Annotated in this window: 47 protein-coding genes and 1 other annotated feature (1 of these 48 running past the window's edge); of the genes, 33 read left to right on the plus strand and 14 right to left on the minus strand. The window is 27.5% G+C overall.

Translation table 11 applies throughout. The annotated features are described in order from the left end of the window. Nucleotides 1-337: 337 nt before the first annotated feature. Complete coding sequence (locus BM119_RS00005) at nucleotides 338-910, minus strand: GNAT family N-acetyltransferase (RefSeq protein ID WP_177199258.1); 573 nt, start codon at nucleotides 908-910, stop codon at nucleotides 338-340. 318 nt (nucleotides 911-1228) lie between these two features. Here BM119_RS00005 and BM119_RS00010 point away from each other — a divergent pair, with 318 nt between their 5' ends. The 3 genes from BM119_RS00010 to BM119_RS00020 all read left to right on the plus strand — a co-directional run bounded on the left by BM119_RS00010 (nucleotide 1229) and on the right by BM119_RS00020 (nucleotide 7024). Continuing rightward, the gene (locus tag BM119_RS00010; protein ID WP_090037381.1) at nucleotides 1229-1549 is read left to right on the plus strand and encodes a rhodanese-like domain-containing protein; all 321 of its coding nucleotides are present in this window, start codon (nucleotides 1229-1231) and stop codon (nucleotides 1547-1549) included. Between the two features lie 12 nt (nucleotides 1550-1561). After that, nucleotides 1562-3262 carry an FAD-dependent oxidoreductase gene (locus BM119_RS00015; protein ID WP_090037383.1) on the plus strand — a complete coding sequence of 567 codons (1701 nt, stop codon included), beginning with the start codon at nucleotides 1562-1564 and terminating at the stop codon, nucleotides 3260-3262. A 192-nt stretch (nucleotides 3263-3454) separates the two neighbouring features. Beyond that, complete coding sequence (locus tag BM119_RS00020) at nucleotides 3455-7024, plus strand: AAA family ATPase (RefSeq protein ID WP_090037386.1); 3570 nt, start codon at nucleotides 3455-3457, stop codon at nucleotides 7022-7024. 105 nt (nucleotides 7025-7129) lie between these two features. Here the strand turns inward: BM119_RS00020 and BM119_RS00025 are convergent, their stop codons facing one another. Then, on the minus strand, nucleotides 7130-7441 hold the full coding sequence (locus BM119_RS00025) for a hypothetical protein (RefSeq protein WP_090037389.1): 312 nt from the start codon (nucleotides 7439-7441) through the stop codon (nucleotides 7130-7132). 242 nt (nucleotides 7442-7683) lie between these two features. Between BM119_RS00025 and BM119_RS00030 the strand changes: the two genes are divergently transcribed. The 9 genes from BM119_RS00030 to BM119_RS19690 all read left to right on the plus strand — a co-directional run bounded on the left by BM119_RS00030 (nucleotide 7684) and on the right by BM119_RS19690 (nucleotide 15867). After that, nucleotides 7684-8292 carry a sugar O-acetyltransferase gene (locus BM119_RS00030; protein WP_090037391.1) on the plus strand — a complete coding sequence of 203 codons (609 nt, stop codon included), beginning with the start codon at nucleotides 7684-7686 and terminating at the stop codon, nucleotides 8290-8292. A 58-nt stretch (nucleotides 8293-8350) separates the two neighbouring features. Further along, nucleotides 8351-9037, plus strand: a complete 687-nt coding sequence (locus BM119_RS00035; RefSeq protein ID WP_090037982.1) for a pseudouridine synthase — start codon at nucleotides 8351-8353, stop codon at nucleotides 9035-9037. Between the two features lie 88 nt (nucleotides 9038-9125). Beyond that, nucleotides 9126-10319, plus strand: a complete 1194-nt coding sequence (locus BM119_RS00040; RefSeq protein WP_090037394.1) for a cytochrome c biogenesis protein/redoxin — start codon at nucleotides 9126-9128, stop codon at nucleotides 10317-10319. A 14-nt stretch (nucleotides 10320-10333) separates the two neighbouring features. Further along, the gene (locus tag BM119_RS00045) at nucleotides 10334-10774 is read left to right on the plus strand and encodes a GNAT family N-acetyltransferase (RefSeq protein ID WP_090037396.1); all 441 of its coding nucleotides are present in this window, start codon (nucleotides 10334-10336) and stop codon (nucleotides 10772-10774) included. Nucleotides 10775-10863: 89 nt separating this feature from the next. Continuing rightward, nucleotides 10864-11094, plus strand: coding sequence for a TIGR04540 family protein (locus BM119_RS00050; protein WP_090037399.1), 231 nt, complete (start codon nucleotides 10864-10866; stop codon nucleotides 11092-11094). A gap of 161 nt (nucleotides 11095-11255) precedes the next feature. Then, on the plus strand, nucleotides 11256-12113 hold the full coding sequence (locus BM119_RS00055) for a hypothetical protein (protein WP_090037402.1): 858 nt from the start codon (nucleotides 11256-11258) through the stop codon (nucleotides 12111-12113). Nucleotides 12114-12165: 52 nt separating this feature from the next. Continuing rightward, the gene (locus BM119_RS00060; protein ID WP_090037404.1) at nucleotides 12166-13041 is read left to right on the plus strand and encodes a CPBP family intramembrane glutamic endopeptidase; all 876 of its coding nucleotides are present in this window, start codon (nucleotides 12166-12168) and stop codon (nucleotides 13039-13041) included. 406 nt (nucleotides 13042-13447) lie between these two features. Further along, entirely contained in the window at nucleotides 13448-15616 is a 2169-nt protein-coding gene (gene recQ / locus BM119_RS00065) for a DNA helicase RecQ (protein ID WP_090037407.1), read from the plus strand. 83 nt (nucleotides 15617-15699) lie between these two features. Further along, a complete protein-coding gene (locus BM119_RS19690; RefSeq protein WP_177199259.1) occupies nucleotides 15700-15867 on the plus strand; it encodes a hypothetical protein in 168 nt (55 codons plus the stop codon). Nucleotides 15868-15894: 27 nt separating this feature from the next. Here the strand turns inward: BM119_RS19690 and BM119_RS00070 are convergent, their stop codons facing one another. Together BM119_RS00070 and BM119_RS00075 are read right to left on the minus strand one after the other, a co-directional pair. Beyond that, nucleotides 15895-16650 (minus strand): nuclease-related domain-containing protein, encoded by a 756-nt coding sequence (locus BM119_RS00070; protein ID WP_090037410.1) that lies wholly within the window; start codon nucleotides 16648-16650, stop codon nucleotides 15895-15897. A gap of 325 nt (nucleotides 16651-16975) precedes the next feature. Then, entirely contained in the window at nucleotides 16976-17833 is an 858-nt protein-coding gene (locus BM119_RS00075) for a protein-tyrosine phosphatase family protein (protein WP_177199260.1), read from the minus strand. Nucleotides 17834-18112: 279 nt separating this feature from the next. On the opposite strand from BM119_RS00075, the gene BM119_RS00080 reads away from it, so the two are divergent. From BM119_RS00080 to BM119_RS00100, 5 genes are all read left to right on the plus strand, one after another. Beyond that, on the plus strand, nucleotides 18113-18775 hold the full coding sequence (locus BM119_RS00080; protein WP_090037418.1) for a corrinoid protein: 663 nt from the start codon (nucleotides 18113-18115) through the stop codon (nucleotides 18773-18775). A gap of 13 nt (nucleotides 18776-18788) precedes the next feature. Continuing rightward, nucleotides 18789-19811, plus strand: a complete 1023-nt coding sequence (locus BM119_RS00085) for a methylcobamide:CoM methyltransferase MtbA (protein ID WP_090037420.1) — start codon at nucleotides 18789-18791, stop codon at nucleotides 19809-19811. Nucleotides 19812-19816: 5 nt separating this feature from the next. Beyond that, nucleotides 19817-21625 carry an ASKHA domain-containing protein gene (locus BM119_RS00090; RefSeq protein ID WP_143087274.1) on the plus strand — a complete coding sequence of 603 codons (1809 nt, stop codon included), beginning with the start codon at nucleotides 19817-19819 and terminating at the stop codon, nucleotides 21623-21625. Between the two features lie 21 nt (nucleotides 21626-21646). Further along, complete coding sequence (locus tag BM119_RS00095; protein ID WP_242948261.1) at nucleotides 21647-22498, plus strand: uroporphyrinogen decarboxylase family protein; 852 nt, start codon at nucleotides 21647-21649, stop codon at nucleotides 22496-22498. Between the two features lie 231 nt (nucleotides 22499-22729). After that, nucleotides 22730-24391, plus strand: a complete 1662-nt coding sequence (locus BM119_RS00100; protein WP_090037428.1) for a glutamine--tRNA ligase/YqeY domain fusion protein — start codon at nucleotides 22730-22732, stop codon at nucleotides 24389-24391. A gap of 39 nt (nucleotides 24392-24430) precedes the next feature. Here the strand turns inward: BM119_RS00100 and BM119_RS00105 are convergent, their stop codons facing one another. Together BM119_RS00105 and BM119_RS00110 are read right to left on the minus strand one after the other, a co-directional pair. Continuing rightward, a complete protein-coding gene (locus BM119_RS00105; RefSeq protein ID WP_090037430.1) occupies nucleotides 24431-25216 on the minus strand; it encodes a Cof-type HAD-IIB family hydrolase in 786 nt (261 codons plus the stop codon). A 77-nt stretch (nucleotides 25217-25293) separates the two neighbouring features. Then, entirely contained in the window at nucleotides 25294-25734 is a 441-nt protein-coding gene (locus tag BM119_RS00110; RefSeq protein ID WP_090037433.1) for a hypothetical protein, read from the minus strand. Between the two features lie 276 nt (nucleotides 25735-26010). On the opposite strand from BM119_RS00110, the gene ymfI reads away from it, so the two are divergent. Beyond that, nucleotides 26011-26751, plus strand: coding sequence for an elongation factor P 5-aminopentanone reductase (ymfI, locus tag BM119_RS00115; protein WP_090037436.1), 741 nt, complete (start codon nucleotides 26011-26013; stop codon nucleotides 26749-26751). 643 nt (nucleotides 26752-27394) lie between these two features. Here the strand turns inward: ymfI and BM119_RS00120 are convergent. The 3 genes from BM119_RS00120 to BM119_RS00130 all read right to left on the minus strand — a co-directional run bounded on the left by BM119_RS00120 (nucleotide 27395) and on the right by BM119_RS00130 (nucleotide 31152). Continuing rightward, nucleotides 27395-28837 carry a HAMP domain-containing sensor histidine kinase gene (locus BM119_RS00120; RefSeq protein WP_143087275.1) on the minus strand — a complete coding sequence of 481 codons (1443 nt, stop codon included), beginning with the start codon at nucleotides 28835-28837 and terminating at the stop codon, nucleotides 27395-27397. A 73-nt stretch (nucleotides 28838-28910) separates the two neighbouring features. Then, on the minus strand, nucleotides 28911-29585 hold the full coding sequence (locus BM119_RS00125; protein WP_090037442.1) for a response regulator transcription factor: 675 nt from the start codon (nucleotides 29583-29585) through the stop codon (nucleotides 28911-28913). Between the two features lie 196 nt (nucleotides 29586-29781). Continuing rightward, the gene (locus BM119_RS00130) at nucleotides 29782-31152 is read right to left on the minus strand and encodes an aminotransferase-like domain-containing protein (RefSeq protein ID WP_177199262.1); all 1371 of its coding nucleotides are present in this window, start codon (nucleotides 31150-31152) and stop codon (nucleotides 29782-29784) included. 268 nt (nucleotides 31153-31420) lie between these two features. Between BM119_RS00130 and BM119_RS00135 the strand changes: the two genes are divergently transcribed. From BM119_RS00135 to BM119_RS00155, 5 genes are all read left to right on the plus strand, one after another. After that, nucleotides 31421-32422, plus strand: a complete 1002-nt coding sequence (locus tag BM119_RS00135; protein ID WP_090037447.1) for a DUF2804 domain-containing protein — start codon at nucleotides 31421-31423, stop codon at nucleotides 32420-32422. Nucleotides 32423-32440: 18 nt separating this feature from the next. Continuing rightward, nucleotides 32441-33166: a class I SAM-dependent methyltransferase gene (locus tag BM119_RS00140; protein ID WP_090037450.1), complete on the plus strand. Its 726-nt coding sequence runs from the start codon at nucleotides 32441-32443 to the stop codon at nucleotides 33164-33166. A 221-nt stretch (nucleotides 33167-33387) separates the two neighbouring features. Beyond that, entirely contained in the window at nucleotides 33388-34656 is a 1269-nt protein-coding gene (locus tag BM119_RS00145) for a M16 family metallopeptidase (RefSeq protein ID WP_090037452.1), read from the plus strand. 5 nt (nucleotides 34657-34661) lie between these two features. Beyond that, a complete protein-coding gene (gene recX / locus BM119_RS00150) occupies nucleotides 34662-35303 on the plus strand; it encodes a recombination regulator RecX (RefSeq protein WP_090037455.1) in 642 nt (213 codons plus the stop codon). A gap of 1 nt (nucleotide 35304) precedes the next feature. Next, nucleotides 35305-36450, plus strand: a complete 1146-nt coding sequence (locus BM119_RS00155; RefSeq protein WP_090037458.1) for a transglutaminase-like domain-containing protein — start codon at nucleotides 35305-35307, stop codon at nucleotides 36448-36450. 32 nt (nucleotides 36451-36482) lie between these two features. Here the strand turns inward: BM119_RS00155 and BM119_RS00160 are convergent, their stop codons facing one another. Further along, nucleotides 36483-36842: a tetratricopeptide repeat protein gene (locus BM119_RS00160; protein ID WP_090037460.1), complete on the minus strand. Its 360-nt coding sequence runs from the start codon at nucleotides 36840-36842 to the stop codon at nucleotides 36483-36485. A gap of 610 nt (nucleotides 36843-37452) precedes the next feature. Here BM119_RS00160 and BM119_RS00165 point away from each other — a divergent pair. The 4 genes from BM119_RS00165 to BM119_RS00180 all read left to right on the plus strand — a co-directional run bounded on the left by BM119_RS00165 (nucleotide 37453) and on the right by BM119_RS00180 (nucleotide 47468). Continuing rightward, nucleotides 37453-41745, plus strand: coding sequence for a 2-hydroxyacyl-CoA dehydratase (locus BM119_RS00165; protein ID WP_090037463.1), 4293 nt, complete (start codon nucleotides 37453-37455; stop codon nucleotides 41743-41745). A gap of 333 nt (nucleotides 41746-42078) precedes the next feature. Further along, nucleotides 42079-42294: a binding site (T-box leader), on the plus strand. A 232-nt stretch (nucleotides 42295-42526) separates the two neighbouring features. Next, nucleotides 42527-45172 (plus strand): valine--tRNA ligase, encoded by a 2646-nt coding sequence (locus BM119_RS00170; protein WP_090037466.1) that lies wholly within the window; start codon nucleotides 42527-42529, stop codon nucleotides 45170-45172. A gap of 313 nt (nucleotides 45173-45485) precedes the next feature. Next, nucleotides 45486-45923 (plus strand): hypothetical protein, encoded by a 438-nt coding sequence (locus BM119_RS00175; RefSeq protein WP_090037469.1) that lies wholly within the window; start codon nucleotides 45486-45488, stop codon nucleotides 45921-45923. A gap of 237 nt (nucleotides 45924-46160) precedes the next feature. Then, a complete protein-coding gene (locus tag BM119_RS00180; protein ID WP_177199279.1) occupies nucleotides 46161-47468 on the plus strand; it encodes a bifunctional folylpolyglutamate synthase/dihydrofolate synthase in 1308 nt (435 codons plus the stop codon). Between the two features lie 283 nt (nucleotides 47469-47751). Here the strand turns inward: BM119_RS00180 and BM119_RS00185 are convergent, their stop codons facing one another. Next, nucleotides 47752-48000, minus strand: coding sequence for a TIGR03905 family TSCPD domain-containing protein (locus BM119_RS00185; RefSeq protein ID WP_090037474.1), 249 nt, complete (start codon nucleotides 47998-48000; stop codon nucleotides 47752-47754). Nucleotides 48001-48180: 180 nt separating this feature from the next. Here BM119_RS00185 and BM119_RS00190 point away from each other — a divergent pair, with 180 nt between their 5' ends. After that, a complete protein-coding gene (locus tag BM119_RS00190) occupies nucleotides 48181-49059 on the plus strand; it encodes a YncE family protein (protein WP_090037477.1) in 879 nt (292 codons plus the stop codon). Here BM119_RS00190 and BM119_RS00195 read toward each other — a convergent pair. Beyond that, complete coding sequence (locus tag BM119_RS00195; RefSeq protein WP_090037479.1) at nucleotides 49056-49583, minus strand: DUF4364 family protein; 528 nt, start codon at nucleotides 49581-49583, stop codon at nucleotides 49056-49058. The two genes, BM119_RS00190 and BM119_RS00195, sit on opposite strands and share 4 nt — an antisense overlap. A gap of 262 nt (nucleotides 49584-49845) precedes the next feature. On the opposite strand from BM119_RS00195, the gene BM119_RS00200 reads away from it, so the two are divergent. Continuing rightward, nucleotides 49846-50598 carry a polysaccharide deacetylase family protein gene (locus BM119_RS00200; RefSeq protein WP_090037481.1) on the plus strand — a complete coding sequence of 251 codons (753 nt, stop codon included), beginning with the start codon at nucleotides 49846-49848 and terminating at the stop codon, nucleotides 50596-50598. A 143-nt stretch (nucleotides 50599-50741) separates the two neighbouring features. After that, a complete protein-coding gene (locus BM119_RS00205) occupies nucleotides 50742-51461 on the plus strand; it encodes a single-stranded DNA-binding protein (RefSeq protein ID WP_090037484.1) in 720 nt (239 codons plus the stop codon). Nucleotides 51462-51507: 46 nt separating this feature from the next. Here the strand turns inward: BM119_RS00205 and dapD are convergent, their stop codons facing one another. Next, nucleotides 51508-52221: a 2,3,4,5-tetrahydropyridine-2,6-dicarboxylate N-acetyltransferase gene (gene dapD / locus BM119_RS00210; RefSeq protein WP_090037487.1), complete on the minus strand. Its 714-nt coding sequence runs from the start codon at nucleotides 52219-52221 to the stop codon at nucleotides 51508-51510. 250 nt (nucleotides 52222-52471) lie between these two features. Between dapD and BM119_RS00215 the strand changes: the two genes are divergently transcribed. Next, nucleotides 52472-53608: a pyridoxal phosphate-dependent aminotransferase gene (locus BM119_RS00215; protein WP_177199263.1), complete on the plus strand. Its 1137-nt coding sequence runs from the start codon at nucleotides 52472-52474 to the stop codon at nucleotides 53606-53608. Nucleotides 53609-53633: 25 nt separating this feature from the next. Then, nucleotides 53634-54395 (plus strand): DeoR/GlpR family DNA-binding transcription regulator, encoded by a 762-nt coding sequence (locus tag BM119_RS00220; RefSeq protein WP_090037490.1) that lies wholly within the window; start codon nucleotides 53634-53636, stop codon nucleotides 54393-54395. A 206-nt stretch (nucleotides 54396-54601) separates the two neighbouring features. On the opposite strand, the gene BM119_RS00225 is transcribed toward BM119_RS00220, so the two are convergent. Beyond that, complete coding sequence (locus BM119_RS00225) at nucleotides 54602-55495, minus strand: coiled-coil domain-containing protein (protein ID WP_090037493.1); 894 nt, start codon at nucleotides 55493-55495, stop codon at nucleotides 54602-54604. A gap of 1217 nt (nucleotides 55496-56712) precedes the next feature. On the opposite strand from BM119_RS00225, the gene BM119_RS00230 reads away from it, so the two are divergent. Then, nucleotides 56713-57671, plus strand: partial view of a tyrosine recombinase XerC gene (locus BM119_RS00230; RefSeq protein ID WP_090037494.1) — the 5' portion only. Its footprint extends 28 nt past the window's final position; the window shows 959 of its 987 coding nt (coding positions 1-959); it begins with the start codon at nucleotides 56713-56715; its stop codon lies off the right edge, out of view.

Below are 57671 nucleotides of genomic sequence, written 5' to 3' on the forward strand. Positions count from 1 at the left end.
ATCTTTCAACAGAGCAGATAATGAAGAAATGGACTTCACCAATTCAACATTGGGCGAGTACTTTAGCTCAACTTAGTATTTTATTTGAAGGAAGATTTGAAGTTTAAAATTAAGCTTGTACAACTTTTAATAATCATGAATAGTATTACTATTTTTGCAAATAATAACTATATAAAAAGTTACACTAACCCATTATTAGTATTGCCTTGAAAAATAAAAATTACTACTGACAATAAAATCCAGTAGTAATTTCCAATTAAAAAAAGCCCGTCTTTATTTAATTACACAAACTTATGCATATTCTCAAAAATCCTGTGCTACATAATATAAAAATAAATTACAAAGCACTATTGTCATTTGTTTTTATAAGTCCATATATTAGTCTATCCTCAAATTTATCTGTTCCTCTATTATAAGCTGATTGTTTTTTAAAACCTTCTTTTTCGAATCCAAGTTTCATAACTAATTTGTTTGATGCTATATTTTCAGGGTGAATTATTGCTTCAATCCTATGCAATTCTATTACTTCAAAAGCATATTCTATAACTTTTTGTGCAGCTTCACTCATTATATTTCGTTTCCAATAGTTTTTATTAAGCATGCATCCTAGTTCAGCTTTTGAATTCCAATTATCAAAGGTATGAAGTGTAATTAATCCAATTACTTTATCATAATCTTTATCAGCAATGCACCAGCGAATAAATCTTTTATATCCATTTAAAAAAGAATGTACTGCTTTTTGTGCTTGTTCCATACTCTCCATAGGTTCTGTCTGCTGATATCTTACGGCTTCTTCATTAGAATAAATTTCATAAATTTCATTTAAATCCTGTTGTTTTACTTCTCTTAGTATGAATCTTTTTGTCTCCAGTTTAGGAAATACATTAAATGTTATTTTAAAAATATCCATAAAGCAACTCCTTGGTATAATAGTTTTTAGAAATAAAGAGAGTCTACTATTTTGTAATAGTAGACTCTTAGAGAACATATCTTTCAAAACAAGAGCTATGATTTTTGAAGCCACAGCTTTTGAAAATATGTAATTAAGTAAATTATATCATATTTTAACTAAATATTCAAGCTAGGTGTCTTTTTATAGAGAATTATTTCAAAACAGATAACAAATTTCTATGTAATGAGTATTTATATATTGAAGCAAAATGAAATAGAATCTTAAATAATTGTGTAGGGAATAATATATAATAAACTTTAATGGAGTTGATAAACAATGTTAAATTTTTTTAGAAAAGATCATAAGAAAACAATTAATGTAAATGAAATAGATCCATTAATAGGCAAAATAGAATTAATTGATATTAGAGAACCTTATGAATATAAAGGTGGTAGCATAAAAACAGCTAAAAACATACCTATGGGTGAGCCTTTAAGTAATACAGAGAAATATTTTAAAAAAGATAAAGAGTATTATATTATGTGTCAATCAGGTGGAAGAAGTTCTTCTACTTGCAATAAATTAAAAGAACAAGGATATGATGTAATAAATGTAAAAGGTGGAATGAGATCATATTCAGGAAAGAACAGAAAGTAGGAGGGGTTATTTATGAAAAAAAGAATTTTAATAGTTGGAGGAGTTGCAGGTGGGGCATCTGCAGCAGCTAGATTAAGAAGAAATAGTGAAGAAGATGAAATAATAATGTTTGAGAAGGGTCCTCATGTATCTTTTTCAAATTGTTCACTTCCATATCATTTAAGTGGAGTTGTTGATGAGGCAGATAAACTAATTTTGATGAACCCTAAGAAATTTAAGTCTCATTATAATATAGATGCAAGGGTTAATAGTGAAGTTATATCTATTGATAGAACTAATAAACAAGTATCTATTAAAGATGTTTTAACAGGAGAAATATATAAAGAAACTTATGATAAGCTTATACTTTCTCCAGGGGCTAAACCAATAGTTCCTAATATAGCTGGAAGTGATAAGGTTAAGATTTTTACAGTAAGAAATGTAGTGGATATTGATAAATTAAATAACTATGCTAAATCTATGGATTCAAAAGATATTGCTGTAATAGGTGGAGGATATGTAGGAGTAGAGGTTGCTGAAAACTTGAAAGAGGCAGGATTTAATGTATCTTTAATAGAAGCTATGGACCAAATCTTAAAACCATTTGATTATGATATGGTACAAATACTTCATAAAGAGCTTTATGACCATGGTGTAAATTTAATTGTAGGTGATAAAGTAGAAAGCTTTGAAGAGAATGTAGTAGTGTTATCTTCAGGAAGGAAAGTTTCTGCGAAAATAGTAGTTATGGCAATAGGAGTTTCACCAGAGGTTAACTTGGCGACAGATGCAGGTATAAAACTTGGAGAAACAAAGGCTATTAAAGTAGATAAAAACTATAGAACACACGATGAAGATATATATGCAGTAGGTGATGCCATTGAAGTCTATAATGAATTAACACATTCTATGACCAAACTATCACTAGCAGGACCTGCCCAAAAGGAAGCTAGGTCTGTTGCAGATCATATAAACAACAGAAAAACTTTAAATAAAGGATATATAGGTTCATCAGCAATAAAGGTGTTTGATTATAATGGAGCATCAACTGGACTAAATGAATCTTTAATTAAATTTTTAAATATGAATATTAATTATGAGGTTGTTAGGTTAATAGCTAGTGATAAAGTTGGAATAATGCCAGATTCATCACCAATGCATTTTAAATTATTATTTGAAGTTCCAACTGGTAAAATATTAGGAGCTCAAGCTATTGGAAAAGGCGATGTGACTAAGAGGATTGATGTAATAGCAACTTCAATAAAATTTAATGGAACTGTAGAAGATTTAAAAGATCTAGAATTATGTTATGCACCACCTTTTGGAACAGCAAAGGATATTGTTAACTATGCTGGATATATAGGATCAAATCTACTAAATTGTGATTTTAAACAAGTAAATGTAGATAAGGTAAGAGATCTTGTAGAAGAAGAAGCTTACATTATAGATGTAAGAGAAAAAGTAGAATATGATAATGGTCATATTATTGGTGCAAACAATATACCTTTAAGTGAATTAAGAAGTAGAATTAATGAAATACCAAAAGATAAAAAGGTATATGTACATTGTAGAACAGGACAAAGGAGCTATAATGCCACTTTAGCATTACAACACTTAGGATATACAAATATTTATAATATTACAGGAAGCTTTTTAGCACTATCTTTTTATGAATATTTCAATGATAAAACTACAGATAGAAAAAGTATTGTAACAAAATATAATTTTAAATAACAAAAATATAATTATAATCAGTTAGATATAGCCGTATACTAAACTTAGTATACGGCTAACTAAATTTAAAGAAGCGTAACAAAAAAATCTTTAGTAATCAAGTTGAATAAAGGTTAAATGTAAACTATAATAGTATAAACATAAAATGTCTGATAATAGTTATTGTTGGATATAGAGAAAGGGTGACATAAGATGAACATTAAAGATATACAAAATAAATTTATAGCTATAGAAAATATTTTAAATAACGAACTTATAGGTCAGGAAGAATTTGCCCATGGTTTATGTAACTATTTTGAAGAAAAAATTTCAGATAATGCAAAAGGAATATTACTTCTAATGGGGGAAAAAGATACTTTCAAAAAAAGTAGCATAAGAATTCTATTTGAAAATCTTAAAAAGTATAATTTAATAACAAATGAAGAGATAGATGAAATAGATCTTGGATCTTATAACTTTAATTTAGGATATAATGCTTTTTTAACAGATTTATATGAAAAGCTTAATAGTAGTTCAGAGTGTGTAATCTTTAAAAATACTGAAAAAGTCAGTGATGACATATTAAAGGTATTGTCTAGTATACACCCTAATGAGTGCTTAGAACTAAACGATGACTATATAATAAAAAATAAGTTTTTAATTGAAGCTGATGATACAGATAAGGGAAAGATTAGTGAGTTTATCTGTCATAATAAATTTTTCGTGTTTCTTTATAATGAAGAAGCTAATGAGGTAACAGAAAAATTAGAAGAAAAGATTTTGCTTAATAAAGATAAGGTTCTATATACTAAAAGTTTAACTCAAGATGAAAAAAATATTTTAATTAGAAGAGAAGTTTTAAAGAAGATAAACAAAATTCAAGTAGAATTGAATATAGATATATTATTAGGTATAGATAATGAAAATGAAATTGAAGATGATTTTGGATTATGTAGTTTTCTTCAAGAAAATTTTGCCCAAGAAAGCGGTTTTGGAGTTAGTCAATATGTAGCATATAAAATATATAAACCACTGATAAATTTAATTAGAGAAGAAACTCTTCCATATGATAACCAAGTGCTAGTTTATATAGAAGATAACGATATATACTGTAAAGCTAATAACGATATATTTAAATTAAGTAATTATTCAACACCAACCCTTGAAGAAGCAAAATACAATTTGCAATCAATAATAGGAATGAAGGAATTAAAGGATTTTATAGTTAATGTTGAAAATAATTATAAGGTTCAAAATATAAGAGAAAGACTTGGACTAAAAACTTCAAGTATCTCAATGAATATGATATTTGCTGGAAATGCAGGTACAGGTAAAACTAATGCAGCAAGAATAACTTTTGAATATTTAAATGCATTGGGAGTATTATCAAAGAGAATATTTAAAGAAGTTAGTAAAGCTGATTTTGTTACAGAGAATGTTAATGATACAGCAAAAAGAACAAATGATATAATAACTTCAGCTCTAGGTGGGGTTCTTTTTATAGACGAGGCTTATTCTTTATGTGAAAGTGAAGATGATAAGGTTGGTAAAGAAATAGTAGATGCGCTTTTAAAGGGAATTGAAGATAATCGTGATAATTTAATTGTTATATTAGCTGGATATGAAAGAGACATGGAAAAGTTTTTAAGTTTTAACCAAGGACTTAAATCAAGATTTCCTAATATAATACAATTTAAGGATTATAGCCCTGTAGAAATGTATGAGATAGCTGTTAATATTGCAAAATCCAAAGGATATAGAATAGCTAAAAATGTAAAGTCAGGGTTAATAGACTTATTTACAAGAAATCAAATTATAGGTAAGAATGATTTAGGAAATGCTAGGTTTGTAAGGAATATAGTTGAAAATGCTATAATGGACGCTTCTAAAAAATACTTAACTAACAGCGAAAAGCAAATAGATTTGCTTGAAAGAGATAATTTTAACTTTAAGGTTAATGCTAAGTTTGATTTAGAGGAAAAATTAAATGAAATAATAGGATTAGAAGAAGTTAAAAATCTTTTAAGAAGCCAATATAAATTAATAGTTGCTCAGGAAAAAAGAAAATCTGTAGGTGTTAATACAAAAATAGAACAGAACTTAAATATGGTGTTTGCAGGAAATCCTGGTACAGGCAAAACAAGTATAGCAAGATTAGTAGCAGAAATGCTAAATAGTATGGGATTATTAAAGGTTGGACAGCTAATTGAAACAGACAGATCAAGTTTTGTTTCAGAAGTACCTGGAGAAACTTCAAAGAAAACAGAAGAGAAATTTAAAGAAGCCATAGGAGGAATCTTATTTATAGATGAAGCTTACACTCTTGCCAATGATTCACTAGGTAGAGAAGCCATAGAGACACTTCTTAAACTTATTGAGGATTATTCAAAAGAAGTAATAGTTATATTAGCAGGATATGAAGAAGAAATGGAAGATTTCTTTGATGTTAATATTGGTTTAAGATCTAGGTTCCCATTATGGACCAATTTTGAAGATTATAACCCTAATGAACTTTTAGAAATGGCTATAAAAATAATGGAAGCTAAGGGGTTTAAATTATCTAAAAATGCTAATGTGGCTTTAAAGAAAAGTTTTGTAGATATTTATGAAAATTCTGATGCTCAGTCAGGTAATGGCAGAATGGTTAGAAATTATGTGGAAAAGTTAATTAGAAATCAAAGTATACGAATAGCTGAAGAGGATATCAGTGTTTATGAAATGAATTTAATAACAACTAAGGATATAGAAAAAATTAAAGTATCTGAGTACGATAATGACTTTGATTTAGAAAAAAAATTGAAAAATTTAGTTGGAAATGATAAGGCAAAAACATTTTTAAGAAACCAATATAAACTAATAAAAGCCAAGGAAAAAAGAAAAAAATTCGGGATAGATACAGATATAAATAAATATATGAATATAGTTTTCACAGGTGAAATTGGAAGTGGAAAAAAGACTGTAGTAAGTATATTATCAGAAATGTTTTATAGCATGGGTTTGGTGAAGTCTAAAAGTATAGTTGAAATAGATAACACTGAGATTATATCAATGATGAATAAAGATAAAGATATAGAGATAGATGATATTTTAAATAAGTTTCTTGGAAAAGTGTTATTTATAGATAAAGCACATTTGATTTTAAAAGAAAATAAATGTAGTGAAATCATATCATCACTAATAAAATTTATAGATAAAAGTAATAATAAAGTAATTGTGGTTTTATCAGGAGAAAAGGATTCTATGAGAGAGTTACTATTAACTAATCCGTCTTTAAATTATAGATTTCCAACATACCTTGATTTTGAAAACTATGATGAAAATGACTTGGTTAATATTGCTTTTAACACATTAAAGAATAAGGGATTTTCTTTAGAAAAAGAAGAAGAGGAAGTATTGAATCAAGTAATACAAGATATGTATAGAAAACAAAATTTGGGATTAAAAAATGGATTGATGATAAAACAATTTTTGGATAATTTAATAAGAGCTCAAAGTATAAGAGTATGTGATGAGAAGATATCACACAAAGACATAAATCTTATAAAAGTTAATGATATATTAGCGGGTAAAAAAGAATTTTTAAATAAAAATATATTTAAATCTTCGAAGGCTTCTTGGGAAGGTATAGATATGGAATCTAATATAAATAAAGAATTTAATTTCAAAGAACAAAATTATGATTTTTCTATAACAGATGAACTTATAAAGTTAAAGAATTTACTGGATTTAAATATTATAAATAAAGAAGAATTTAATATATTAAAAAGAAAATTAATTAGATAAGTAATAATTAAAAAGAGTGGTATAAAAAAGCCTATATGAAAATTAAAAAGTATTTTCATATAGGCTTTAAACTTACAAAGAATATGTAAATGTAGTTACTTTATCTTAGTGATTTGAAATCCATTCTACTGCTTGAGGAATTGAACAAGCAGTAGCTTGACCATCTAATTTTGAAATGAAAAGAGTATCCTTTTCTTTAATAGTAACTTTTAGCTTATCAAAGATTTCAGTTTCACTTAAGGTACTTTGTAAAAGAAAACTTGTAGGCATTAAATGAGCCCATGCTCCTAGTGACTTAAGTTCTCCAATTAGTTCATAATCTTCATGATGATGGTGATGATGTTCATGGTCATCATGGTTCTCACAACCACAATCATGTTCTTCTTTTAAATAATAGTTTATTAAATATACTGACATATAAATACCGCCTTTAATTCGTAATGTATAAGGTGAAAGCCCCTTATCATAGCTGCTTAAAATCTTAGTGTGTACTAATATAATACAATAAGTGATAATAAAAATCAATTACAAAATGAAAGTTATTATTAATTTAATATAAGTATTAGTATTCTAAAACTTGCGTTAACAAAATTCTATATACTATAATTATATTAATGTAATATTAAAACATATTTTTATAAAGTAGAAAGGAGTCTAATATGACAGAAAAAGAAAAAATGGTTAAGGGATTACCATATAACCCTGGGGATGATGAATTAGTGGCTGATAGGTTAAATGCTAGAAGGCTTATGAGATTATATAATAATACACTAGAGACAGAATTAGATAAGCGTAGAGACATATTAAAAGAACTGCTAGGCTCAACAGAGAAAAATTTTTATATAGAGCCAAGTTTTAAATGTGATTATGGTTATAATATACACATTGGAGATGGATTTTACTCAAATTATGATTGTATAATGCTTGATGTAAGCGAAATAAGGATAGGTAAAAACTGTTTTATAGCTCCGGGAGTTCATATATATACAGCTACTCATCCTATAGATCCATTTGAAAGATTAAAATATGAATTTGCAAAGCCAGTAAAAATAGGAAATAATGTTTGGATCGGTGGTCACGCAACTATAAATCCAGGAGTTACTATTGGAAACAATGTTGTTGTGGCATCAGGTTCAGTTGTAACAAAAAATGTTCCTGATAATGTTGTTGTTGGTGGAAATCCAGCAAAAATTATAAAACAAGTAGATCTAAATAAGGAAGAAATAATTGAGAAGAAAAACAAAACGGAAAAGGTAATTGTTGATTAGGAAAAAGAATATAAAAGATTACAGGAAGAAGCTAAAGAGAAAGGACAATAACTTAAACATGAGGATAAACAAATTATTTAGTAATTTAGGGCTTTGCTCTAGAATGGAAACAAATAGGCTTATTGAGGCAAATAGAGTAACAGTAAATGGAAAAGCCTGTATACCGGGACAGTGGGTAGAAGAAAGTGATATTATATTAGTTGATAATAATCCAATTCCTATAAAAGATAAAATTTATATAGTTTTAAATAAACCAACAGGAATTATATGTACAGCAGCAAAAGAAGTAAAAAATAATATAATTGAATTTATGAATTATCCTGAATACATTTTTCCAGTAGGAAGATTAGATAAGGAATCTCAAGGACTTATATTAATGACTAACGATGGAAAGTTAGCAAATAAAATTTTAGAATCTGAAAATCATCATGAAAAGGAATATATAGTTACACTTGATAAACCTTTTTATGATGATTTTATATTAGGTATGTCTAGTGGAGTAGAGATCTGTGGAGTAAAAACAAGACCTTGTAAAGTTAGTAGAGTTAGTGAAGATACTTTTAAAATTATTTTAACTCAAGGTCTTAATAAACAAATTCGTAGAATGAGTAAGATTTTTGGTTATACAGTTGTTAGATTACAGCGTATTAGAATTGTCAATATAGAACTTAAAGGATTAGATATTGGACAGTGGAGAAACCTTACAAAAGAAGAAGTGTTTAATTTAGAAAGTGGACTGAAGTAATATAGTTATCAAGTGACTTTATCACATAACAAAGAAATTAAATACTGTAAACTAAAGAAAAATTTATTTTAAATTAGGAGGTGCTAAATTGGATAATGTTAATTTGTTCTTAGTATTTATAGAGGGCATAGTGTCTTTCTTTTCTCCATGTATATTACCATTATTACCTGTATATTTAGGTATATTATCAAATAGTAGCATGGAACTATTAAAAGAAGGTAAAGTAAGTTTTTGGAATAGCAAGTTAATGAGAAACACATTATTATTTATTTTAGGAATTTCTACAACATTTTTTATATTAGGATCATCAGTAAATATGTTTAGTAGATTTTTTAACTCAAATAAAACACAGATAACACTAATAGGTGGAATAATAATTATTATTATGGGACTTTTTTATATGGGTTATTTAAATTTAAGTTTTTTACAAAAGGAAAAGAAATTTAATTTTGAAGTAAAAGATATGAATGCTATTACAGCATACTTATTTGGATTTACATTTAGCTTTGGTTGGACACCATGTATTGGTCCTATGTTAGCATCAGTTTTAATTATGACATCTAACTCAAAAACTTTATTAGAAGGAAATCTATTAATTGGATTATACACTTTGGGATTTGTGTTTCCATTTATGATTATAGCTATGTTTTACAATAAACTTTTTAAAATAGTTGATAAAATAAAATTACATATGCCAAAAATAAAAAAGATAGGTGGTATTATTCTTATAATATCAGGTATCATAATGATTTCAGGAGCGTTTAATGGGAAAATAAATGATGAGAATTTATCACAAGCACAAGAAAATAATATAGATAAAAACATTAATAAGAATAAGGATTCAGATAAAGAGAAAATTTCAGCAATTGATTTTAGTTTATATGATCAATATGGAAATCTGCATAAATTAAGTGATTACAAAGGTAAGGTTATATTCTTAAATTTTTGGGCTACTTGGTGTCCGCCTTGTAAAGAAGAAATGCCTTATATAGAAAGTATATATAAATATTATAATCAAAATAAAGAAGATGTTGTTATTTTAGGGGTTGTATCTCCAGATTTAGGAAGAGAAATGTCTAAGGATGGAATTAAGAATTTTTTAAAGGATAATAATTATACATTCCCAGTAGTATTTGATAATACTGCAAGATTAACCTATGAGTATAATATTAATGCTTTTCCATCAACACTTATAATTGATAAAGAGGGCAATGTAAATCAATATGTTTCAGGAGCTATGAATGAATTTAAAATGAAATCGTTAATAGAAAAAGTAAAATAAAGACTGGAGAAAAAATGAGAAGAGTAGAAAAAAGAGATTTTAATATTTTATTTGATTGGATAAATGATAAGGACGTAATAAAAAATTCAAGATATGGAAAAGGAAAATCACTAGATGAATTTACAATATGGTTTAATGAAAAAATAAAAAGTCAATCAAGCTATATGTTTATATTAGAAAAAGAAAATAATCCTTTAGGTCAAATTAATTTTGACTTAGTTGAAAAAGAAGTTGTTATAACTTATTCAGTAGATAAAAGATTTAGAAATCAAGGATTGGGCAAAGAGTTGGTAAGAGAAGTAGAAAAATTTATAGGTATTAATCTTAAAAATGTTAAAAAAATATCTGCATATATTAACTCAATCAATATACCATCTATAAAAGTATTTGAAAATTTGGGATTTATAAGAGAAATAGATGAAAAATACTATGTTAAATTAATAAAAAATCTATAAATTTTAATTAATATATTTAAGAAATTTTAAATTTAGGATATAATAATAAAGTAAAAAAATATTTATATAAAGATTAAAAGGAGTAAAAGATGAGAGCAGTTTATAGAAATCCAAAGGAATTAGCAACGTATTTAAAAGATTTGGTAGATTCTTATTCAGAGAATCTTATTACATACGAGAAGTTAGAAGAAAAAGTCCTTAAGATTGTAGAGGCTAATGGGGATAGGGTTTATAGAGATGGGTTTATGGTTTCCAAGATTGAAATTGTAATAGGAGAATCAAGAAAAGAAATTATTGATAAAATAGTTAAACAAATTTAGAAATAGTATAATAGGCACTTTCTTATGTTTATAAGTTAGTGCTTATTTTTTTGTGTTTAAGGCACATTCAAAAAATAGTTTTATTCAAAAACATTTCATAATCAGCAATAAAAATGTATAATATATGTAAAGATAAGAAATTTTGTTAGGGGGTTATAAAAATGGACATACCTATATGGCAATATTTATTAACTATGATTATCTATTTCTCAGTACTTATGATAATTGTAGAGTTTATGCGTAACAAATACAAGATAGCTAATATTGTTTGGATTGTATCATTACTTACATTTCCACTATGGTTAAAGGGTGGAGTAATTGGCTGGTTTAGATGGGCAAAAATTTTAAGTGTAATTCTTCCAACTATATTTGTTGGATTTTGCAGAATTGCCAGTGTTGAAAATAGAAAAGGGAAATGGTGGGAGTTCATACAGAAACCATGGGTTTTGTGGTTTACTTATGTAATATTATTTTTAAACATTATGGAGGCAACTTTAAAAGATTTAGCTTTAGGTAATTATGCGAACTGTGCTTGTGGTTTTTTACTATGTGTAACAATACCTTTTGCTCCCAAGTATTGGAAATATCATAAAGAAGGTAAGGGAGAATTAATAGTATATACTACAATGGCTTGGAACTTTTTATATACAACATGGAATTTATGCTTTGTTTATGGAGAAAGTAAAGCTTATTTTGCAAGCTCAGTGTGTATTCTTTTAGCAGCTGAAATTTATCCTTTAATAAAGAAAAGACATGAACTATATATTATGGCCAGAGTTTATACACTAGCAACTCACATGATAGTACGATCATGTTTTGGGGGCTTAATATTAAAAGTCATGGATTCTTCATCATGGTTTAATGAAACTGTATGGCAAACATGGGGCAAAATTAATCTGATTTTAATAATACCATTTGTATTTTGGCATATATGGCAGTTACACACCGGTAATGCTGAATACACATTCCGTAGCAAAAGGGTTCCTAAAAAGGCACTATCAGAAAATCTGAATATGTAAGTAGGTTCTAATGCTTAAGGCACCTGAAAGAAAATAATTGGGAGGGTAAGCAATGGATAAGTTTAATAAATTAGCATTACCATTTGTTAATGGGGTAGAGGAAGGTAAAAGGAAAAGTAATTTGTTTGTTGCAATGATAGTTGTTCCAATATTCTCTTTTCTAGTATCTTTCATATTTAGTTATGTAGTATTTTTAATTTCATTTAAAAGGGTACCATTTATGGGGCTTGTAATTCCTTTTTTAGGAATGATATTAGGGGTCTTTATATGGGTTAGATTTTTTGAAAAAAGAAAATTTGACACAATAGGTTTTTTTACAGAAAATAATAAAGCTTTAAAAAACTATATGATAGGAATAATAACAGGGTTAGTAGCTTTTTCAATAGCAACATTTATAATAGTAACTTTTCAAGGAAATATATCTTTTCTAGGAATTGATTTTAATAAATCAGTATTTTTATTTACTATGCTTATTGGATATGGTGTTCAAGGAGCTGCTGAAGAAATATTAACAAGAGGATATATATTTGGGGTTGTATCAAATAAATTAAATGTAGTTTGGGGAATTATAATTAATTCAGTGATATTTGCACTACTACACTTGGGCAACCCAGGATTTGGATTAATTCCGTTTGTTAACATAATCCTTGTGGGAATATTTTTCACACTAATGGCTATCATAACTAAATCTTTATGGTGTTCATGTGCTATCCATAGTATGTGGAATTTTGCACAAGGACATATTTTTGGTACAAGTGTTAGTGGAACAGGAGTATCGTATAACAGTATATTTATGACAACATCTAACAACTCATTAGTAGCTGGTGGAGTTTTTGGACCAGAAGGAGGACTTGCTGTTACAATTACATTGCTTCTCTTTATTTTAATTTGTATATTTAAAATAAGAAAACAACTAAATAGTATTTAATTTTAAGTGATAAGCTTACCAAGTCTTTTTTAGGGAGTTGTTTAAGGACAATTATAAGAAAAGCATTTCTTTATTTGAATATAGATAAATTGAGAAATGATATACAAATATTTGAGACTGTAATTAAAATGGAATAATAAGCACCGGTAAACTATTTTATTGAGTGCAAGTTAAGAAAAGAGAGGTTTAAGCATTAGCAAACTATCTGATGAACAACTAGTTTGCAGTGTTTAGACCTCGCTTTTAGGTTTAGGTGAATTTCCTTGTTTATATTTTATATACTAATTGTTTAATTTGGATATATATTGGGAATAGTTTAAATATAGAATGTAAGCTTACAAATTTAATAATATGGTATATAATTATTAAAGTAATAATAAGTTATTAGATAAAGTGGGTGTATATATTGAATGGTAAAGCGTTAGAAATTTTAAATAAATATTATGGTTACTCTTCATTTAGAAAAGGTCAAGAAGAGATAATACATGAAATAATAAATGGAAATGATGTTTCATGTATTATGCCAACTGGTGGTGGTAAATCTATATGTTATCAAATACCAGCACTTTTAATGGAGGGGATAACTTTAGTTATAAGTCCCCTTATATCTCTTATGAAGGACCAAGTTGATACATTAAGAAACTTAGGAATCAAAGCAGCTTATATAAATAGCTCTTTAGATGAATATGAAATTTTAGAAATCATAAACGATCTTAAAAATAATGAAATAAAAATACTATATATAGCTCCAGAAAGACTTCAATCTCAGGATTTTATAAATTCAATTAGAAATATAAATATATCCTTAGTAGCAGTGGATGAAGCTCACTGTGTATCTCAATGGGGTCATGATTTTAGAGTAAGTTATAAATATATTTCAGGTTTCGTATCTAATTTAAGCGTAAGACCTACAGTGGCGGCATTTACAGCTACTGCTACAGAGGATGTTAGACGTGATATAGTAAGTCTTCTTTCTCTTGAAAATCCAAAGATTTTTATAACTGGTTTTAATAGAGAAAACTTAGAAATTGAAGTTCTTAAGGGAGTTAATAAGAAAAGTTACATATTAGATTATTTAACTAACAATAAAGATGAAAGTGGAATAATATATGCGGCAACAAGAAAAGAATGTGATGCTTTATGTGAATTTTTAAATTCTAAAGGTTTTTTAACAAATAGATATCATGCAGGATTAAAAGACGAGGAAAGAGCTAAAATACAAGAGGATTTTGTTTATGATAAAACACCAGTTATTATAGCAACAAATGCCTTTGGTATGGGAATAGACAAATCAAACGTAAGATTTGTTATACATTATAATATACCTAAAAACCTTGAAAGTTATTACCAAGAAATCGGTAGAGCTGGTAGAGATGGTGAAGATAGTAGTTGTATTCTTCTTTTTTCTCCTTCTGATGTTCATACTCAAAAGTATTTAATAGATGTAAGTACTGATAATACGGATAGAAAAACAAATGAGTATAAAAAGCTTCAAAATATGGTAGATATGGTTTATAGTAATAATTGCTATAAGGGTTTTATTCTTGATTATTTTGGAGAAGAACATGGTGATAATTGTAGCAAGTGTAGTAACTGTAATTCTGATGCAAAATTAGTTGACAAAACAGTGGATGCACAAAAGGTATTGTCATGTGTATATAGAATGAAAAGGCCTTATGGAACAACTATGATAATAGATGTACTAAGAGGGTCTTCAAATAAAAAACTCTTGTCTGTAGGACTAGATGAAATAAGTACTTATGGAATAATGAAAAATTATTCTAAGGATAACTTGAAAGAATTTATAAATACATTGATTTCACATAAATTTATAGATTCTGTTGAGGGAGATTACCCAGTGGTAAGACTTAATAATATTTCTATTCAGGTATTAAAGGGAGAAGAAAAAGTATTCTTAAGAGAAGAAGTAAAAGCTAAAAAGCTTTCTGTAAATAATGATCTTTATGAATTATTAAGAACTCTTAGAAAAGATATAGCCATGGAAGAAAATATTCCACCATACGTTGTTTTTGGAGATACTTCATTAAAAGAAATGAGTACAAGATATCCAAGAAATTCTGAAGAATTCCTTGATATAAACGGAGTTGGAGAATCCAAATGTGAAAAATATGGTGAAAGATTTTTAAATATAATAAATGAATATGTTGATGAAAACAATATTAATGTAAAATGGATTTTTACTAAAAAATCAAAAACTGCTACTAAGACTTCTTCTTCAGAAGAAAAAAATTCAAGTAGCAAGGAAAAGTCGAATTATGTAACAGTAAATATGCTTAAAGAAATGCCTTTTAAGGATGTAGCAAAAGAAAGAAAACTTATGACAACTACTATGTTTAACCACATAATGGATTATGTCAAAGATGAGGGCAATATAGATTTCAATATAGATTTTACAGGAATATTAAAGGAGGATAATGAGGCGATAATTTTAAATGCCATAGAAAAAGTTGGGTATGACAAATTAAGACCAATAAAAGACGAGGTTCCTTCTGAAATAACTTATGATGAAATTAAATCAGTTATAGTGAAAAAGTTTTTTGTGAAAACAGCTTAATATATAAATAAAAATTCAATCTCTAGCATATGTATATAAAGTAAGAATATGCACTTATTAATAACTAGGAGGAGATTGAATTAATGAAAGTTTTTTTATGTAGTGCGGAAGATTTTAAGGGCACTCCACTTAGAGCAATAGTTATGGCTGATGATGAAACTAATGCCATTGAAAAATTAAAAAAAGATTTTGCAGAAGATAAAAGATCCTTTAAAGAGGAATCATTAAAAATAGAAGAAGTAGAGCAATAAAAAAAACCAGTTAATAGCTGGTTTTTTTTATTTGTTAGCATTTAAAATTGATTGTATTATTTTATCTTTTTGATTTTTATTTAAAGTTATATTTCCTTTGAAATCAACCAAATATTGAATTATTGAATGTTCTTTACCTCTTCTTATAGTAAACAACTTAGTAGAAGACTTACCTTGTAGGTTTAGGTGAATGTCTTTATTTACAAAAGCAACAATATTTTCAATTCGGATGTTTATTTTATTGGACTTTAATATGTCTTTAAGTCGTTCTCTATGAGTTTCTACCTGTTTTATAGGATTATATATAGTTTTAACATATTTCTTACCATCTCTATTTATTTTAGTTTGAGTTAAATCATGGTCAGTAACATGTCCTGTTATCGTTCCCCTAACATTTTTAACCTCAATTATAAAAACTCCATTATCACCTACGACGATCATATCTAACTGACTAAAGTTACCTTTGTATCCTATATCTAAATCAGTAAGTATAGTGTAACTTTTAGGAAGTTTTTCTGCCACCTTAAGAAAATATTTTTCACCCTCTAATCCATTAGCTAATATGGATTTCTTCTTTTGAAGATACGTAATTCTAAATATAGTATATGTTCCATATCCAAGTGCTATATAGGAAGAAACAAATTTATCCCATATGTCAAAAGTAAGAGAACAGACATAGATAACAAATAAAATAAAAAGTTTTAAGATTTGCAGAAATATTTTAATTTTAGTCCATCTTATATCCTTTTTTAAATGATTGGTTCTATTTAAAACCGTTGCCATTAGATGCTCCTTTCAGGTGGTTGCTATTAAGATTTAGTATATACATTAAATTATTATTCAGTATTTTTCAATACAAAATTTTATATTTATTTATAGATAATTAACAATGTAGTTTATACAAATTAGCAAACCTATAGCATTATTATTTTATACTAATAAATAATAAAAATCTACTTTTTATTTGTAAAGCATTAAATTATTATTACACCTTTATAAAGATCATTGAAATTTTTGTAACATCGTTCAATGGATTGAAAATACAAGATAGAAATAAAAGCTTAAAATAGCATAAAGTCAATGCTATTTTAAGCTTAAAAAATTCATTCTAACTATTTTTAGATTTTATCCATGTAGAATAAGAGATTTTTAACAGATCTGTACTTTCGGTACAGTATTTATAAAAACCTTCTAGGAAATTATAAGTTTTGGTGTCAGACTTTAAATCGAATCCACTTTCTTTAAAATGCTTTTCTATTATGGATTCAAATGAGGTTGATTTATAGTTTTTCATTATATCAACCATAGCCATAAATGTTGTTGTGCGAGCCTCTCCATTAAAATCATGTATATACAAAAATGAGTTTTTAGGTTCATTTAAGATAAAAGATACGAAATCATCTACTGTTTTAGTTGAAGGTACTTCTTCATACTCTGTAGCAAATCTCATATATTTAAGTTTTAATTCATTACATAATGTTTGCTCTGAATAAACTCTTTCAATATCTTTAGTTCCAACTTCATTTCCATTTTTATCATATAGTGTTAGGGTATTTTCATTGTTTAATTGAGCTAATTTATTTGTTTCTTCAGAGATTGTCTCTTCTGTAGTTAAACCAGAATTTATTTTCCCATCTTTTTTATAAAAACTTAGAGGACTACTATTTATGAAACCATGGGGTTCGAGTCTTAAATCTACAACAGTAATGGAAAGATCACTTCCAATTTTGTCGGTTGCATTTTTTAACTGGGCAGGAGTAAATTGACCACTACCAGCAACATTAATATCTTTTATTATTCTAAAATGTTTAGCATAATCCTCACTAGATTCATCATCTGTTATTGGAAAAACATCAGGACTTTTGGTGGCTTTATTCTCATTTTTTGAATTATTACAGCCTATAATAGAAAAAAACATTATTACACATAGTATAGATGTTAAAAGTCTACTAAATGATTTTTTCATATGCTTATTCATCACCTTTCATTTCATTCGAAGTATATAAATAGTATTTAATAAATTTGAAAAAATATTCTTATAACATATAATTTTAGCAAAAAAGCTATATATGGGAGTAATTATGGAAGTTAGGAATTGATTAAATTTCCTTATATAGAAAAACATAATAGTTAAATGGTTTACTATAGATAATAACAATTTGAGATACAATGTATAAAACGTTAAACTTTTATATGAATGAAAATGAATTTTACAAAATATTATGTTTTTAGGGGGATTTTTTAAATGGAAAACTTAAAGGAACAACTTTTAAAGGATATGTGTAGTGCTGTATTAGAAATGGAAGAGGATTTAGCAGAAGAAAAATCTAAGGAATACATAGAAAATGGTTTTGATCCATATGATGGAATTGTAAGTGGACTAGCTTCAGGAATGAATAGGGCTGGTGAACTTTACGAAGAAGAAGAATACTATATTCCAGAACTTTTAATGTGTTCAGATGCTATGTATAAGGGATTAGATGTTTTAAAACCTCACTTAAAAAAATCAGATTCAGAGGAAAAGCTAATTGCAGTGTTAGGTGTTGTTGAGGGAGATACTCATGATATAGGTAAAAACTTATTTAAAATAATGCTTGAGACTGTTGGATTTAAAGTCTATGATTTAGGACGTGATGTACCACCTAGTGAATTTGTATCTAAAGCTAGAGAGTATAAAGCTAATTTAGTTGGTATGTCAACTCTTATGACAACGACTATGGATAATATGAAAGTAGTTATAGATATGTTAGGTAAAGAGAACTTAAGAGATGATGTGGTTGTAATGGTAGGTGGCGGTCCTATTTCGAAAAATTATGCTGATAAAATAGGTGCTGATGGATATGAAGTTGAGGCGTCTAAAGCAGCAAGACTTGCAAAAGAACTTGTAACTAAAAAGTTAAATGCTTAGGGGTGAAAAAGCTATGACAACTTATAAAGAAAGATTATTTAATGCTATAGATGGCAAAGAATTAGATAGAGTTCCTTGTATATGCCCAGGTGGAATGATGAATATGGTAATAAGAGATATTATGATTTTAACTAATAGCTTTTGGCCAATGGCTCATACAGATAGTAATGTTATGGCAACATTAAGTGAAGGTCTTTATAAAAATGGAGCATTTGAGAATATAGGGGTGCCTTTTTGTATGACAGTAGAAGCTGAGGCAATGGGTGCTAAAGTATATATGGGAACGGATATAACTGAACCAAGAGTTACTGAATATCCTATTAATACAGTTGATGATTTTAAGAATTTACATAACATTAATGTATCAGAAGGAAGATGTAAAGTTGTATTAGATGCTATAAAAATTTTAAAGGATAGAAATAAAGACGTACCAGTAATAGGTAATTTGACTGGTCCAGTAAGTGTTGCATCATCATTATTAGACGCATCAGAATTTTACAAAGATTTAAGAAGAAAGCCTGATATGATGAGAAATTTTATGGACTTTGTTACTGATAATCTAATAGAGTTTGGAAAAGCTCAAATAAATGCTGGAGCTGATATTATAACTATTTCAGACCCAAGTGGAACAGGAGAAATTTTAGGACCTAAGTTATTTAAAGAATTTGCATTGCCTTATATAAATAAACTTGTTAATGCATTAAGTCCATTAGTTAATGGAAGAGTTATTGTTCATATATGTGGAAGACTTAAAAGTATATTTAAAGAATTAAATGATTTAAATGTTAAGGTATTAAGCTTTGATTCAATAACTAGCATAAAAGATGTAAAAGAAAATGTTAATAACAAGAGGCTTATGGGAAATGTCAGTACACTAGCTTTAGAAACATCTACACCAGTTGAAATTAGAAAGTTATCTTCATACTGTATAAAAAGTGGAGTATCTATACTATCTCCAGCATGTGGTATAGGGGTTAGAACATCTCTGGATAACATAAAAGCTATGGTAGATGCTTCAAAAGAAAATATGCTATAAAAGGATTGAGAAAGTTGAAAATTAGTATTAAAAATCACAAAAGTATAGAGGGAAATTTAAATGATAATTTAATGGATTTATTTAAAAATAATCAATTGTCGTTAGAAGCACCTTGTGGAGGAAAAGGACTTTGTGGAAAATGTAAGGTTAGAATTATTAAAGGACAAGCTAATAATATAACTCATGAGGAAAAAAACATATTATCTAGTGATGAAATTAATAATGGGGTAAGGCTTGCATGTTTGACTCATCCAGTATCTGATATAGATGTTGAAATCTTAAATTGGAAAGAAACAAATGGGAATATATTATCTTATGGATATATGCCAGAATTTAATTATAATCCCCCTTTAAAAAGTGTAATAGTAAAAAAAGGTGACTTGGATTTTTCTAATAATTTAAGTATTGAAGAAGTAATAAATAACAAGCTTAATATAAAAAGTAGTATTTCATTAGAGGTTATGAAAAATTTAAGTAATGTTGTTTGTGATAGTGATGAAATAGAGGTTGTTTTACATAATGATGACATTATTTATGTAGGTAGTAAAAGTTTAAATAATAGCATATATGGAATATGTGTGGATATAGGAACTACAACAGTAGTAGCATCTTTGGTAAATGTATATACAGGAGAAGAGATAAACAGTTTATCAAGTATAAACCCCCAAAAGAATTACGGGTTAGATGTATTAACTAGAATTGATTATTGTAATAAAGATGGGGGGTTAAAAACTCTACAATCTTTAATAATAGATTGCATAAATAATCTTATAAGTGATTTATGCGTTGAAAATGGTATAGATAAAGATAGAATTTTTGAAGTTGTTATATCTGCTAATTCTACAATGAACCATGTGTTTTTAGGAGTAGATCCTAAAACTTTAGGAAAAGCTCCATATTCAACAGTGTTTAGACATGGAAGAATAGAAAATAATAAAGATTTTAATCTTAATATAAATAGTTTAGGCAAAATTTATATTATTCCAAGTGTATCTAGTTATATAGGAGCTGATATAGTATCTGGAATTGTAGTTACTTCTTTAAATAAAAGAAATGACAAAGTGCTATTTATAGATATAGGTACTAATGGAGAGATCGTTTTATCATATAAAGGAGGACTTCTTTGCTGTTCATGTGCAGCAGGGCCTGCTCTTGAGGGGATGAATATCAGTTGTGGTATGAGAGGAGAAACGGGTGCAATTGAAAAAGTAAAGATAGATAACAATGGTGTGAAGATAGAAGTTATTGGAGACGAAGTAACTCCTTCAGGTGTGTGTGGCAGTGGAATTATGGATATTGTTGGGGAGTTAAGAAGAAATGGACTTATAAATAACAAAGGTAGATTTAAAACTAAAGATGATTTAACTAAAGAAGGCCTTGAAAATCTAAATCATATTATTATTGAGGAACCCTCAAGGGGGATTATATTGCATAATAATCAGTGTAAATCAATAGTCTTTACTCAAAAAGATTTAAGACAAGTTCAACTTTCAAAGGGAGCTATACTTTCAGGATTTTATGGATTATTAAATTATATTGAAATGCCTATGGAAAGTTTAGAGCAAGTTATAATTGCTGGTCAGTTTGGTTCTCATTTAACAAAAGAAAGTCTAATAAACATAGGACTTATACCAGATGTTTTAAAAGATAAGATAACTTATGTTGGAAATTCTTCTAAGGCTGGAGCAATTATGGCACTACTTTCAAAAGATATACGATTTGAAATGGATAGGATAATTAAAGATATAGAATATGTTGAGTTATCTACCTTAGATGGATATGATAAGTTATTTACTAAGTGTCTTAAATTTTAGGAGGAGATTTATTTGGGATTTGTGTGTAGTGGAGATGATTCATTTAAAATACCAAAGGATTTAGCAAAACAATATGAGTTTCCTAAGTGTTATTTTAATAAAGAAAATTTATTAGAATTATCAATTAGCTTAAAAGAATTCAATAAAGATAGCTTTTTCAAGTTGCCATTTTGTAATACTTTAGAGATAGAAGCATTAGGTGGAAAAATTGTTCTAGGAGATGGAATATCTAGCCCAAGAAGTAAAGAATATGCCTTTAAAAGTTTAGAAGAGTTAAAGGACAATCTAAGTAAGTGGAAAAATGTAGAGTTAAAAAGTGAAAGAATAGATTTATTTAAAGATTTAGTGAAGTTCTTATCTTTAGACAATAACAAAATTGTTTTTTCTGTGCAAGGTTCATTTACAATAATATGTTCTTTGATAGATCCTAAAATTTTTTATAAGCTTTCTATGAAAAATCCTGAAGAAGCTGAAAATATTTTAAAATTGGTAGAGGATATAATAATAAGATTTGCAAAATCATTAATAGATGTGGGGGTAAACATAATATCTTATGGTGATGTTATGGGCTTAAAATCTATTGTAGGAAAAAGAGTATACGATAAATTAAGTGCTTTTAGTATGATTAGAGTTATAAAAGAATTAATTTTTTATAATAATAACATAAATATTCATTTGTGTGGAAAAATGAGTAATGAATTAATACAATATGAATATGCAAAGTTACATGAAATAGAGGTTAATGATTATAAATCTTATGGAGATGCTTTATTAAATTTAAACATATATAATAAAATTATAGGTTTAAGATGCATAAACACTACTAATAGACCTATGAATACTAAGTATATATATGAATTGATTTTAAATTAACAAAGGTGGCGTAGCCACCTTTGTTAATTAGTGACAAGTGACAAGCGATAAAAATATGAGATTTTAAACTACAACTTTTCACTTTTCACTCTTAACTTGTCACTTTTAAAATGTTGTAAACATTTTAAAAAAGTATTTTAGACATAATTTTTAATATATTTATAGAAACATTTGTATTTTTATGATATATTTATAAAGAATAATATTACGTCAAGAAAAGGGATGATGAAAATGTCAACAGAGTTCAGCTCTTCAAACTTTATAAAGAATATAGTTATCTCTGATTTGGACAGTGGAAAGCATAATGAGATAATAACTCGTTTTCCACCAGAGCCAAACGGATATCTTCATATAGGCCATGCAAAATCAATAGTTTTAAACTTTGAGCTTGCTGATGAATTTAAGGGTAAAACAAATCTTAGATTTGATGATACAAATCCTACAAAAGAGGATACAGAATATGTTGAATCTATAAAGGAAGATGTAAAATGGCTTGGATTTGATTGGGATAATTTATATTTTGCTTCAAATTACTTTGAAGAAATGTATAATAGAGCAATATTATTAATAAAAAAAGGTAAGGCTTATGTTTGTGACTTAACTCCTGAAGAAATAAGGGAATATAGAGGAACTCTTAAAGATCCAGGTAAAGAAAGTCCTTGTAGAAATAGAAGTATAGAAGAGAACCTTAATTTATTTGAAAAAATGAGAAAAGGTGAATTTAAAGATGGAGAAAAAGTTTTAAGAGCTAAAATAGATATGAATTCTCCTAATATAAATATGAGAGATCCTATAATATATAGAATATCTCATTCAGAACATCATAATACAGGTAGCAAGTGGTGTGTTTATCCAATGTATGACTTTGCTCATCCATTAGAGGATGCTATAGAAGGTATAACTCATTCTATATGTACACTTGAGTTTGAAGATCATAGACCTTTATATGATTGGATAGTGAAGGAATGTGAAATGGAATGTGCACCTCAACAAATAGAATTTGCTAGATTAAATATAACTAATACAGTAATGAGTAAAAGAAAGCTTAAACTTCTTGTAGATGAAAATGTAGTTGATGGATGGGATGATCCAAGAATGCCAACTATAGCAGGACTAAGAAGAAGAGGATACACTTCAGAGTCAATAAGAAACTTCTGTAGAGCTATAGGAGTTGCAAAAGCTAATTCATTAGTTGATGATGCTATGCTTGAGCATTTCATAAGGGAAGATTTACATGACAAGACATTAAGAACAATGGCTATTTTAAGACCATTAAAACTTGTTATAACAAATTATCCTGAGAATGAAGAAGAGCTTCTTGAAATAGAAAACAATCCTGATGATGAAAATGCAGGAAAGAGACAAGTGCCATTTGGAAGAGAAATTTACATAGAGCAAGAAGACTTTATGGAAAATCCACCAAAGAAATATTTTAGATTGTTCCCTGGAAATGAAGTAAGACTTAAGGGTGCTTATTTTGTAAAATGTAATGAGGTTATAAAAGATGAAGAAGGAAATGTATTAGAGATTCATTGTACTTATGACCCAGAAACTAAGAGCGGAACAGGATTTACAGGAAGAAAAGTTAAAGGTACAATACATTGGGTTAATGCAAAACATGCAATTCCAGCAGAGTTTAGATTATATGATCATTTAATATTAGATGAGAATTCTGAGGAAGAGAAGCATTTCTTAGAACAAATTAATCCAAATTCTCTAGAGGTCCTTAATGGTTTTGTTGAACCTAATATGATAGATGCAAAATCTGAAGAAAAATTCCAGTTCTTTAGACATGGGTACTTTAATGTAGATCCAAAAGATACAAAGAATGAAAAATTAGTATTCAATAGAATAGTATCTTTAAAGAGCTCATTTAAATTGGATAAAAAGTAACATAAAAGACCTTCTAATTTTAATTAGAAGGTCTTTTTATTAAAGAATACACTCTTTAATTGTATGTAATACTCCATTATCTTTATTACTCTTTGCAATAAAATTTGCAGCAGATTTAACTTCTTCTACAGCATTTTCCATGGCATAACTAAATTTTGCACAATCCATCATTTCTAAGTCATTGAAGTAATCTCCAAATACCATAGTTTCATCTTTAGATATGTTAAAATTGCTTTGTAGAGCTTTAATAGCTTGTCCTTTGTTTACTCCTTTGTTCATCAAATCAAGCCAAATAGACCCTGATATAGCTATTTGAAAGTTATCTTTAAACTTTGGGTAAAAATGAGGATATGAATTCTCAGACACATTATTGAAATCACATATTGCAATTTTTAAAATATCATCATTAACATTTAAAACATCTTCAACTAGTTGGCAACGTGTGTAATACTTGTCTACTTCTTCAATAAATATTTTTTCAGTACTTTCAATATATGCAGATTTTTTACCACATAAAACTATGTTAGCTCCCTCTATTTTCCTTGCTGTTTTAACAAGGAGTTCTATATTTTCTTTTGTCATAAAGTTAGAATATATCTCTAAATCATTATTCATAACAAAACTACCATTTTCAGCAACATAAACAATATTATCTTTATCAGAATTAAAATTATGAAGTAAATTATAGTATTGTCTTCCTGATGCTGCTACAAATAGTATTTTTTTATCTCTTAATTTTTTTAATATAGTAAAGAATTCTTTATTAAGTTTACCATGTTCATTTAATAAAGTTCCATCCATATCTGTCGCAATTAACTTTATCATGAAATCACCTCATCATTGGATATTATATATCTTATTATATCATAAAAAATACAACATTTAGTTAATAAGGTATAAGATTAAATTCCATCAAAAAAATCTTGAGAATTATTTAAAACTTCATTAGTTATGTCTATTATCAAAAGATTATTATATGAAAATAAGGATAATATAATATTTTTAACAAATTCTCCTTTAATACAGTCTCCTTGAACTACAGCATAATATTGTATAAGAATTGTAATGAACTTAAATATAAAAATAGCTTTTCTGGTTTTGGACACAAGAGTAAATTTATTGTCAGGCAAGGTAATATCTAAAATTTTCAGAATAAGACAAATTTCATATCTTATTTGATCATCTATAGATGGTTGAGAGCAGCAGTCCCCTTGAATTAATCCGGAAAAATTAACTAAATTTAGTAATTGGGATAAATGTAGCCCAATTATAGAGTGTGGTTTTAAATCAACATCTTCTAAGGCTAATATATCATAAAATTGAAAGTTATTGGTGAAAGCCATGCTATTTTCTCCTTTTAAATTAAGTGATTTACATAGAGATATATAATATACTATGATATTGAGGAAAGCTTTGATATATAACTTTAAAAACTCTAAATTAATCAACGGTATTTTTCATGTTTAAAATATAAGTAAATTGCATTATAAAGAACATGATAGTAATATATAATGGATTAAACTTTTAATTAATTATACAAATTTTAAAGTTATAGTATGTGGATAGATTGAAAATAAATTAATTGCAAAAATTAATGATTATTGATAGGAGTGAAATATATGGACTTAAATGGGAAAGTAGCATTAGTTACTGGCGCTTCAAAGGGAATTGGCAGAGAAATTACATTAAGCCTTATAAAAGAAGGAGCAATGGTTGCTATTAATTATAGAAATGATGAGGAAGGGGCAAATAAAACTTTAAAACTTGTAAATGAAATTGGTGGTAATGGATTTATAGTAAAAGGTGATGTGGCGTCTTATGATAACTGTGTGTCTATGTATAATGAATGTATAAAAAAGTTTGGGAAACTTAATATTTTGGTAAATAATGCTGGAATAAGTAAAGTAGGGTTATTTATGGATATGTCTATGGAGGATATAAACTCTTTAATAGATACAAATTTAAAAGGAGCTATAAATTTAACCCATGCTGTTCTTCCTCATATGGTAAGTAGAAGAGAGGGAAGTATAATTAACATATCATCTATGTGGGGGAATGTGGGGGCATCATGTGAAGCAATATATTCATCTACAAAGGGTGGAGTTAATTTATTCACAAAAGCTTTAGGAAAAGAAATGGCTCTTAGTGGAATAAGGGTTAATGCAATAGCACCAGGGGTTATAAATACTTCTATGAATAGCTTTTTAAGCAGTGAAGAAAAACTAGCTTTAGAAGAAGAAATACCGATGGGAAAGTTTGGTGAAGGAAAAGATATTGGAGACTTAGTGGTGTTTTTAGCATCAAACAAAAGCAAATACATAACATCTCAAGTTATTACTGTTGATGGAGGATATTTATAGATTTTATAATTGTAAGAGTTATTCAATGAATTGAATTGATTATTTTTAGTTATAAATTAATAAAAGAAATGTTCTTTGCTGATATTTTAACACTAGATTTAGAAAATAATTTTTATGGTTATAAAAAAACATTCATGGCATTAAGAAATTTAGGGCTATTTTTTCAATATAAAGAATTTTATAAAGAAAAATGAGATTTAAGAGTTAGCAAGCTATTATTAGAAAGTGGAGATCTGAGAGTGATGGATGTTTTTCTTCACGCTGTTCAGAAAAAACTTGAAATTGTATAGTCTTATAATAAAGACCTCTGTTTTCAGGTTAAAATTGAAATATAATTAATATGTACAAGTGTGTTGGTATAAGGATTAGCAAATTATCTAGCGAACATTAATCATTCTTTTTATAAAAAAATATTGATGCCGTTAAAAAATCTAGAGTTATTTTTTTCAATATAAAAAATTTTGTAAAGAAAAGAGAGGTCTAAGCGTTAGCAAACTATCTGACGAACAGTTAGTGTTGGTGGTATAAAAAATTTATATGGCGTTAAGAATTCCAATTGTTGAACGAAGTGAGTTATTGGAATTTAGACATATAAACTTTTTATACATTACAATACTTTGTGCAGTCAGCTAGTTTGCGTTGATTAGTCCTCTCTTTTTTTGTTCTGATGAACTATATTTAACGTAAAGTAAAACATAACTCCATTATCAGTATTTTTAGCACCAAATTTACTCTTATGAAGAGTTAATATGTTTTTACTTATAGAAAGACCAAGTCCAGTTCCTCCAAATTCTCTATGTCTTGATTTATCTGTTTTATAAAACTTATCCCATATATTAGTTATTATATCTTCATCTATATGACTATCAGTATTTTCAACCCATATAATAGCAAAATCTTTATGATTTTCTAATCCTATTACTATGGTACCATTTGGTTTGGTATGTCTAATTGCATTTGTTATAAAATTAGTTAATACTTGCTGAATTCTAAATTCATCACCAGATACAGTAATGGTCTCATTATTAAATTTTAAATCTATTTTAGTTTCATCAACATATGCTTTAAATGGCTTTAGAACCTTTAATATTAATTGATTTATATAAAAATTACTTATATTTAATTTAAAGTTTTCACTTTCTAGCTTACTAACTTCGATCATATCACATACAAGTGTATTCATTTTTTTTGCTTCATCTAATATTACCTCTAAATAGAAATCTTTATCATCTTCACTTGCTATGCCATCTTTTAATCCTTCGGCATATCCTTCTATTAATGTTATTGGAGTTTTTAATTCGTGGGATACTCCAGCAACAAATTCTTTTCTCATTTCTTCTAACTTTTTTTCTTTTTCTATATCAATTTTCAACTTTTTATTGGCACTTTTAAGTTCAGTTAATGCAGTATTAAGATTTAAGGCTAAGAAATTTAAAGTTTTAGCTAAACTTCCTATTTCATCTTCTCTATTAATTTCACATTTTTTACTAAAATCTAAGTTGCTCATTTTTTTAGCACTCATATTTAGTTTAACTAATGGTTTGGAAATTAATTTTGTATATACGAAAGAAAGTATAAGTATCATTAATATAGCAAATATAAACATATACACATATAATTGTTTTATTACTTCTGAGGCCTCCTGTATAGGTCTAAAAGAGGATACAGCTATAATTAAACTATCATCTTTATAATTAATTGACATAGGGCCTACACAGGCTATATTTTTCACATTTATATTTGGTGTTTCCACTGTATAAGAAATTATTTTATTTTTATTATATAAGTCATTTAATAAATTGTTATTTCCTTTAACATGATTAAAAATATTAACTATTATATCCTTTGTGTTAGAGTCTATTTCGTTATTTAAGTTTGATAAATATTTTATTTCACCATTGGTTTTTAGTATAGCTATCTTAGCATCATTTTGTTTTTCTAAAGCATCGATATTTTTAATAAGAGCTAAATTATCACTATCTTTAGAATATGAATAAGTTAATTTTAAATTTTTAACACTTTCGGTTAATGCTTCTTGTTTTTTCTTAACATAAAAATTTTCAAACAATAAACTTTGAAAAACCATGGAAAAAAGTAAAAATGCAAATAGGGATATTGCTGTTATAAGGAACAGCCGCTTGGTTATTGAGTTTTTTATATTAAACTTCAAATTTATAGCCACTTCCTCTCACTGTAACTATACAGCTAGATCTATGAAGAAGTTTTTCTCGAAGTCTTTTTATATTTGTATCAACTGTTCTTAGATCTCCTTCATAATCATAACCCCAAACACTATTAAGAATCATTTCTCTACTTAAGGCAATATCTTTATTCTCAACAAGATATATAAGTAAATCATATTCCTTAGGTGATAAGTTTATAATAGTATCTTTTACTTTAACCTCATGAGCCATTTTATTTATTAATAAGTCCTGAAAATTTAAAATATGATCTTTAGTTATATGAACATCTTCAATCCTTTTTAATAAGGCTTTAACCTTAGCCACTAGCACTTTAGGGCTAAAGGGCTTAGTTACATAATCATCGGCACCTAAATTATATCCTAAAAGTTCATCTTCCTCTTCACCTCTTGCAGTTAAAATCATAACAGGAACAGATGACACTTTTCTAATTTCTTTACAAAATGTGAATCCATCCATTAAAGGCATCATAATATCTAAAATTATTAGGTCCATATTACGTTGTTTGAATACATCTAGTGCTTCTTTACCATTAGATGCTTCTAAAACTTCAAAATCTTCTCTAACAAGATAATCGTGAATGAGCTTTCTTATTCTAATCTCATCTTCAACTATCATTACAGTTTTTTTCATAAAATCACTCCTGTATAAAGTTATAAGTTTATTGTATAATATACAGTTATTCTAACAAAAAAACTTAACTTTGTAACTTGTCAATTGTTAAATAGGTATCTTAATAAAAAGTATAATTAAAAAAGACCAGAAAGAAATTCTTAATATTATACTCTTAGTTAACATAATAAGAACTATATTTTAAGATGAGAATAATTTAAAGTTCAAGAATTTCAGGTTTTTTTATAATATTTGATTTTAGTGATTCTCTTAAAATATCAAATAAAGTTGAAATACCATGACTAATTTCCTTTTCATTGCATTTTGCAACACTTATACGAGCAGTATTAATGTTTTCAGAGTTATTATAATAAAAATATTTTCCATGCCTTATATAGATTTTATTTCCCCTTAAGTTGCTTAGAAATTCCTCCATATTTAAATTCTTTGGAAGATGTATCAAAGAAAAAAGGCCACTAGTTGGATTAGTAAAGTTTAGATTTAAATCAGAATTCTCATTTATTATTTCTTTCAAAATATCCATTTTTTTATCGTAATGAACTTTTAAATTTTGTATATAATCATCGTAATCAGTAGAAAGTATATACTCATTTAAGGCACACTGGAACACAGCATTACCTTGCAATTCGCAGAAAGTCTTAAATTGTCTAAAGTCTTCTACTATCTTTTCAGGTAAGCTTATTGCAGCTAGCCTTGCTCCAGGAAGTAGTATTTTTGAAAATGTCTTTAAATAAATAACTTTTTCAAAGGAATCATAAGATTTAATTGGTTTATTAGATACATCATTTAATTCACTTAAATAATCATCTTCTAAGATATAAACATCATACTTATTTGCTAAATATAATATTTGTTTTTTAGTTTCTTCATCGTAGGATGTACCTAGAGGGTTGTGAAGTCTTGGCATTGTATAAAAGAACTTTAAATCCTTATTTTTAAATAAATCTTCAAGTAAATTTAAATCTATACCATCTTTTCCGCGTGGAATAGTATAAACCTTAGACTTAGTTAATTTTAGCCACCCCAAATAAATATTATATGATGGAGATTCCACTAATATAGAATCTTTATTGTTATGAAATCTCATAAGAGAAAGCAAGGAAATTGACTGTTGTGCTCCATTAGAAAAATAAATACTTTCTTCCGTTAAATTTAATCCCTTTTCACTATATTTATTGCAAAGGGTAGTTTTAAGCTCAGAAAATCCATCTGAATGACCATAGTTAAATAAAGATGTGCCATAAGAATTTATAGCTATATCAATGTATTTTTGAAATTGAGCAACAGGAAATATTGCTTCATTCGGTTCTCCAGAAGAAAAATCAAACTTGTCCTGAACTAAATTATTTTGTTTAAATAGGCTGTTTTCTAATATAAAGTACCCACTTTTAGGCATAGAGTATATTGACCCCTTTTTTTCAAGTTCAGAATAGGCTCTAATTACAGTTGAATTGCTACAACTGAATTTAATAGCTAATGCTCTTATTGAAGGAAGTTTTGATTTGAAACTTTCTTTTTTTATTTCATTTTCTATGTAATTAACAATAATATCATATTTGTTTTCCATAAAAGCCCCCATAAAAATATAATTAACAGAATTTATTTTATTTTGAAAATATTTTGTTATACAAGTATACCATAACAGATTAAAATATTAAAGATATAGATGATGGAGAGCCGGTAATAGCCACTTTATAAGGGTATGAGGTATTAAAAGTGGTAGTCATCAGATGAACTGTATCAGAACAATATTTCAATAATTTGGAAAATATCAAAGGGTTTTTAATTAGATATATAGAATAAGTACCTTAGTATTGTTTAGGGGGATTATTTAAATGGAGTTAGATAGCAAAAATTTATGTGATAAAAATGGACGATTGAATTTTCATGAAGGAATGTTTTTTCAAGATCCTATTATAAATTCTAACCTAAGTAAAAGAAATTTATTAAGGCGTAAAAAGTGGAATTATTGGACAATAAATAATGATAAATATTTTTTTACTATAGCATTGGCCAATTTTGATTATTCAGGGTTAATATTTGCATATCTTATTGATTTAGATAACAATAAAATTATAGAAAAAAACTTTTTAGTACCTTTTGGAAAAGGGATATGTCTTAAGTCTCACGTAGACGATGATATAGTATACGAAGGTAAGAACTTGAATATAAAAATTATTAATTCCAGTGATAAAACAAAAATAGAATTATTTATAAATAATTTTTGTGAAAATAATTGCTTAATGGGATATTTCAATATTTATAATAAAGATGTTGAAAGTTTAAATATTGTTGTTCCATGGTCAAAGAAAAAATATACTTATGCCTGTAAGCAAAGTGCTCTTAAGTGTGAAGGTGCATTAAGCATAGGTAATGATTATATAAAATTTGAAAAAGGTGAAAGTTACGGTTCCCAAGATTTTGGGCGTGGAGTTTGGAAAAGAAACATAAAATGGAACTGGATAACTTGCTCTACAACAATTATGGATAAAAAACATCTTGGTATAAACCTTGGAGCACATTGGACAGATGGTAGTGGTATTACGGAAAATGGTATAATATTAGATGGTAAGGCTTATCAAATAGAGGAAGATGTGGAGTTTAAATATGATAATGATGATTTTATGAAGCCTTGGACTATTAAATCTCAAAGTAATGATATAAATCTTGTGTTTGTGCCAATTAGGATTAGGGAAAGTAATATGAATTTTGGAATAATAAAATCTCATTTTAATCAGCTATTTGGTAAGCTTAGAGGAAGTATAAAAATTAATGGTTTAGTTATTAATATAGATGAGGCATTGTCACTTTGTGAGGAACATATAGCAAAATGGTAAGTAGAAAGAGGTGGACATATGAATTTTTATGAAAAGTTAAGTACAGTTTACGATACTGTATTTAGTTACAATGAAAATACCCATAAGCTTTTAAGAGAAACATTAAATCTATCTAGGGGTGAAAGGTTTTTAGATGTGGCATGCGGAACAGGAACTTATTCATTAGCTCTTAATAAAGATGGGTTTTCTGGTTGTGGTGTTGATTTAGATAACAAAATGATTGAAATAGCGAAGACAAAGTCTAATGAATTAAATAACTTGGGTTTTAACACCATGGATATGAGAGAGATAAATTTACAATTCCACAATACATTTAATTTGATATATTGTATAGGAAACTCTTTGGTTCATTTAAGCAATGCTTTGGAGATTGAAAAGGCAATTAATGACTTTTATAGTATTCTTCAAGAAAATGGCTATATTTTAATACAAATTATAAATTATGATAGAATACTTAAAAATAATATTAAAAATCTTCCTACTATACAAAAAGATAATGTAGACTTCGTAAGAAATTATGACTATAAAAAGGATGAGAACAAGATTTATTTTAATACAGAATTAAGAATACAAGGAGATACTAATGTTTATAAAGGCTCAACTCCCTTAATACCACTTAAAAGTAAAGATCTGATAAATATTATAAAAAAATGCGGTTTTAAAGACATAGAAGTATTTGGTGACTTTAAGAAAAGCGTATTTAACATAGATTCTTATGGATTAATAATTAGAGCATGTAAATAATAATTTTATTAAATAGAGTTTGTAATGTTACAGACTCTATTTAGTTTCAACTTTTATAAGTGCTGAGAATGGAAAGTTGAAACTTGTCATTTACCACTTAAAACTTGTCACTGAATCAAGGTTTTACATTGATTAATACAAGGTATATATGATAAACTAATACGGTCTATAACAATTAAAAAGTAAACAATTTTTACTATTTAGATACAAGGAGATATATAATGAAAAAATGGTTTTTAGATTCCAGAGATACCTTTTTAAGTAATGGTTTAAGAGTTATTTCTATAAAAAGGGACACTCAAATATTTTCAGTACATGGTGGGATTAATATAGGTTCTCTTTATGAAAAAGATAGTGAGAAAGGGATTTGTCACTTTATTGAACATATGTTGTTTAAGGGTACAGAAAGCAAGAGTAATGAGGAATTAAACAATGAACTTGAACTTTTAGGGGGAGAGTACAATGCCTATACAGATTATTCATGTACTGTATACAGTATAAGTGCATTATCAGAAGAACTGCCAAAAGGATTAGAACTTCTAAGCGATATGATAATAAATTCAAATTTTGATTCAAACGAATTTGAGAGAGAAAGAGGAGTAATATTAGCAGAACTTAGGACAAATAAGGATGATGTAGAAGATTATTCTTTTAATAAGACTTATGAAACTGCATTCAATAAAAGTCCATTAAAATATGATGTAGGTGGTACTGAAAAGCATGTTGAAAGTTTTTCAAAAGAATATTTAGTATCATTTTATAAAAAACACTATATACCTAATAACTCATGTATAACGATAGTGTCAAATTATGAGCATGATGACATCATTAAATTGGTTAAAAAATACTTTTCAAACTGGAAAAAAGGTGAGTTAGAGTTAAGAAATGCACCAACAGAAGATAATATTCCAGGAAAATTTGTATCATATAAGAGCGATATAGAGCAAAGTACTTTAATTTACCTCTATACTCTTCACAACATAAGTAGAGAAGAGGAACTGCCTTTAAAAATATTAAGTTTAAGATTAGGAGAAAGTTCTAATTCAATATTATTTAGAGAGTTAAGAGAGAAAAGAGGACTTGCCTATGATGTTTATACTAATATGGATCTTACAAAGAATGTAAAGACATTTGTAATATATACGGCAATTTCAGATGAGAATTTAGATGAAACTACAGAAGTTATTGATAAATGTATTGAAGATATTAAAAACAGAAATATAATTTTTGATAAAAATACAGTTGAACTTATGAAAAAGGTTCATAAGACAGCAGTTGCATCTATTATGGAGGATTCAACAGATCTTTGTAATTATGTAATGCATCAAGCCCTTGAGGATGAACCAATAAATGAATTTATAAATGATATGGAAGAACTAGAGAATTTAACAGAAGAACATGTGTACAATGTTGCAAAAAAGGTATTGAATAACAGTACTGTTCACATTTTAAAATCAGATGAAGAAGATGATGAAGAAGAGGAAGAGTAAACTAAATGGGAAAAATAACAAAAATAGAAATTCAAAAAAATAATGATGAAAGAGCAAATCTATTTATAGACGGAGATTTTGCTTTTGGTTGCGATATGGAACATATATATAAGTTAGGACTAAAAAAAGGGGATATTGTTGATAATGATAATATAGAAGAAATCTTAACAAGAGAAGATTTCTCAAAATGTAAGAGCCAAGCGTTAAGAAGTGTAACTAGAGGTTATAAAACTGAAAAAGAAATTAGAGATAAGTTAACTCAAAAAGAATTTGAAAGTAGTTCTATTGAAAAAACTATAGATTTTTTAAAAGAGTATAAATTTATAGATGATGATAAGTTTGCACTAATGTTTTCTAAAGACAAATCCTATAATCAAGGAAGAAATAAGATTAAATATGCCTTAAAAAGAAAAGGTATAAATGATAGTATAATTGAAAAAAGTTTAAGTACTATAGATGAAGAAGATGAACATTCTAAAGCATTAGAATTAGGAAAGAAAAAATATTCTCTTTTAGAAAAAAGGGAAAGTGATAAAAGAAAATTATATCAAAAAGTGTGCAATTATTTAATAGGAAGAGGATATGAATATTCTCTTGTGAAAAAGGTTGTAAATGAGATTATTTCAGGAATAGAAGAGGAAGTATAATATGGACTATATTTTAAAAGATCCTATAACTTTAATATTAATAGCTGTTTTCTTTATACCTATAATATTAGGGTTTATAAATATAACTTCAACTAAATATATAAAAGAGGAAATTTTAGATATTGAAAAAACCATATGTTTTTTAGGGGCAGTAATAGTATCTATAATAATATCAAGAAAAATAGTTTTATTTAAAGATATAAGTATAATAACAAACTATATACCTAAAAATATAGATATGTTTTTTAATGATCATCCTTTTATAGCACTAGCAATAGTATCGTCTGTTGTTACAAGTATACTATACGGAATTTTATGTTTAATAATACGCTTAATTAATGCTATTACTATAGAACCAATTTTAAAAGGAATTTATAATTTTGGTCAAAAAAGAAGTAATTTTGGAAAAAGAGTTTTAGGAGCTATACTTCAAGTTCCTAAAGCTATAGTATATGTTGTTTTATGTACAATAATATTAAACTTTGGAACAATGATATACAATGGTGATAAGTTTAATTCATATTTACAGAAATCTGATACCTATAACTATATATGTGATAAAGTTGTTTTACCTATTTATAATTCCTCATTTGCAAAAAACATACCAATAATAGTTAATAACACTTTAAATGTTGAAGAAATAAAAGATAAGTCCAATGTAAAGAAAATTATATATTATAATGGTATAACATTAGATGAGGGTATAAAATCCAACAAAGAAATAAATGATTTTTCTAAAAAATTAACAGCTAATGCTACAAATGAAAAGAATAAGGCTAAGTTAATATATGATTGGGTAGGATCAAATATAAGTTATGATTATCAAAAAGCAGATGAAATTATGAGAAGTAATTATGAAAACAAATCAGGGGCAATCCCAACATTCAGCTCAAGAGAAGGAATATGCTTTGATTATTCCTGTTTATATACAGCAATGGCAAGAGCCTCCGGGTTAAAGGTTAGAATGATATCAGGTAAGGGATTTAATGGAACATCTTGGGTAAATCACTCATGGAATCAAGTTTATATAGAAGAATCCAATGAATGGATAAATATAGATTCTACATTCTCAAAGAGTGGAAATTATTTTGATTCAAAAAGATTTAATATGGATCATAAGAATGATGAAATAATAGGAGAATGGTAAAGGCACACAAACTTGTTAGGTTTGTGTGCCTTTTAAGATAACTTCTTTTTATAGTTATCCATTATGAAGTTTATTGCTTTTTCACAGTCTTTATCATTATTATCTAAAGACCAAGCTGTTTTAAAATATATTAAAGCCTTTTTAGAGTTATTGAGCATAGCGTAGCAATAGGCTAAATTAAAAAAGTATTTGCTTTCCTTTTTAAGCTTAATTGCTTCCTTTAAATAATATAAAGCGTCTTCATATTTTTTCAATTTTATAAAACAAACTGCTGTATTATACGAAGAACATGATTCATTTTCTTTATTTTTAATAGCTTTTTTATATAAATTAATAGCTTTATTATAATCTCTTATATTATAAGATTCATTAGCTTTTTCAAAGTAATTCATAGATACCTCCTGATAAAATATGTTAATATCTATCTATCATACTTGACAGGTAAATTAGAAAGTATACATTATAATATGAAAAAGATTTTTAAAATATTCAAGTTCTAAACCTTTAATTAAAAGGAATATAATTTAGAGAAAAGGTATATTAACAAATGATGTGTGTGAAAAAGAAAACAAAAGAGATTTCTCAAATACCCGTTCCATTAACAAATAATTAATTTTTATAGCTAAAAATTAAGGTTATTTGCAATTTGACTAAATAATAATGAAATGCTATTATTATTTATAAGTTTAGAAAATTATGTAATTATTTTCAGAAATTTTTGAACACCACTTGCTGCAAATTTGTAGTAATAGTGGTGTTTTATTAAATTTTTAATTTGAAAAGATAATATTTTAATAAAATCTATATTACAAGCATTACTTTTTTATTTATCCCATGGCTACCATTGCAAATACTCCATTTTTCAGGTGGTATATAGGCACTTACAGGCTTGGATAAGTTCTTCTAAGTTTCAGTTGGAGTAATAACAGTAATTTAAAGAAATCTCCATAAGAAACTAAGAATCACTTTATGCTTTAATTTTATAGAAGGGATGATTTTAAAATGAATAGAGTTTTAAATGTAGGTTTAGATGTTGGATCAACTACAGTAAAATTAGTTTTAATCGACGATAATAATAATATAATATATAGCCAATATAAGAGGCATTTTTCGGATATAAAAAGTACAATTATTTCTTTAATTTTAGATGCAAATAAGACATTTAATGGAAAGATAACTGTAAATGTAACTGGGTCAGGTGGACTTTCAGTATCTAAATGGTTAAATATACCTTTCATTCAAGAAGTAATAGCTTGCTCAAAAACAATTGAAAAATTTATACCATCTACAGATGTAGCTATAGAGCTAGGTGGAGAAGATGCAAAAATAACTTATTTTAGAGGTGGAATAGACCAAAGAATGAATGGAACTTGTGCAGGAGGTACAGGAGCATTTATTGACCAAATGGCTGTTTTATTAGAAACAGATGCCATGGGATTAAATAATCTTGCAAAAGACTATAAGAACATATATCCAATAGCTGCTAGATGTGGGGTGTTTGCGAAAACAGATGTTCAACCTCTTATAAATGAGGGGGCAAGAAGAGAAGATATAGCGGCATCAATATTTCAAGCTGTGGTAAATCAAACTATAAGTGGACTTGCTTGTGGAAAGCCAATAAGAGGTAAAATAGCCTTTTTAGGAGGGCCTTTATATTTTCTATCAGAGCTTAGACAGAGATTTATAGAGACATTAAAACTAAAAGATGAAGATATACTTTTTCCTGAAAATTCTCAGTTATTTGTTGCTATGGGAGCTGCATTAAATTCAAGAGATAACGAATGTATAGATTTTGAAACTTTAGTTACTCAAGTTAAAAATATTGAAAACCTTAGAGATACAGAAATTCGTTATTTAAGACCGTTATTTTTAAATGATGAAGAATATAGTTCTTTTAAAGAAAGACATAATAAAAATGTGGCTCATAGAAAAAACTTAAGCGAAATAACTGGAAACTGCTATTTAGGAATAGATGCTGGGTCAACTACAACTAAGGTTGTGGTAATTGATGAAGAATATAATATCGCTTATTCATATTACGGAAACAACAATGGAAATCCATTAGATGTTACCATAAAAATTTTAAAAGATATTTATAATAAGCTTCCAAAAGATGCGGTAATAAGTAATGCTACTGTTACAGGATATGGTGAGGCTTTGATAAAGAGTGCATTAAATGTTGACATTGGAGAAGTAGAAACCATTGCACATTATAAGGGTGCAGAACATTTCTTGCCTGGAGTTGAGTTTATCTTGGATATAGGTGGACAAGATATGAAATGTTTAAAAGTTAACAATGGAGTTATAGATAGCATACTTTTAAATGAAGCATGCTCTTCAGGATGTGGATCGTTTATAGAAAGTTTTAGTAAATCTTTAAATATGAAGGTTGAAAATTTTGCAAAGGAAGCATTGTTTTCTAAAAATCCGGTAGATCTTGGCTCTCGCTGTACTGTTTTTATGAATTCTAAGGTTAAGCAGTCACAAAAGGAAGGAGCATCTGTTGGGGATATTTCTTCAGGCCTTGCTTATTCTGTAATAAAAAATGCTTTGTTTAAGGTTATAAAACTTAGGGATTCTAAGGAAATAGGAGATAAGATAATAGTTCAGGGAGGAACTTTTTATAACGAAGCAGTTCTTCGTAGTTTTGAATTAATATCTGAAAGAGAAGTTATAAGACCCGATATAGCAGGACTTATGGGAGCGTTTGGAGCTGCTATAATATCTAAAGAGAGACATGAGGAAGAGAACATATCTTCTATAAAAAAATTAGATGAACTTAATAAATTTTCAATAGAAAATGAGATTAGAAGATGTGGACTTTGTGGAAACAATTGTCTTTTGACCATAAATAAATTTAATGATGGAAAATCATTTATTTCAGGTAATAGATGTGAACGTGGAGCGGGAATTGAAATAAAGGATAGGGATTTGGTTCCTAATCTTTATGATTATAAATATAAAAGACTATTTTCATATAAACCTTTGAAAGATGAAGAGGCGTATAGAGGTGTAGTGGGAATTCCTAGAGTCTTAAATATTTATGAAAATTATCCTCTTTGGGCTACATTCTTTAAAGAACTTGGTTTTAAGGTTGTATTATCAAATAGAAGTTCTAAAAAGGTATATGAATTAGGAATAGAGACAATACCATCAGAATCTGTATGTTATCCAGGTAAAATAGTACATGGACATATTATAGATTTAGTTAACAGAGGGATTAAGTTTATATTTTATCCTTGTATACCCTATGAGAGAAAAGAGGATGAAAATAGTGATAACCACTATAATTGTCCTATAGTAACCTCTTATCCTGAAGTTATAAAAAATAATATGGATGTACTAAAGGAAGAAAATATAATATTTAAAAATCCATTTATGTCAATTCACAATAAAAGTAAACTTTCAAAAAGATTATATGATGAATTTAAAGATTTCTCTATAAGCAAAAAAGAAATTGATAATGCTTTAGATAAGGCTTTTGAAGAAATGGATAATTTTAAAGATGACATAAGAAATAAAGGAGAAGCGGTACTAAAATATCTTAAAGAAACAGGAAATAAAGGAGTAGTTTTAAGTGGAAGACCATATCATATAGATCCGGAAATAAACCATGGTATTCCTAATATAATAACTTCCTTTGGATTAGCTGTTTTATCAGAAGATAGCATTAGTCACTTGGGAGATACAATTAGACCTCTAAGAGTAGTAGATCAATGGGTTTACCACTCAAGACTTTATAGAGCAGCATCAATTGTAGCAAACTCTAATGATCTTGAACTTATTCAGCTTAACTCTTTTGGTTGTGGACTAGATGCAATAACCAGTGATCAAGTTGAAGAAATATTAAAATCAAAAGGAAAAATATATACTTTATTAAAAATAGATGAGGGAACAAATTTAGGAGCTATAAAAATAAGATTAAGATCTTTAAAGGCTGCTCTTGAAGAAAGGAAGCGAAATAATTATATTCCAGACATTAAAGAAAACAATAAAGAGAGAATAGTTTTTACAAAAGAAATGAAGGATACCTATACAATATTAGCTCCAGATATGTCGCCTATACATTTTAGATTATTTAAAACTGTATTTGAAAAGTATGGATATAAATTTGAAATTATGCCTTATGATGACAAAAACTCCATAGATGAAGGATTACGTTATGTAAATAATGATGTTTGTTATCCATGTATAATAACTATAGGTTCTCTTATAAGTGGGTTAAAAAGTGGAAAATATGATTTGAATTCTACAGCAGTTATAATCTCACAAACTGGAGGAGGATGTAGAGCAACAAATTATATAGGTTTACTTAGAAAAGCATTAAAAGATGCTGGATTTGAGAGAATCCCTGTTGTGTCATTAAATGCTGTAGGACTTGAAAAGAATCCAGGATTTAAACTTACACTTCCTTTAGGAGAAAGACTCTTAATGGCTGTATGTTATGGTGATTTATTAATGAGATGTTTATATAGGACAAGACCCTATGAAGCAGTAAAAGGTTCATGTAATAAATTATATGAACAGTGGAATGAAAGATGTAAAAATACCATAGCAAAAGGTAGTCACTCTGATTATAAAAAGGATGTTAAGAATATAGTAAAAGATTTTGATGAAATAGAACTATTAGATATACAAAAACCAAAGGTTGGGCTTGTAGGTGAAATATTAGTTAAATTCCATCCACTCGCTAACAATAATGTGGTATCTATAGTTGAAGATGAAGGTGCAGAAGCTGTTATGCCAGATCTTCTAGGTTTCTTTTTATATTCATCTTTAGATAATGATTTTAAATATAGATATTTATCAGGACCAAAAATAAGACAAGTTTTAGGTGTTACAGCTATAAATATTATAGAGCTTTATAGAAAGCCTATAATGAAAGCATTAGATAGTAGCAATAGATTTGAAAAACCTGAAACTATATATGAACTAGCGGATAAAGCAAGTGAAATATTATCCCTTGGAAATCAAACAGGAGAAGGATGGTTTTTAACTGCAGAAATGATAGAGCTTATTGAAAATGGGGCTGGTAATATAATTTGTATGCAGCCATTTGCATGTCTTCCAAACCATGTAACAGGAAAAGGAATGATAAAGGCTTTAAAAGAAAGGTATAAAGAGTCTAATATAGTTGCAGTTGATTATGATCCTGGTTCAAGTGAAGTTAATCAGCTTAATAGAATAAAACTTATGTTAAGTGTAGCATTTAAAAATTTAAATAAAGAAAAGCCTATAGTAAATAGCAAGGAAATAGAAGTAGAGTATATACCAGAGAATACATTTACACTGTAAAGTATCTGAAAAAATAATAGGCCAAAGATTCCACGTATATTTGCTATAAGACAAAGAGTTAAAAGTCGTTCATAGTGGTCTATGGATGACTTTTGACTATGAAGTATTATGCCAAATAGACAAGAATACTGGTCTATTATTTTTTGAAGATGTCTAATATTAAGAAATTATGTTTAAAAATCTCTTGACATAATATTAAATGTTATTATAATTATATATATCAAGTTACAAAGTATGAGTGATGAGTGACAAGTTGTAAGTGATAAGTTGAGATTTTTAGAGCTGTTGTGGTTTATATTATAATAGCTTGGACATATAATAAAAATTTATAAATATAAAGCTGTGAAAAAGAGGAGTAGAGATAAAACTATTTTTTCAGAGAAGGAAATCCATGGCTGAAAGGTTTTCTAAAATAATTATCTTGAAGGTAGCTTTTGAGCTTCTTTGGTGAACTGTTAGTAGCTGAAGACGGTTTTTATCAATCGTTAATTTTAGAGAGCCCATTAAGATGTGGGAAAAAAGGTGGCACCGCGAGTCTTCGTCCTTTTATAGGATTAAGGCTCTTTTTGTTGCAATTTTTTAGAAAATAATTTAATTAGTGACGAGTTAATGATGTTTTTTTCACGTTGTTCAGAAGAGCTTTAAATTAAATTCAGGTTTTTCTTAGAAAAATAAATACTAACTTTCAGCTTCCAATTCTCAATTGTGAACTTATAAAATTAGTGATTAAAAGTTAATTAATATAAATTACTTTTTAATATAAATTAAGGAGGAACAAAATATGGAAGAAAATAAAACTTTATCAACTACCTATAACCCTAAGGATTTCGAAGAAAGACTTTATAAGAATTGGGAAGAAAATAAGTATTTTACTCCAGAAGTGGATAAGAGTAAAAAGCCTTTTACTATAATAATGCCACCACCAAATATAACGGGTAAACTTCACTTAGGTCATGCTATAGACAATACTCTTCAGGATATATTAATAAGAACTAAGAGAATGCAAGGATATTCAACTTTGTGGCTTCCAGGCCAAGACCATGCAAGTATAGCAACTGAAGTTAAGGTTGAAAATGAATTATTAAAGCAAGGTCTAAAGAAGAAGGAAATGGGAAGAGAAGCATTCCTTGAAAAAGTTTGGGACTGGACTGATGAATATAGAGAAAAAATAAGATTGCAACTAAAAAAAATGGGTGTTTCTGCAGACTTTTCAAGAGAATCATTTACAATGGATGAAAATCTAAATAAAGCAGTAAGACACGTATTCGTTAAGTTATATGAAGAGGGATTAATATACCAAGGAAACAGAATAACTAACTGGTGTCCAAAGTGTGAAACAGCATTATCTGATGCTGAAATAGAGTATAGCGAAAAAGAAGGTAGCTTCTGGCATATAAAATACCCTGTTGTAGGAAGTGATGAGTTCTTAGAGATAGCTACAACTAGACCAGAAACAATGCTTGGAGATACAGCTGTCGCAGTAAATCCTAAGGATGAAAGATATAGTCATTTAGTAGGAAAAAAACTAATATTACCTTTAGTAGGTAAGGAAATTCCAATAGTTGCTGACGACTATGTTGATTTAGAGTTTGGTACAGGAGCTGTTAAAATAACGCCGGCTCATGATCCTAATGATTATGAAGTAGGTAAGAGACATAACCTTCCTCAAGTTAAAGTTCTTAATGACAAAGGAATAATAAACGAGCTTGGTGGAAAATATGAAGGTCTTGACAGATATGAAGCAAGAAAAGCTATAGTTAAAGATCTTGAAAAAGAGGGATACCTTGTAAAAATAAAACCTCATGCTCATAATGTTGGGTGTCATGATAGATGTAATACAGTTGTAGAGCCAATGATATCTAAACAATGGTACGTTAAGATGGAATCTTTAGCAAAACCTGCTATAGATACTGTTAAGGAGAAGAATGTTAAGTTTGTACCAGAAAGATTTGAGAAGACTTATTTTAACTGGATGGAAAATATTCAAGATTGGTGTATATCAAGACAATTATGGTGGGGACATAGAATACCAGTATGGTACTGTTCTTGTGGAGAGATAATATGCTCTGAAGAGGCACCATCTAAGTGTCCAAAATGTGGTGGAACTAAACTAGAACAAGAAACAGATGTTTTAGATACTTGGTTCTCATCAGCATTATGGCCATTTTCAACTTTAGGTTGGCCAAATAAAACAGATGATCTTGATTATTTCTATCCAACATCAGTGCTTGTTACAGGATATGATATAATATTCTTCTGGGTAGCAAGAATGATATTCTCAGGACTTCATAATATGAAGGAAATCCCATTTGAAACTGTACTAATGCATGGTATAGTAAGGGATTCTGATGGTAAAAAAATGTCTAAGTCTCTTGGAAATGGAGTTGACCCTCTTGACGTAATAGATGAATATGGTGCTGATGCATTAAGATTTATGCTTGTTTCAGGAAATGCACCAGGAAACGATATAAGATACTACCCAGAAAAAGTTGAATCAGCAAGAAACTTTGCAAATAAAATCTGGAATGCATCTAGATTTATAATGATGAATCTTGATAGAGATCTTATGGAAAAATATAAAGATGAAAAAGATTATACTTTAGCTGATAAGTGGATATTATCAAGATTAAACACTGTAATTAAAGAAATTACTGATAATATAGATAAATTTGAGCTTGGAATGGCACTTCAAAAAATCTATGACTTTATGTGGAATGAACTTTGTGACTGGTACATTGAGCTAGTAAAACCTGTATTCTACGGAGAGGATGAAAAGCAAAAAGGAATAGCATATAATGTTTTATATACAGTTCTTACAAGTGGATTAAAGCTTCTACACCCAGTTATGCCATTTATAACTGAAGAAATATTTACTCATTTAGTTCTAGATGAAAAATCTATAACAGTTTCTAAGTGGCCAGAATACAATGAAATGTTACATGATGAAAAAGCTGAGGAAGATATGGCTTTCATAATAGAAGCTATAAAAACTTTAAGAAATGTTAGAGCTGAAATGAATGTTCCACCTTCAAGAAAAGCTAAGATAATAGCTTATGTTGCTGAAGAAGCTAAAAATGCATTTCAAAGTGGAACTACTTACTTTGAAAAGCTTGCATCAGCTTCAGAAGTTGAGTTTATAGAATCTAAAGACAATCTTCCAGAAAACCTTGTAGCTGTTGTAGTTAAGGGTGGAGAGTTATTTATGCCTCTTCTAGACTTAGTTGACAAGGAAAAAGAACTTGAAAGATTAAATAAAGAAAAAGAAAAGCTTGAAAAAGAAATAGATAGAGTAGAGAAGAAACTTTCAAATGAAAGATTTGTAGCTAAAGCTCCAGAAGATGTTGTTAATGAAGAAAAAGCTAAAGGTGAAAAATACAAAGAAATGTTAGAAGCAGTTCTTTCAAGAATAGAAAGTTTAAATAAATAATATTAGATATGAAATACCAACAACTAAATTTAGTTGTTGGTATTTTTAAATCTATTTTTACATATAATAATAGATATATATAGTAATATTTGATAAATAACAAGCCAAAACAAATTCCAAGTTAAAAGTTCAGCTTAGGGTTAAAATAGTAGTGATTTTAAAATCTATATAAATTCTTAAGAAACAAGAATTTATGTTTATAAATAGTATGTTTAGGGCTATAATTAAACTATATATTATAAATAAACTCTTTGCAAAATTAACAACCTACTAAATATAATATAGTAAAGATGTTTATTAGGGGGTAATGCGTATGCTTGGATTTTTAATTATGTTAAACGTTATTTTGATGCTTCTTTGTATTGTATTTATAATAAAGCTTAAAACAATTAATCCTATAAAAAGTAAGAGAAAATCTAAAAATATTCTAATAAAATTATGTATTATATTATCTCTTATTATGTGCATTAGTTCTTTGTATACTGGGTTTAGAATAAGTGGTCAAAAAATAATATTGGAATATGACCTGTCTAATGATGCTAATGATGAAAACAATGAAGCAGCTAAAAATAAAAGTGATTATAGCAATAGATTATCATTTAAAGACCTTATTATAGAAAGCTTGAAAGACATAGATAAAGCCAAAAATAAACTTGCTGCTTACACAATACTAAGTTATGGTCTTTATTTAATGGCATATTTTTTAGAAAAGAGCGTAGAAAATGAAGATAGAAATCGGTATATAGGATGATAACTCCTATTGTATTTACAAAAAACAGAAAAACATTATAGTTTTAATGAAAATAATTGACGGATACTTATTGTATCTGTCTTTTTTGTGATAAAATATAAAAAATTAAAGGAATTTTGGCTTTAAACAAAGAATTTCTATTAAATAAGATTTTAAAAGTCTTTGAATTATATGGAATAGTAAGGAGGGGAGATTGTTATATAAAAACATTTATATAACAAGTACTTTATGAATACAATGAATTATAATGAAACTATGGATTATATACATAGTGTAGGAAAATTCGGTACAAATTATGGACTATCAAGAACTAATAGAATTTTAGAACTTTTGGGAAATCCACATAAAAAGATAAAAACCATACATATTGCTGGAACTAATGGAAAAGGTTCAACAACGTGTATATTAAGTAACATATTAAAAGAAAATGGTTTCAAAGTTGGTATGTATACTTCTCCGTTCTTAGAGGACTTTGAAGAGAGAATGCAGATAAATAATACTAATATACCGAAAACTAGATTATGCCAGGTTATATCAAAAGTAAAGTCGGTTATATCAACTGTTACTAAAGAGGGATTAGATGATCCAACAGAATTTGAGATTATAACATGTGCTGCACTTTTATATTTTTATGAAGAAAAAGTTGATTATGCTGTAATGGAAGTTGGGTTAGGGGGAAGACTAGATTCAACTAATGTTATAAGCCCTTTAGTAAGTGTTATAACATCTATAAGCTATGATCACATGAATATATTAGGTAATACCATAGAGGATATAGCTAAAGAAAAGGCAGGAATAATTAAAGAGAGTACACCTATTATATTATATCCTAATGAAGATAAGGTATTACGTGTCTTAGAAAATATGGCTAAAAGTAGTAACAGTCCTATTGTATATGTAACTCGAGATATGGTTCAGTACAAGGACGTTGATAAAGATACTTTATCAATAAAGCAAAAGGGACTAATAACTATAAATAACAAAAAAATATTAGTTACTTTGGGATTATTAGGAGAACATCAGCTTTTAAATGCACAGGTTGCTATAAAAGCTATAGAAACTTTAGAAAAAGTCGATGATATAAGTATAGATGAAGAAGTTAAAATAAAGGCACTAGAAGATGTTTCATGGAAGGGACGTCTTGAAGTTTTAAGTACTAATCCTACCATTGTTATAGATGGTGCTCATAACATAGATGGTATTAAAAATCTTAGAAATAATGTTGAAAGATACTTTAAATACAATAAGATAATATTAATATTAGGAATTTTAGCAGATAAGCAAGTTGATGATATGATAGATGTTATTTGTCCTATGGCAAGTAGTATAATAACAGTAACTCCAAATAGCGAAAGAGCTACAATTTGTAATGAACTAAAGAATCATATATTAAGAGTAAATAAGAATGTTGAAGCTGTAGAGGATTATGAAGAGGCTGTAAAAAAGGCACTTGAATACACAGCACCTAATGATTTATTATTAATATCTGGATCATTATATATGATAGGTGATATGAGAAGAATTTTAACAAGAAAATCCTTCTAAACAAGAAAATAGAATGATAAGCACCGATCACTAAATTTCAATAACTCACTGGGTTTAAACAATTGAAATTCTTAACGTAAGCAATACTTTTCTTAGCTAAGAATACTTACGGTGTATCTAACATTCACATGGTGGAAAGGGACACCACCTGAATGAAGATTCGCTCTATCTAATAGTGTGCTAACGCTTATCATTCTATTTAATTTTAAAAAGATGGTTTTCTTAGACCTTCAACCTTAAAAAAATAAATATACATAAAAATATGTATATTTATTTAAAAACACTATTTATTTTCAGAAAATTCTTTCAAAGCATTAGCAAGTTGATCAGGACAAGATGTGTTTTTTTGACCACAGCTTATTCCTTTTAATTTATGCACAACTTCATTGATGTCCATTCCTTCAACTAATTTAGCGACACCTTGAAGATTTCCTGAACATCCACCTTCAAAGGATACATTTTTTACTTTATTATCCTCAATATCAAAAATTATTTTTTTAGCACAGACTCCAGTTGTTTCAAATGTATACATAAAGTCATCCTCCTTTAATTAGTTCTCTATATATTATATTGGACAAACTTTCCTGTGTCTATAATTTTAAAAATTATAAAAATATAGTAAATGTTTTATAGAAAAATTATGCCCTTAATTTACAAATTTTCATATTATATTATAAATATATTATTTTAAGATGGGTAGGTGAACACTATAATGAAAAATCTTTATATATGTAATACATCATCTGATAGTGTATCAAAAGTTAATTTAGAAACTTTAGTTGAAGAAAGTATTTTTATTAAAGAAAATAATTTTAGAAAGGGGCCACATGGAATTTGTAAATGGGACAACATTTTACTGGTTGCAAATAACTTTAGCAATACAATATCAAAAATAGATTTATTAAACAAAAATAACTTAGAAGAGTTCTATATTGGGTCCAGACTAACAGATGTTAAAGCCTTTAATAATATGGCGTATATAACTTGCAGTGAAAACGATAACCTAGTTATATTTGATCTAGCATTAAATAAAGTTATATGCCAAGTTCCTTGTGATGTATATCCACATAACATAGAAATATATGAAACACTAAATATTGCTCTTATAACAAATATGATAAGTAGCACTGTGTCGATTTTTGACTTGAAAACAAATGAAATTATAAGAAGTATACCAGTAGGTTTATTTCCTACTAAGTCAGGTATAATAAGACATGGTCATTTAATGTGTTGTGAAAGTCACATTGGTGAAGAAACAGGACATTTGTCTTTAATAGATTTTAATAGTGGTGAAAAAATAAAATCTTTAGAGCTTGGAAAATATCCAGTAGATTTTTATTATGATAAGAATGATGATAAGGTTTTCGTAAGCAATTTTGAAGATGGCTCAATAAGTGTTATTGATGTTTTAGATTTTAAAGAAATCAAAAGAATCAACATACATGGAATGCCTAGGGGCATTATTAGGTACGGTAAGTCTTTATATGTTGGTGATAATTTAAATAATAATCTAATTATAATAGATTTAAAATCCAGTAAGCAGAAAATCATACCACTAGGTAAAGAACCTAATGGCATGATTCTGGATTAATCTTTAATTATACAATTCATTACATTATTATATATTTCAGAAGAGTTCTCTTTCCAGTTGTTGCAAAGAGAAATAGCCTGTTTGTTTGTAGCTACATTAACACTTATATTCATTAAAAGAGTTTCATTTTCCATAGCTTTTAAATTAACTATGTAACAATTATCCTTTTCTATAGTGTAGTCTGCTGTTATTGTTAGCTCTTTTTTAAGTCTGTCTTTTGTTTTGGATATGTATTCATCAACTGATGTAATTTTACCAGATGATATTCTATCTTTAAAAAATGAAAGAACATTATCACCTTTATCTGTTAAAAGTAATAAATTTTTTTCATTAACACTTTCATACTTAACAAAGCTAGAATGTACAAGTTCTGAAATATATTGTTGAAGTATAAAATAATTTATAAAATTGTTTTCAAGAATTATATCCGTTAATTGCCCATTTGTTATAGGCATTTTTAAGTTTTTAAGTATGTAAAGTAAAAGTAGCTTATTCTCAGCTAACTCTGTTGAATTTTCATGCACTGATATCCCACCCTCCAAAGATAAAATAAATGTACTGCCTTTTATTATAACATAAAAATTTATTTCTTGGTAAATCCTCTAAGATAAAACTTAGAGGATTTATCTTTATATAAAAAGCTTTGTGAAAAATTTCATTTCAATATTATTATATAATAATTCTTTTGAAAATATAAGATTATATACGTAAAAATGAATTATATAGCTAAAAAAGTGCATATTAAATATTGATTTAGAAAACAACATAGGAAGGAGATTTACAAAAATGAAAAAAAATACTAGAAAAATTGTTAAAAGTTTGATATTATTTGTTGTAATAAATGGTTTTATTTTTCAGGGCTTTACTGAATTTGCATTAGCAAAAACTAAAGATCATCCCATTTATTCTGTTGACACAAAAGATAATAAAATTTCTATAACATTTGATGTAAATTGGGGAGAAAAAGATTATACTTTAGAAATTTTAGAAATTCTAGATGAATTTGATGCAAAAGCAACTTTCTTTGTAATGGGGGGTTGGATAAATCATTGTGAAGATAATGCCAATATCCTAAAAGAAATTCATAGAAGAGGACATGAAATAGGAAACCACTCTTACATGCATCCAGACTTTATTGCTATATCAAAAGAGAGGATTATATCTGAAGTATCTAAAACTGAGGATATAATAAAAAATGTTACTGGAGAAAATTGTAAGGTGTTTAGATTTCCAAGTGGGTCCTATAATAATAATTCACTAGATGCTGTTAAAAGTACAGGACTTTTACCTATACAATGGGATATTGATAGCGTAGATTGGAAAGAGCAGGGGGAAGATATTGAATATAACAGGGTTGTTAAAAAATTATCCAAGGGTTCAATAATATTATTTCATAATAATGCAAAGTATACACCTAATAATTTAAGAAAATTGCTTCAAGTTTTAAAAGATAATTCTTATGAAACTGTGAAAATATCAGATTTAGCTTATAAAACAGACTTTTATATAGATATAACTGGAAAACAATTTGTTAAATGATATTGAATTTGTTATTAGATATGTATTATAATGGGATTAAGCTTTTTTTACCAAATAAATATAAAAAAAGTAATATTTATTTAGTTTTATTAATATCTTAGTGATGTAAAGAAATTTATAAACCAAGGGAGAGAGGGGTTAAGATGGACAATTTATTTTTAAACAACAAGATTTACTTAGAGGGAAGTGTGGCTTCAGAACTTAGCTTTAGCCATGAAATGTATGGGGAAGGATTTTACAATTTTCAAGTGGAGGTTATGAGATTAAGTGACACTACAGATTTACTAAATGTAACCGTTTCTGAAAGACTTATAACTAATCTAGATTTAAGTATTGGAAGTGACATAATAGTAGATGGCCAATTAAGATCTTATAATAAATTTGTGGATGGTTCTAATAGATTAATACTTACTGTATTTGCAAGAAACATAGAACCATGTGCTGAGAGAAGTAAAAATCCAAATGAAATTTTCTTAGATGGATTTATTTGCAAGGAGCCTGTTTATAGAACTACTCCTTTTGGAAGAGAAATAGCCGATGTATTACTAGCTGTAAATAGAGCTTATAATAAATCTGATTATATACCAACTATTGCATGGGGTAGAAACTCTAGATTCTGTCAAACTTTAGAAGTTGGGGATAATATAAGAGTATGGGGAAGACTTCAAAGTAGAGAGTATCAAAAGAAAGTAAGCGATACAGAAGTAATAAATAAGATAGCTTATGAAGTTTCTATTTCAAAAATGGAAAAGGTAAATAAAGAAGACATTATTCTTGAAAATGGGGAACAATCAGAGGAAGAACAAACAATTACAACTACAGAATTTACAACTACAGAATTCACAGAAAAAGAAGTTATGTAAAAATATAAAGGATAATCCAATGAGGATTATCCTTTTTTACTTGTATTTATTTTCTTAAATCATCCATTAGTTGAGTTTTGTCTTTAGTTTTGTTATCAACATGCTTTATTATTTTAGCAGGTATTCCAGCAACTACAACTCCGGAAGGAACATCTTCTGTAACAACAGATCCTGCAGCAACAACAGATCCTTCTCCTATTTTAACACCTTCTAATATGACTGCATTTGCTCCTATAAGAACATCATTACCTATTTCACATGGTGACTTACTTGGTGGTTCTAAAACTCCTGCAACAACTGCACCTGCTCCAAGGTGAACTCTTTTTCCAAGTTTTCCACGAGCTCCAACAACAGCGTTCATATCAACCATTGTTGCCTCTCCTATTTCAGCACCTATATTTATAACGGCACCCATCATTATAACAGCATTTTTATCTATTTTAACTCTGTCTCTTATAATTGCACCTGGCTCTATTCTAGCATCTATTCCTTTAAGGTCTAACATAGGTATAGCTGAATTTCTTCTATCATTTTCAACTTTAAAGTTTTTGATAACATCTTTATTATCTTCTAAGAATTTTATCACATCATCATTTTCTCCAAATAATATGTAAAAGCTATTATCCCCAAAACACTCTAAGTTACTAACATTGGCATTTTTTAAATTTCCATTTATATAAGCCTTAACTGGAGTAGATTTCTTAACTTCCTTTATAAAACGTGCAATTTCATAAGGATCTGTAAAATTATAATTATTCATATATATCATCCCTTCTAATTTGTATTACTATGTATTTACAGGTTAATTATAATAGATAATATATCATATTAGAAGGATTTTGTTAATGTTTTATAGCAAATTATATTTAATAAAGACGTATTTTGAAATTAATTATTCAAATATATGTTATATAATGCTATTATAGATGTATATATAGAGAGAGGCAGGTGGTACTTGAGTTCTATAATATTATGTAGTTATAAGTTACATGTAGAAGTCAAGGTGTTATATGAATACAAATGTTGAAAATATAGAAATATCAGGTATAAGAAAATTTTCTAATAAGGTTAGTCAAGTTGAGGGTGCATTATCATTAACCTTAGGACAACCAGATTTTAAAACTCCGGGTTTTATAAAGAAGGCTATGATTGATTCTATAGAGAATGATAAAACAACTTATACATCTAATGCAGGTATAGTAGAGTTGAGGCAAGAAATTTCAAATTATTTAAAGACATTTAATATAAACTTTAGTACTGAGGATGTTTGTATAACAGTAGGTGGCAGTGAAGGGCTTTATGCTGCGTTTCAAGGCATGTTAAATCCAGGGGATGTAATACTTGTACCAGATCCTTCATATCCAGCTTATAAAGCCATAGGAACGATTATAGGTGCTAATGTTATTGAATATAAGTTAAACAAGGAATTTTTAATAGATATAGAAGATCTTAAAGGAAAGATTAAGAAATTTAATCCTAAAGCCATGGTTCTATCATACCCAAGCAATCCAACAGGAGCAGTTATGACAAAAGAACTTAGAGATAATCTTTATAAGATTTTAAAGGATGAAAAGTTATATATAATAACTGATGAGATTTACGCGTCTGTTTGCTATGAGGATAATTATTATTCAGTATGTCAGTATGAAGATTTAGTTGAAAGATGCATATACATAAGTGGATTTTCAAAAATGTTTTCATTAACAGGGCTGAGGATAGGATATATATGTTGCAAGAATAAACTTCTAAATGAAATAATGAAGGTTCATCAATATAATGTATCTTGTGCACCTTCTGTAGCTCAATATGGTGCTTTAAAGGGACTTACACATTGTCTTAATGATGTAGAAATCATGAAGGAAGAATTTAAAAAAAGACGAGATTTTGTGTACTCTAGATTAAAAGAAATAGGATTTCAGGTTAATATGCCTAAGGGAGCATTTTATATATTTCCTAAAATACCTAAGGAAAATATAAGTAGCAATGATTTTTGTGTTGATTTATTAAATAAAGAAAAAGTAGCATGCGTTCCTGGAAGTGCTTTTGGTACTAGTGGTGAGGGTTTTATGAGAATATCCTATTGCTATAGCATGGAAGAACTTAAAAAAGCTTTAAATCATATAGAGGACTATTTAAGAAAGAATTAATATTAATTATAGTAGGGGTGTTTATATGTGCAAAGATGAGAGGTTTGATTTAATTTTACAATATCTAAAACAAAATAAACGTATGTCAATTGATGAAATATGTAGTTTTTGCAGTGTATCAAAAGAAACAGCATCAGCTGATTTAGAACAGCTTCTTTCCGGAGATAAAATTATAAGAACTTATAGTGGAGCAATGTATAAACATAATGACCATGAAAGAAAGACGGAAAACTACGCTAAAAGACTTACTATTGATTCTATGGAAAAAAGAAAAATTGCACAAAAGGCTTATGAATTAGTGGAGGAGGGGGATATGGTTATTTTAGATACCTCCACAACAGTTGAAACTTTTTCTTATTCTTTAAAATATAAAAAATGCACTGTTATAACCAATTCTATAGAAGTTGCTGATGTGTTAATGTATAGTGATGATGTGAATGTTTTTATGCTTGGTGGTAAAATAAATAAAATACATAGATTTTGCTATGGAAGCTCAACTATAAATATATTGTCTAATTATTATGCTGATAAATGTTTTTTGGGAGCTCTTGGAGTTAGTGAAGAAGGTGTATCTGTAGATAATGAAGAGGATGCAGAAGTTATGAGAAAAATGGTAGAACAAAGCAAAGAAGTAATAGTTCTTGCTGATAAATCAAAGTTTAATAGATTATGCCATTATAATGTATGTAATTTAAAAAAAGTGTCAATAATAATAACTGATGAACTACCTGAGGAAGGTTTTATAAATTATCTTAAAGAAAATGGGGTAGGGCTTATTGTAAGCTAGTCTGTTTTTGATATTATAAAATTTAATTTTTAATTTTAGATTTTTCGTGAAAAAATCAACATTAACTTTTAACTTTATATTGAAAGTGTATATCTCATAACAAAGAATTATCTTAATGAAAATAGAATGATAAGCGTCGGGTTTATGGTGCTTATCATTCTATTTTCATGTTTAGATGAATTTTATTATATAATAGGAGAGTATGGTTACTCTTTTTTATCTTCTCCTTTTTTTTCTTTTCTAGTTAAAGCCTTTTCTAGTTCAATAAGTTCTTTTTCCTTTTCTAATAGAAATTTTTCTTTTTCAAAATTTAATCTCTCTTGAAATTTCTTTTCAAACTCTTTTTCAATAGCTGATTTTATTTGGGTTATTTCTTCTTTATGTTTATCTAAAGTAGAATTGAATTTCTTTTCAGTATAAGTTTTTTCGATTTTTATTTCATTTTTTACTTCTTCATAGTTGTTTTTATATAAAACTATTTGATTCTCTAGACTTTCTATTTGTAAGTCTTTTTTCTTTATAAATAAATTGGAGTCTTCAAGTTTTGATATTAAAGTCTTAACTTCTTTTTCTAAATCAATTATCTCTTTGTCTTTCCCTTTAAAATTTTTTAAATCTTCTTTTAATTTCAAATTTTCTTCTTGAATCTTTTCTAATATGGTTTTATTTTGGGAAACCAATGCTTCCATGGTCTCATATTCTTTAGAATTTCTTTCTAAGCTCTCTTCTACCTTTTTTCTTTCTTTGTCTTTTGTCTTTATAGTACTCTTCAATTCAGTTAGTTCCTCATTTAATTTTATTATTAATTTATCTTTAGATTCCAAATCTCCAGAAAACTTATCTTTTATCTTATCTTCCGCATTTATGCTTATTTCTAATGATCCCATATATAAATTCATTAATTTATGTATATAATCCTCAAATGTCTCTATTTCCTTTTTTCTATCTGCCATTATTTCTTTAGCGCTTTGCATTTGAAATATATCTACTAAGTATGCCATACATTGTTCTTGTGTAAATCCTTCTTGTTCAGCTATGGTTCTAAAGGATTTTATAGTATCTTCTGAAAGCCTCATAGTAGTGGTTTTTATATCGCTCATTAAATTCACCTCTCTAATTTAAACAAAAAATTCTACATATATTATAACACAAATATATGTAATACATAAATAACACATGTATTACGTGTGTATTACATGTGTGAAAGTGTCTAAAATTAAGAAGAACGTATATTACGAAAAGAAATACAAAAATCATATAAAAAACTTCGCTAAATATACATTTAGCGAAGTTTTTGTGGTTTAGAAAAAAGGAATAGAGAAAAAACATATAAAAAACAGGAAGTAATTATAGAGTTTTAAGTAGATTTCAAATAAAAATACATATGAAAAGTAAAGAATCCTTGTAAATCAAGGGTTTGCAAGGATTCGTAAAGATTCTATAAAGTTATATATTTATAGAATCGAAAATTTGGTCTTATAAGCTATCGAAAAAATTTCAAATGTACATATATAAGTTTTAATGAATTTTGAATAGATAATAGCTTAAATAAATGGATGCTGAAAAATTGAATTTATTCCTATCAAGATTTAAAGTTATGAAATTATTTTACAAATGTATTTGTTAATTAAAAAAACTTTAAATAAATATAATGAATCTTTGCTGTTTTTAAATTTAATTTTAAATTTTTTTAGAAAATGCTTCTATTAAACGATAAAAAGGTTTGGATGTTTTTAAAAGTCACTTCCTAATATCTGCAAAACAATGATAATTATTATCATTTCAAATTAAAACTTAAAGAGACTTTTTTATAAGTATATGAAAGTTAAGTTTTAATGATAAGCACTTATTTATCTTCAGTAAGCTTTAAGAAGTAAATTATCACACTTCTAAAGTCTTAGCAAGTTATCCTAAGGTGTGTTCTATGTAGTTAAGAATATCTAAGAATTAAACTTTAATAATAATTATGCTTAATACTATATGTGTTTCTTATTTAAATATTACTAAATTTTACAAACAAATTAGATTATTAAATTTAAGATAATCACTACTACCCCACTTATGAGCTTATTTCATGACTAGGTATTGTGTTAAAAAGTGAGATCTGTGGTACATTGATAAGTTTTAAGTTCAATCAATGGGCTTCTATTTAATAAACTTCATAAGAATAATTTAATATATAGACTACAAGGCAATATATTCTATATAATTAAATAGTATCATGTTATACTATTTACAATAGAGGTAATAATTGAAATTAAAACAAAATGAGAAAAGACTTTAAATCAAAAAGTTTAAGGTATTAAGGAGGTTCTTTATGAAATTTGATATAGGTATTATTGAAAATTCAAGTCTTCCACCATGTTTAAATGATTTTTTAACATATTTATCTACAATAAAAGGTAAATCCCAAAATACTGTTAATGCATATAAAGTAGATATTATAATGTTTTTTAGATTTTTAAAATATTATAAAGGATTATGTAAAGTAGACATTGAGCTTAAAGAAATAGATATAAGTGACATAGATAATAAGTTTTTAAGATCAATTAGATTATCAGATTTATACGCCTTTATATCTTTCACCGACAAGTACAGGAAAAATGGTACATATGCAAGGGCTAGAAAAGTAGCAACTTTAAAATCTTTCTTTAAATATTTAAATGGTAAGGCGAAAATCTTAGATGAAAATCCAGCTCAAGAGCTAGAATCACCTAAAATAAGCAAAAGACACCCTATTTATTTAACTTTAAATGAAAGTAAGACTTTACTAACTTCATTAGATGAAAGCAATAAAAATTATAAAAGAGATTTTTGTATATTAACACTATTTTTAAACTGTGGACTAAGAGTTTCGGAACTTTGCAGTATAAACATAGATAAAATAAAGGAAGATACATTAACTATAATAGGAAAAGGTAATAAGGAAAGAACTGTTTATTTAAACCGTGCCTGCCTTAAAGCTATAGCTGATTATATTCCTATGAGAAATACTGAAAAAGTTCCTATTGAAGATAAAAATGCTCTATTTTTAACTAATAAAAACACAAGAATTTCTGTTAGAGCTATTGAACTTTTAGTTAAAAAGCATGTGAAACATTCAGGTATTGAAAAGAATAATTGCACCCCACATAAGTTAAGGCACACCGCTGCTACTCTTATGTACAAGCATGGAAATGTTGATATAAGGAGTCTTCAGATGATACTTGGCCATGAAAATATCTCAACCACTCAGATATATACCCATGTTGATGATGAAACTTTAAGGGATGCAGT

This window comes from Clostridium frigidicarnis, from assembly GCF_900111985.1.
Classification (GTDB): domain Bacteria; phylum Bacillota; class Clostridia; order Clostridiales; family Clostridiaceae; genus Clostridium_Z; species Clostridium_Z frigidicarnis.

Excerpts from the sequence above, each read along its gene's own strand:
- BM119_RS00005 (WP_177199258.1), bottom strand. The coding sequence starts at position 910 with ATGGATATTTTTAAAATAACATTTAATGTATTTCCTAAACTGGAGACA.
- BM119_RS00010 (WP_090037381.1), top strand. The coding sequence starts at position 1,229 with ATGTTAAATTTTTTTAGAAAAGATCATAAGAAAACAATTAATGTAAAT.
- BM119_RS00015 (WP_090037383.1), top strand. The coding sequence starts at position 1,562 with ATGAAAAAAAGAATTTTAATAGTTGGAGGAGTTGCAGGTGGGGCATCT.
- BM119_RS00020 (WP_090037386.1), top strand. The coding sequence starts at position 3,455 with ATGAACATTAAAGATATACAAAATAAATTTATAGCTATAGAAAATATT.
- BM119_RS00025 (WP_090037389.1), bottom strand. The coding sequence starts at position 7,441 with ATGTCAGTATATTTAATAAACTATTATTTAAAAGAAGAACATGATTGT.
- BM119_RS00030 (WP_090037391.1), top strand. The coding sequence starts at position 7,684 with ATGACAGAAAAAGAAAAAATGGTTAAGGGATTACCATATAACCCTGGG.
- BM119_RS00035 (WP_090037982.1), top strand. The coding sequence starts at position 8,351 with ATGAGGATAAACAAATTATTTAGTAATTTAGGGCTTTGCTCTAGAATG.
- BM119_RS00045 (WP_090037396.1), top strand. The coding sequence starts at position 10,334 with ATGAGAAGAGTAGAAAAAAGAGATTTTAATATTTTATTTGATTGGATA.
- BM119_RS00050 (WP_090037399.1), top strand. The coding sequence starts at position 10,864 with ATGAGAGCAGTTTATAGAAATCCAAAGGAATTAGCAACGTATTTAAAA.
- BM119_RS00055 (WP_090037402.1), top strand. The coding sequence starts at position 11,256 with ATGGACATACCTATATGGCAATATTTATTAACTATGATTATCTATTTC.
- BM119_RS00060 (WP_090037404.1), top strand. The coding sequence starts at position 12,166 with ATGGATAAGTTTAATAAATTAGCATTACCATTTGTTAATGGGGTAGAG.
- BM119_RS19690 (WP_177199259.1), top strand. The coding sequence starts at position 15,700 with ATGAAAGTTTTTTTATGTAGTGCGGAAGATTTTAAGGGCACTCCACTT.
- BM119_RS00070 (WP_090037410.1), bottom strand. The coding sequence starts at position 16,650 with ATGGCAACGGTTTTAAATAGAACCAATCATTTAAAAAAGGATATAAGA.
- BM119_RS00075 (WP_177199260.1), bottom strand. The coding sequence starts at position 17,833 with ATGAAAAAATCATTTAGTAGACTTTTAACATCTATACTATGTGTAATA.
- BM119_RS00080 (WP_090037418.1), top strand. The coding sequence starts at position 18,113 with ATGGAAAACTTAAAGGAACAACTTTTAAAGGATATGTGTAGTGCTGTA.
- BM119_RS00085 (WP_090037420.1), top strand. The coding sequence starts at position 18,789 with ATGACAACTTATAAAGAAAGATTATTTAATGCTATAGATGGCAAAGAA.
- BM119_RS00100 (WP_090037428.1), top strand. The coding sequence starts at position 22,730 with ATGTCAACAGAGTTCAGCTCTTCAAACTTTATAAAGAATATAGTTATC.
- BM119_RS00105 (WP_090037430.1), bottom strand. The coding sequence starts at position 25,216 with ATGATAAAGTTAATTGCGACAGATATGGATGGAACTTTATTAAATGAA.
- BM119_RS00110 (WP_090037433.1), bottom strand. The coding sequence starts at position 25,734 with ATGGCTTTCACCAATAACTTTCAATTTTATGATATATTAGCCTTAGAA.
- ymfI (WP_090037436.1), top strand. The coding sequence starts at position 26,011 with ATGGACTTAAATGGGAAAGTAGCATTAGTTACTGGCGCTTCAAAGGGA.
- BM119_RS00120 (WP_143087275.1), bottom strand. The coding sequence starts at position 28,837 with ATGGTTTTTCAAAGTTTATTGTTTGAAAATTTTTATGTTAAGAAAAAA.
- BM119_RS00125 (WP_090037442.1), bottom strand. The coding sequence starts at position 29,585 with ATGAAAAAAACTGTAATGATAGTTGAAGATGAGATTAGAATAAGAAAG.
- BM119_RS00130 (WP_177199262.1), bottom strand. The coding sequence starts at position 31,152 with ATGGAAAACAAATATGATATTATTGTTAATTACATAGAAAATGAAATA.
- BM119_RS00135 (WP_090037447.1), top strand. The coding sequence starts at position 31,421 with ATGGAGTTAGATAGCAAAAATTTATGTGATAAAAATGGACGATTGAAT.
- BM119_RS00140 (WP_090037450.1), top strand. The coding sequence starts at position 32,441 with ATGAATTTTTATGAAAAGTTAAGTACAGTTTACGATACTGTATTTAGT.
- BM119_RS00145 (WP_090037452.1), top strand. The coding sequence starts at position 33,388 with ATGAAAAAATGGTTTTTAGATTCCAGAGATACCTTTTTAAGTAATGGT.
- recX (WP_090037455.1), top strand. The coding sequence starts at position 34,662 with ATGGGAAAAATAACAAAAATAGAAATTCAAAAAAATAATGATGAAAGA.
- BM119_RS00155 (WP_090037458.1), top strand. The coding sequence starts at position 35,305 with ATGGACTATATTTTAAAAGATCCTATAACTTTAATATTAATAGCTGTT.
- BM119_RS00160 (WP_090037460.1), bottom strand. The coding sequence starts at position 36,842 with ATGAATTACTTTGAAAAAGCTAATGAATCTTATAATATAAGAGATTAT.
- BM119_RS00165 (WP_090037463.1), top strand. The coding sequence starts at position 37,453 with ATGAATAGAGTTTTAAATGTAGGTTTAGATGTTGGATCAACTACAGTA.
- BM119_RS00170 (WP_090037466.1), top strand. The coding sequence starts at position 42,527 with ATGGAAGAAAATAAAACTTTATCAACTACCTATAACCCTAAGGATTTC.
- BM119_RS00175 (WP_090037469.1), top strand. The coding sequence starts at position 45,486 with ATGCTTGGATTTTTAATTATGTTAAACGTTATTTTGATGCTTCTTTGT.
- BM119_RS00180 (WP_177199279.1), top strand. The coding sequence starts at position 46,161 with ATGAATTATAATGAAACTATGGATTATATACATAGTGTAGGAAAATTC.
- BM119_RS00185 (WP_090037474.1), bottom strand. The coding sequence starts at position 48,000 with ATGTATACATTTGAAACAACTGGAGTCTGTGCTAAAAAAATAATTTTT.
- BM119_RS00190 (WP_090037477.1), top strand. The coding sequence starts at position 48,181 with ATGAAAAATCTTTATATATGTAATACATCATCTGATAGTGTATCAAAA.
- BM119_RS00200 (WP_090037481.1), top strand. The coding sequence starts at position 49,846 with ATGAAAAAAAATACTAGAAAAATTGTTAAAAGTTTGATATTATTTGTT.
- BM119_RS00205 (WP_090037484.1), top strand. The coding sequence starts at position 50,742 with ATGGACAATTTATTTTTAAACAACAAGATTTACTTAGAGGGAAGTGTG.
- dapD (WP_090037487.1), bottom strand. The coding sequence starts at position 52,221 with ATGAATAATTATAATTTTACAGATCCTTATGAAATTGCACGTTTTATA.
- BM119_RS00215 (WP_177199263.1), top strand. The coding sequence starts at position 52,472 with ATGAATACAAATGTTGAAAATATAGAAATATCAGGTATAAGAAAATTT.
- BM119_RS00220 (WP_090037490.1), top strand. The coding sequence starts at position 53,634 with ATGTGCAAAGATGAGAGGTTTGATTTAATTTTACAATATCTAAAACAA.
- BM119_RS00225 (WP_090037493.1), bottom strand. The coding sequence starts at position 55,495 with ATGAGCGATATAAAAACCACTACTATGAGGCTTTCAGAAGATACTATA.